Annotated in this window: 52 protein-coding genes and 1 pseudogene (1 of these 53 running past the window's edge); 25 read left to right on the forward strand and 28 right to left on the reverse strand. The window is 58.1% G+C overall.

What is annotated here, in order from left to right; translation table 11 throughout:
- Positions 1-1,468, reverse strand: a 1,468-nt coding sequence (locus DBY73_RS16745; protein WP_146745783.1) for a recombinase family protein, incomplete at its 3' end; no start/stop codon positions are given.
- A gap of 34 nt (positions 1,469-1,502) precedes the next feature.
- On the opposite strand from DBY73_RS16745, the gene DBY73_RS16750 reads away from it, so the two are divergent.
- Positions 1,503-3,098: an ABC-F family ATPase gene (locus DBY73_RS16750; protein ID WP_112012200.1), complete on the forward strand. Its 1,596-nt coding sequence runs from the start codon at positions 1,503-1,505 to the stop codon at positions 3,096-3,098.
- 90 nt (positions 3,099-3,188) lie between these two features.
- Here DBY73_RS16750 and DBY73_RS16755 read toward each other — a convergent pair whose 3' ends face one another.
- Both DBY73_RS16755 and DBY73_RS16760 read right to left on the reverse strand, forming a co-directional pair.
- Entirely contained in the window at positions 3,189-5,552 is a 2,364-nt protein-coding gene (locus tag DBY73_RS16755; RefSeq protein WP_146745784.1) for a glycoside hydrolase family 31 protein, read from the reverse strand.
- Positions 5,553-5,569: 17 nt separating this feature from the next.
- Entirely contained in the window at positions 5,570-6,871 is a 1,302-nt protein-coding gene (locus DBY73_RS16760; protein ID WP_112012202.1) for an MFS transporter, read from the reverse strand.
- Between the two features lie 289 nt (positions 6,872-7,160).
- Between DBY73_RS16760 and DBY73_RS16765 the strand changes: the two genes are divergently transcribed.
- Positions 7,161-8,234, forward strand: a complete 1,074-nt coding sequence (locus DBY73_RS16765) for a LacI family DNA-binding transcriptional regulator (RefSeq protein WP_112012203.1) — start codon at positions 7,161-7,163, stop codon at positions 8,232-8,234.
- Here the strand turns inward: DBY73_RS16765 and DBY73_RS16770 are convergent.
- The 4 genes from DBY73_RS16770 to DBY73_RS16785 form a co-directional block, all read right to left on the reverse strand.
- Positions 8,231-9,493 (reverse strand): DUF1479 domain-containing protein, encoded by a 1,263-nt coding sequence (locus DBY73_RS16770; protein ID WP_112012204.1) that lies wholly within the window; start codon positions 9,491-9,493, stop codon positions 8,231-8,233. The genes DBY73_RS16765 and DBY73_RS16770 overlap by 4 nt on opposite strands.
- Positions 9,494-9,642: 149 nt before the next feature.
- Positions 9,643-10,458 (reverse strand): Cof-type HAD-IIB family hydrolase, encoded by an 816-nt coding sequence (locus DBY73_RS16775; protein WP_112012205.1) that lies wholly within the window; start codon positions 10,456-10,458, stop codon positions 9,643-9,645.
- A gap of 204 nt (positions 10,459-10,662) precedes the next feature.
- Positions 10,663-13,095: a formate C-acetyltransferase/glycerol dehydratase family glycyl radical enzyme gene (locus tag DBY73_RS16780; protein WP_112012206.1), complete on the reverse strand. Its 2,433-nt coding sequence runs from the start codon at positions 13,093-13,095 to the stop codon at positions 10,663-10,665.
- A 4-nt stretch (positions 13,096-13,099) separates the two neighbouring features.
- Entirely contained in the window at positions 13,100-13,999 is a 900-nt protein-coding gene (locus tag DBY73_RS16785) for a glycyl-radical enzyme activating protein (protein WP_112012207.1), read from the reverse strand.
- Between the two features lie 128 nt (positions 14,000-14,127).
- Here DBY73_RS16785 and fsa point away from each other — a divergent pair, with 128 nt between their 5' ends.
- Positions 14,128-14,790, forward strand: coding sequence for a fructose-6-phosphate aldolase (gene fsa / locus DBY73_RS16790; RefSeq protein ID WP_112012208.1), 663 nt, complete (start codon positions 14,128-14,130; stop codon positions 14,788-14,790).
- A gap of 98 nt (positions 14,791-14,888) precedes the next feature.
- Here the strand turns inward: fsa and moeB are convergent, their stop codons facing one another.
- Both moeB and moeA read right to left on the reverse strand, forming a co-directional pair.
- Positions 14,889-15,641, reverse strand: coding sequence for a molybdopterin-synthase adenylyltransferase MoeB (moeB, locus tag DBY73_RS16795; protein ID WP_112012209.1), 753 nt, complete (start codon positions 15,639-15,641; stop codon positions 14,889-14,891).
- A gap of 1 nt (position 15,642) precedes the next feature.
- On the reverse strand, positions 15,643-16,875 hold the full coding sequence (moeA, locus tag DBY73_RS16800; protein ID WP_112012210.1) for a molybdopterin molybdotransferase MoeA: 1,233 nt from the start codon (positions 16,873-16,875) through the stop codon (positions 15,643-15,645).
- A gap of 188 nt (positions 16,876-17,063) precedes the next feature.
- Between moeA and iaaA the strand changes: the two genes are divergently transcribed.
- From iaaA to gsiD, 5 genes are read left to right on the forward strand one after another with little or no spacing between them, the layout of a single operon-like run.
- The gene (gene iaaA / locus DBY73_RS16805) at positions 17,064-18,002 is read left to right on the forward strand and encodes a beta-aspartyl-peptidase (protein WP_112012211.1); all 939 of its coding nucleotides are present in this window, start codon (positions 17,064-17,066) and stop codon (positions 18,000-18,002) included.
- Positions 18,003-18,013: 11 nt separating this feature from the next.
- Positions 18,014-19,885: a glutathione ABC transporter ATP-binding protein GsiA gene (gsiA, locus tag DBY73_RS16810; RefSeq protein WP_112012212.1), complete on the forward strand. Its 1,872-nt coding sequence runs from the start codon at positions 18,014-18,016 to the stop codon at positions 19,883-19,885.
- A gap of 23 nt (positions 19,886-19,908) precedes the next feature.
- Positions 19,909-21,447 (forward strand): glutathione ABC transporter substrate-binding protein GsiB, encoded by a 1,539-nt coding sequence (gene gsiB / locus DBY73_RS16815; RefSeq protein ID WP_112012213.1) that lies wholly within the window; start codon positions 19,909-19,911, stop codon positions 21,445-21,447.
- Between the two features lie 48 nt (positions 21,448-21,495).
- Positions 21,496-22,416 carry a glutathione ABC transporter permease GsiC gene (gsiC, locus tag DBY73_RS16820; RefSeq protein ID WP_112012214.1) on the forward strand — a complete coding sequence of 307 codons (921 nt, stop codon included), beginning with the start codon at positions 21,496-21,498 and terminating at the stop codon, positions 22,414-22,416.
- A 1-nt stretch (position 22,417) separates the two neighbouring features.
- Positions 22,418-23,329 carry a glutathione ABC transporter permease GsiD gene (gsiD, locus tag DBY73_RS16825; protein WP_112012215.1) on the forward strand — a complete coding sequence of 304 codons (912 nt, stop codon included), beginning with the start codon at positions 22,418-22,420 and terminating at the stop codon, positions 23,327-23,329.
- 102 nt (positions 23,330-23,431) lie between these two features.
- On the opposite strand, the gene rimO is transcribed toward gsiD, so the two are convergent.
- Positions 23,432-24,757, reverse strand: a complete 1,326-nt coding sequence (gene rimO / locus DBY73_RS16830) for a 30S ribosomal protein S12 methylthiotransferase RimO (RefSeq protein WP_112012216.1) — start codon at positions 24,755-24,757, stop codon at positions 23,432-23,434.
- Positions 24,758-24,973: 216 nt separating this feature from the next.
- Here rimO and bssR point away from each other — a divergent pair, with 216 nt between their 5' ends.
- Together bssR and DBY73_RS16840 are read left to right on the forward strand one after the other, a co-directional pair.
- Positions 24,974-25,357: a biofilm formation regulator BssR gene (gene bssR / locus DBY73_RS16835; RefSeq protein ID WP_112012217.1), complete on the forward strand. Its 384-nt coding sequence runs from the start codon at positions 24,974-24,976 to the stop codon at positions 25,355-25,357.
- A 106-nt stretch (positions 25,358-25,463) separates the two neighbouring features.
- Positions 25,464-26,582: a PQQ-dependent sugar dehydrogenase gene (locus tag DBY73_RS16840; protein WP_112012218.1), complete on the forward strand. Its 1,119-nt coding sequence runs from the start codon at positions 25,464-25,466 to the stop codon at positions 26,580-26,582.
- Here DBY73_RS16840 and DBY73_RS16845 read toward each other — a convergent pair whose 3' ends face one another.
- Complete coding sequence (locus DBY73_RS16845) at positions 26,583-27,209, reverse strand: glutathione S-transferase family protein (RefSeq protein WP_112012219.1); 627 nt, start codon at positions 27,207-27,209, stop codon at positions 26,583-26,585.
- A 235-nt stretch (positions 27,210-27,444) separates the two neighbouring features.
- Here DBY73_RS16845 and dacC point away from each other — a divergent pair, with 235 nt between their 5' ends.
- The gene (gene dacC, locus DBY73_RS16850) at positions 27,445-28,650 is read left to right on the forward strand and encodes a serine-type D-Ala-D-Ala carboxypeptidase (protein ID WP_112012305.1); all 1,206 of its coding nucleotides are present in this window, start codon (positions 27,445-27,447) and stop codon (positions 28,648-28,650) included.
- A 69-nt stretch (positions 28,651-28,719) separates the two neighbouring features.
- Here dacC and deoR read toward each other — a convergent pair whose 3' ends face one another.
- The 3 genes from deoR to DBY73_RS16865 form a co-directional block, all read right to left on the reverse strand.
- A complete protein-coding gene (gene deoR, locus DBY73_RS16855) occupies positions 28,720-29,478 on the reverse strand; it encodes a DNA-binding transcriptional repressor DeoR (protein ID WP_112012220.1) in 759 nt (252 codons plus the stop codon).
- A gap of 68 nt (positions 29,479-29,546) precedes the next feature.
- Positions 29,547-30,155: an undecaprenyl-diphosphate phosphatase gene (gene ybjG / locus DBY73_RS16860; protein ID WP_112012221.1), complete on the reverse strand. Its 609-nt coding sequence runs from the start codon at positions 30,153-30,155 to the stop codon at positions 29,547-29,549.
- Positions 30,156-30,162: 7 nt separating this feature from the next.
- On the reverse strand, positions 30,163-30,891 hold the full coding sequence (locus DBY73_RS16865) for a phosphatase PAP2 family protein (protein WP_112012222.1): 729 nt from the start codon (positions 30,889-30,891) through the stop codon (positions 30,163-30,165).
- Between the two features lie 168 nt (positions 30,892-31,059).
- Here DBY73_RS16865 and DBY73_RS16870 point away from each other — a divergent pair, with 168 nt between their 5' ends.
- Positions 31,060-32,292: an MFS transporter gene (locus DBY73_RS16870; RefSeq protein ID WP_112012223.1), complete on the forward strand. Its 1,233-nt coding sequence runs from the start codon at positions 31,060-31,062 to the stop codon at positions 32,290-32,292.
- A gap of 69 nt (positions 32,293-32,361) precedes the next feature.
- On the opposite strand, the gene DBY73_RS16875 is transcribed toward DBY73_RS16870, so the two are convergent.
- Both DBY73_RS16875 and DBY73_RS16880 read right to left on the reverse strand, forming a co-directional pair.
- Positions 32,362-33,174, reverse strand: coding sequence for a Cof-type HAD-IIB family hydrolase (locus tag DBY73_RS16875; protein ID WP_112012224.1), 813 nt, complete (start codon positions 33,172-33,174; stop codon positions 32,362-32,364).
- Complete coding sequence (locus DBY73_RS16880; RefSeq protein ID WP_112012225.1) at positions 33,164-34,378, reverse strand: MFS transporter; 1,215 nt, start codon at positions 34,376-34,378, stop codon at positions 33,164-33,166. Before DBY73_RS16880 ends, DBY73_RS16875 begins: the two co-directional genes overlap by 11 nt.
- A gap of 82 nt (positions 34,379-34,460) precedes the next feature.
- On the opposite strand from DBY73_RS16880, the gene DBY73_RS16885 reads away from it, so the two are divergent.
- Complete coding sequence (locus tag DBY73_RS16885) at positions 34,461-35,012, forward strand: TetR family transcriptional regulator (RefSeq protein WP_112012226.1); 552 nt, start codon at positions 34,461-34,463, stop codon at positions 35,010-35,012.
- 17 nt (positions 35,013-35,029) lie between these two features.
- Here DBY73_RS16885 and arsC read toward each other — a convergent pair whose 3' ends face one another.
- The 7 genes and pseudogenes from arsC to DBY73_RS16930 all read right to left on the reverse strand — a co-directional run bounded on the left by arsC (position 35,030) and on the right by DBY73_RS16930 (position 42,196).
- On the reverse strand, positions 35,030-35,461 hold the full coding sequence (gene arsC / locus DBY73_RS16890) for a glutaredoxin-dependent arsenate reductase (RefSeq protein WP_112012227.1): 432 nt from the start codon (positions 35,459-35,461) through the stop codon (positions 35,030-35,032).
- Positions 35,462-35,473: 12 nt separating this feature from the next.
- A complete protein-coding gene (locus DBY73_RS16895; RefSeq protein WP_112012228.1) occupies positions 35,474-36,763 on the reverse strand; it encodes an arsenic transporter in 1,290 nt (429 codons plus the stop codon).
- A gap of 41 nt (positions 36,764-36,804) precedes the next feature.
- Positions 36,805-37,125: a metalloregulator ArsR/SmtB family transcription factor gene (locus DBY73_RS16900; RefSeq protein ID WP_112012229.1), complete on the reverse strand. Its 321-nt coding sequence runs from the start codon at positions 37,123-37,125 to the stop codon at positions 36,805-36,807.
- 231 nt (positions 37,126-37,356) lie between these two features.
- Positions 37,357-37,626, reverse strand: a complete 270-nt coding sequence (locus DBY73_RS16905) for a hypothetical protein (protein WP_112012230.1) — start codon at positions 37,624-37,626, stop codon at positions 37,357-37,359.
- Between the two features lie 49 nt (positions 37,627-37,675).
- A pseudogene (locus tag DBY73_RS16910) lies at positions 37,676-37,900 on the reverse strand (site-specific integrase); the annotation flags it as partial.
- 146 nt (positions 37,901-38,046) lie between these two features.
- Positions 38,047-39,723 (reverse strand): DUF4041 domain-containing protein, encoded by a 1,677-nt coding sequence (locus tag DBY73_RS16915; RefSeq protein ID WP_112012231.1) that lies wholly within the window; start codon positions 39,721-39,723, stop codon positions 38,047-38,049.
- A gap of 787 nt (positions 39,724-40,510) precedes the next feature.
- Complete coding sequence (locus DBY73_RS16930) at positions 40,511-42,196, reverse strand: aspartate:alanine antiporter (RefSeq protein WP_112012234.1); 1,686 nt, start codon at positions 42,194-42,196, stop codon at positions 40,511-40,513.
- A 273-nt stretch (positions 42,197-42,469) separates the two neighbouring features.
- Between DBY73_RS16930 and DBY73_RS16935 the strand changes: the two genes are divergently transcribed.
- Complete coding sequence (locus DBY73_RS16935) at positions 42,470-42,841, forward strand: inner membrane protein YbjM (protein WP_112012235.1); 372 nt, start codon at positions 42,470-42,472, stop codon at positions 42,839-42,841.
- A 39-nt stretch (positions 42,842-42,880) separates the two neighbouring features.
- Here the strand turns inward: DBY73_RS16935 and DBY73_RS16940 are convergent, their stop codons facing one another.
- The gene (locus tag DBY73_RS16940) at positions 42,881-43,150 is read right to left on the reverse strand and encodes a GrxA family glutaredoxin (RefSeq protein ID WP_112012236.1); all 270 of its coding nucleotides are present in this window, start codon (positions 43,148-43,150) and stop codon (positions 42,881-42,883) included.
- Between the two features lie 185 nt (positions 43,151-43,335).
- Here DBY73_RS16940 and nfsA point away from each other — a divergent pair, with 185 nt between their 5' ends.
- The 11 genes from nfsA to DBY73_RS16995 all read left to right on the forward strand — a co-directional run bounded on the left by nfsA (position 43,336) and on the right by DBY73_RS16995 (position 54,052).
- Positions 43,336-44,058: a nitroreductase NfsA gene (gene nfsA, locus DBY73_RS16945; RefSeq protein ID WP_112012237.1), complete on the forward strand. Its 723-nt coding sequence runs from the start codon at positions 43,336-43,338 to the stop codon at positions 44,056-44,058.
- A 63-nt stretch (positions 44,059-44,121) separates the two neighbouring features.
- Positions 44,122-45,024 carry a 30S ribosomal protein S6--L-glutamate ligase gene (rimK, locus tag DBY73_RS16950; RefSeq protein WP_112012238.1) on the forward strand — a complete coding sequence of 301 codons (903 nt, stop codon included), beginning with the start codon at positions 44,122-44,124 and terminating at the stop codon, positions 45,022-45,024.
- 63 nt (positions 45,025-45,087) lie between these two features.
- Positions 45,088-45,564, forward strand: a complete 477-nt coding sequence (locus DBY73_RS16955) for a YbjN domain-containing protein (protein WP_112012239.1) — start codon at positions 45,088-45,090, stop codon at positions 45,562-45,564.
- A 348-nt stretch (positions 45,565-45,912) separates the two neighbouring features.
- Positions 45,913-47,025, forward strand: a complete 1,113-nt coding sequence (gene potF / locus DBY73_RS16960; protein ID WP_112012240.1) for a spermidine/putrescine ABC transporter substrate-binding protein PotF — start codon at positions 45,913-45,915, stop codon at positions 47,023-47,025.
- 98 nt (positions 47,026-47,123) lie between these two features.
- On the forward strand, positions 47,124-48,257 hold the full coding sequence (gene potG / locus DBY73_RS16965) for a putrescine ABC transporter ATP-binding subunit PotG (protein ID WP_112012241.1): 1,134 nt from the start codon (positions 47,124-47,126) through the stop codon (positions 48,255-48,257).
- A 9-nt stretch (positions 48,258-48,266) separates the two neighbouring features.
- Positions 48,267-49,220 (forward strand): putrescine ABC transporter permease PotH, encoded by a 954-nt coding sequence (gene potH, locus DBY73_RS16970; protein WP_112012242.1) that lies wholly within the window; start codon positions 48,267-48,269, stop codon positions 49,218-49,220.
- The gene (potI, locus tag DBY73_RS16975; RefSeq protein WP_112012243.1) at positions 49,217-50,062 is read left to right on the forward strand and encodes a putrescine ABC transporter permease PotI; all 846 of its coding nucleotides are present in this window, start codon (positions 49,217-49,219) and stop codon (positions 50,060-50,062) included. Before potH ends, potI begins: the two co-directional genes overlap by 4 nt.
- A gap of 65 nt (positions 50,063-50,127) precedes the next feature.
- A complete protein-coding gene (locus DBY73_RS16980) occupies positions 50,128-50,601 on the forward strand; it encodes a YbjO family protein (protein WP_112012244.1) in 474 nt (157 codons plus the stop codon).
- Between the two features lie 45 nt (positions 50,602-50,646).
- The gene (gene rlmC, locus DBY73_RS16985) at positions 50,647-51,786 is read left to right on the forward strand and encodes a 23S rRNA (uracil(747)-C(5))-methyltransferase RlmC (protein WP_112012245.1); all 1,140 of its coding nucleotides are present in this window, start codon (positions 50,647-50,649) and stop codon (positions 51,784-51,786) included.
- 105 nt (positions 51,787-51,891) lie between these two features.
- Positions 51,892-52,599 carry a response regulator transcription factor gene (locus DBY73_RS16990; protein WP_112012246.1) on the forward strand — a complete coding sequence of 236 codons (708 nt, stop codon included), beginning with the start codon at positions 51,892-51,894 and terminating at the stop codon, positions 52,597-52,599.
- Entirely contained in the window at positions 52,583-54,052 is a 1,470-nt protein-coding gene (locus DBY73_RS16995) for an ATP-binding protein (protein WP_112012306.1), read from the forward strand. Before DBY73_RS16990 ends, DBY73_RS16995 begins: the two co-directional genes overlap by 17 nt.
- A gap of 42 nt (positions 54,053-54,094) precedes the next feature.
- Here the strand turns inward: DBY73_RS16995 and artJ are convergent, their stop codons facing one another.
- The 4 genes from artJ to artI all read right to left on the reverse strand — a co-directional run.
- A complete protein-coding gene (gene artJ / locus DBY73_RS17000; protein ID WP_112012247.1) occupies positions 54,095-54,826 on the reverse strand; it encodes an arginine ABC transporter substrate-binding protein ArtJ in 732 nt (243 codons plus the stop codon).
- 177 nt (positions 54,827-55,003) lie between these two features.
- Complete coding sequence (artM, locus tag DBY73_RS17005; RefSeq protein ID WP_112012248.1) at positions 55,004-55,672, reverse strand: arginine ABC transporter permease ArtM; 669 nt, start codon at positions 55,670-55,672, stop codon at positions 55,004-55,006.
- Entirely contained in the window at positions 55,672-56,388 is a 717-nt protein-coding gene (gene artQ, locus DBY73_RS17010) for an arginine ABC transporter permease ArtQ (RefSeq protein WP_112012249.1), read from the reverse strand. The genes artM and artQ overlap by 1 nt, the downstream gene beginning before the upstream one ends.
- Positions 56,389-56,394: 6 nt before the next feature.
- A protein-coding gene (gene artI, locus DBY73_RS17015; RefSeq protein ID WP_112012250.1) for an arginine ABC transporter substrate-binding protein ArtI crosses the window boundary here: on the reverse strand, positions 56,395-57,014 show its 3' portion. 112 nt of this gene lie beyond the right edge of the window; the window shows 620 of its 732 coding nt (coding positions 113-732); its start codon lies beyond the right edge, outside the window — the gene reads right to left on this strand; the stop codon is at positions 56,395-56,397.

Here is a 57,014-nt window from a genome sequence, read left to right on the forward strand (position 1 = left end):
ATTCTAATAATTTTTTAGTGTCAGATATGAAAGTGATTTTTTCTCCATCCCAAATAAAATTCTGAGTATGTCTGTTCCTGAACGAAATTTTCACTCTCCATTTTTTACCGGCATTAAAAACGATTATTTTGTCAACAACTCGTTTAAGCATCAAGTTAAGTTCCTGAGGATCTTTTATTTCTTGCAAAAGATTCAAATTGAATGCTTTCTCAGAAATTATCATACTGTTTTGTTGTTTGATTCGTTCTTCTATTTCATGAAGTTTTGCTTCAAGGTTACTTATCGTGTGCATCACGCTAACCGGTATTTTAGTTAGAGTAAGAAGCATGTCATTTAGGTCTTGAATTTTTGTTTTAATATTATTCTGCTCAATTAATAATGATTCATCAAGATAAGATTTCTTTTCAAATTTGAGTTCTTTCATTATCCTATAAAGCGCGACTTCTAAATTTTTAAAATTCTTCGTTACAATACACTTACCATCTCTTGCGTTGGCGCAAACATGATACTGATATTTTTTCCCAGAGGTGACATGAAATTTTCTAACGAGTGCTCCTCCGCATTCGTGTTTTAATAATCCAGCGAAGGCATTGAATTCAGATTTATATCCAGGTTTATTCTGCTTATGATCTGACTGTAAAAGCATGAATTCTTCTTTACTGATAAGAGCTGGATAATAACCTTCTATAATATCAAGTAATATAACTTTACGGTCTTTTGTTGTCTCTGATGTTTGATAAGCTCCATACAGTGCAACTGAATTTATAGTTTTGCCGACTGTTGTATGGTTCCAGCCGGAAGATCGTAATGGTTTATGACCTTCATCGTTTAATGCTTTTGCAATCTTATTTGTTCCAAAACCTTTTCTACGTAATTCGATGATTCTTTTGGCTGCTTCAAGCCTATCACTAAAGATAAAATTATCGCCTTTTCGTTCTAACCAGAAAGGCAGGACTTTATTGATAATCTCACCATTTAACGCACGTTGTCGCTGCTGTCCTTTCGTCTCGCGTAAACGCTGAGATTTTTTCTCGGATTCCTTATGAGCAAGATCAGCAGCTAGAGCTATCCTGATGACACTTACTAGATCGTTGATAGACTCTCGGTTTAGTAATAGACCATCAACAAGCGAAGCAATGAAGATGTTGTTTTGCAGAATCGACTTGATGATTTGTTGAGTGACGTCGATGCCTCGACGACTTAGACGGTCCAGCGATTCAATGATGATTGTAGAGCCTTGCTCAATTTGACCTTTTTCGATTGCTTCGAGCATATCTCCAAGCGAAGGTCTGTTTCCCTCTTTGAATGCTGAGATTCCGAGGTCTTGGAAGTTCTTATCTGATAGAATTAAGTTATTAGCATGTGCATACTGTTCAGCAAGTTCTGTTTGGCGTCTTACTGAGTCGCCCTGTTCTTGCTTCTTCGATGAGAATCTTATGTAAGAGTATGCTTTTCCGTTTTGTTTCATATACACCTCAGTAACTTACAAGAGAGTATCAATTTTGCTTCTTTGCAACAATATCACTATGCAGTTTGGCAGTAAGCCGCTGTTCGAAAACATTTCCGTCAAATTTGGCGGCGGCAACCGTTACGGCCTGATTGGCGCCAACGGTAGCGGAAAATCCACCTTTATGAAAATCCTCGGCGGCGACCTGGAGCCGACGCTCGGCAACGTGTCGCTCGATCCTAACGAGCGCATCGGTAAGCTGCGTCAGGATCAGTTTGCCTTCGAAGAGTTCACCGTGCTCGACACCGTGATCATGGGGCACGCGAAGCTGTGGGAAGTGAAGCAGGAGCGCGATCGCATCTACGCCCTGGCCGAAATGAGCGAAGAGGACGGCTACAAGGTTGCCGACCTGGAAACGCAGTACGGCGAAATGGACGGTTACTCTGCGGAAGCGCGTGCGGGCGAGCTGCTGCTGGGCGTGGGCATTCCGGTTGAACAGCACTACGGGCCGATGAGCGAAGTGGCGCCGGGCTGGAAGCTGCGCGTCCTGCTGGCGCAGGCGCTGTTCTCGAACCCGGACATCCTGCTGCTCGATGAACCGACGAACAACCTGGACATCGACACCATCCGCTGGCTGGAGCAGACGCTGAACGATCGCGACAGCACCATGATCATCATCTCGCACGACCGTCACTTCCTGAACATGGTCTGTACGCACATGGCGGATCTGGACTACGGCGAGCTGCGCGTGTACCCGGGCAACTACGACGAATACATGACGGCGGCGACCCAGGCGCGCGAGCGTCTGCTGGCCGATAACGCCAAGAAAAAAGCGCAGATCGCGGACCTGCAGTCCTTCGTTAGCCGCTTTAGCGCCAACGCCTCTAAATCGCGTCAGGCGACCTCTCGCGCCCGCCAGATTGACAAAATCAAGCTGGATGAAGTTAAGGCTTCCAGCCGTCAGAACCCGTTCATCCGCTTCGAGCAGGACAAGAAGCTGTTCCGTAACGCGCTGGAAGTGGAAGCGCTGTCGAAAGGTTTTGAAAGCGGCCCGCTGTTTAAAAACTTCAACCTGCTGCTGGAAGTGGGCGAGAAGATTGCCATCCTCGGCGCGAACGGCGTGGGTAAATCCACCATGCTGAAAACGCTGGTCGGCGAACTGCAGCCGGACACCGGTACCGTTAAGTGGTCCGAGAACGCGCAGATTGGCTACTACGCGCAGGACCACGAGTACGCGTTTGAAAACGATCTGACCGTCTTTGACTGGATGAGCCAGTGGAAGCAGGAAGGTGACGACGAGCAGGCGGTGCGCAGCATTCTGGGTCGTCTGCTGTTCAGCCAGGACGACATCAAAAAGCCTGCAAAAGTGCTTTCCGGTGGTGAGAAAGGCCGCATGCTGTTCGGCAAGCTGATGATGGAAAAACCGAATATCCTGGTAATGGATGAACCCACAAACCACCTGGATATGGAATCTATCGAATCGCTGAACATGGCGCTGGAGATGTACCAGGGCACGCTGATCTTCGTTTCTCACGACCGTGAGTTCGTCAGCTCGCTGGCGACCCGCGTGATTGAAATTACGCCAGAGCGCGTGGTGGACTTCACCGGCAATTACGAAGATTACCTGCGCAGCAAAGGTATCGAGAATTAAAAAAAGCCGGGTGGCGGCTTCGCCTTACCCGGCCTACGTTCCATTCCCTCTCCCCGTGGGAGAGGGTTAGGGTGAGGGCATCAGGCCGCACTACACCACCCACTCATCCCCTTCAACTCCGTTCACCAGCAGCGTACGTTTTTCCCCCGCCGGTAACGACACCTTCAGCGCGTTCCACGCCGGGCGATAGTCGCCGCGCGCGTTCACCTTCAGGTTGATGGTTGCGCCATCGCACGCCATTTCCCACTCGATCCACAGCGCATTGCCGTGCTGGTAGCCCCAGCTTTCGCCGTCATCTTCAAACAGCAGGCCGGACGTGGTGCCCACCCCTTTCACCGGGAACAGCTTCAGCTCGCGGGTATCGTCCTTTTCAGCGCTCACGTGCGTAATGCGTTCGCTCAGCGGCAGGCCCGCACCGGCGCGCACCAGCAGCGGAAGCTTTTCCAGCGGCGCGTCGCGCGTAATCCACTGGCCGCCGGAGAACCACTCGTGGGTGTAAAAATCGTACCAGCCGGTTTCGTTATCCGGCAGCCAGACGCGGCGCTCGCGCTGCCCGGCCTCAACGACGCTCGCCACCAGCAGGTCGCGGCCCAGCAGGAAATCGTCGCACTCTTCAAACGTCTGCGCGTCGTGCTCGTGATCGAGGAAGGTCGGGCGCAGCATCGGCTCGTCGTCGGCGTGGGCCTGCCAGAGCAGGGTATAAAGATACGGCAGCAGGCGATAGCGCAGCTCAATCGCGCCGCGAATGGCCGGCGTGACGCCCGGGTACATCCACGGCTCGTTCACGGTGCAATCATCGTTCCACGAGTGAATGGTAAAGCGCGGGTGCATCACGCCGTTTTGCACCCAGCGGACAAACAGCTCGGCGTCCGGCTTATCGCCCGAGAAGCCGCCGACGTCGTGCCCGACGTTGAACAGGCCGGACAGGCTCATCCCCAGCCCCATGCGGGTGTTGTAGCGCAGCGTCTCCCAGCAGGTGCGGTTATCGCCGCTCCAGGTCTGAACGTAGCGCTGCATGCCAGCGCAGCCGGAGCGGGAAATTAAGTATGGACGCTTCTCCGGCGCAAAGCGCTGCTGCGCTTCCAGCGAGGCGCGCATCATCAGCAGCGGCATCACCGGGCGGATGTGCTTGATGGCGATCTCCCTGCCGAAGCCAAAGCACCGCGCTTCGCCGTCCCACACCTCAAACTCGTTGTTGTCGTTCCAGGTGGAATCGATGCCCATTTTCAGCAGCTGCGTGGTGACGCCGTTCTGCCACCACTTCACCGTCTGCGGGTTGGTAAAGTCGAGGTGCGAGCCTTCGTCATCCCAGAAGCTGGAGCGCTCCGGCGCATCGGTTTCTGAATCGCGAATGAACAGGCCGCTCTCCGCCACTTCGCCATAGCGCGGGTGATCCTGCAGCAGGCACGGCTTGATGTTGGCGGCAAGCTTCAGCCCGGCGTCGTGGAAGGCCTGGCTCATCACCTTCGGCTGCGGCACCTTGTCGTAGTTCCAGTTGAAGACGTAGCGCTTGCCGTTAATGGAGGTATAGCCGGAAGAGAGCTGGAACGAGTCGCACGGAATAGCGTGCTCTTCGCACAGGCGAATGAAGTTCATCAGCTGGTTCTGCGCGTCCGGCGCGTCGGTGTAGTGCATGGTCGAGCCGCTGTAGCCCAGGCTCCACTTCGGCCCGAACAGCGTTTTCCCGGTCAGGCGCACGAACGCCTTGGTGACGTCCAGCGCGCGCCTGCCGGTAAAGATGTAGTAGTCGATGTCGCCCGCTTCCGCCTGCCAGCGGCGGTAGGCGGTGTGGTAGTTGTCAATTTCGTTGCCCAGGTCCAGCCAGCAGCTGCTGAGGTTGTCGTAGAACAGGCCGTAGCTCACGTCGTCGCGGCGGGTAAGGGTGAACGGAATATGCTTGTAGAGCGGATCGGTGCTGGCGGCGTTGTAGCCCATCGCGTCGAGGTTACGCATCTCGTAGCGTTTGCCGTTGCGCTGCAGGTCGCCCGCTTTTTCGCCGAGACCGTAAAATCGCTCGTCCCTGCGGCGGCTCAGGTAGTGCGCCACGCCGTCGCCGTGGGCGTTCAGCAGGTACGCGCTGGTGGGGCGATCGTTGACCAGCGGCTGCCATTCGCCCGCGTCGTTGCGGTAGTGCCACTCCAGCCACAGCGGCTGGTGGACGGTAACGCGCAGGTTTTGGGTTTCCACCATCAGCACGTCGTCGCCCTGCGTCAATGTCCAGGCGGGGCAGGTGAAGCCGCTCAGGTCGTCGCGGCGGCGGCCTTCCCACGGCACGTCCTTGTCCGGCGCGATGCTCCAGGTGCGGTCCAGCGCCAGTTCGCCCCTGCGCTTGATCAGCACGCGGAACAGGTTCTCCTCCAGCACGTACAGGCACAGGCGGTGTTGATTGTCGACCAGCAGCTCAAGATGGTTTGCCGACTGCTTATCTACGGTCCAGTTTTTCAGGGTTTTCATATGCAATACATCCACTATCAGGCGCGCTTGGCGCGACGTTCAGCAATAAATGCCACCAGGAAAACAGCGCCAATCAGGTCAAAGAAGCCCATGGCGATAAAGAGCGGGTTAAAGCCGATTTTGTCGGCGGTGACCCCAATCAAAAGCGAGAACAGGAAGCTTGCGATCCACGCCGCCGAGCCGCGCATGCCGTTGACGGTCGCCATCTGTCCCTTGTCGAATGACTCCACGACCAGCGCGCTGAGCATGCAGGAGATGATCTGGTGCCCGAATCCGCCGATGGAGATCAGCACGATGGTGATATACGGGTCGCGGGTAATTGCCACGATGCCCAGCGAAATCATCAGGAACGCGCCGGTAACGGAGCTGGCAACCACCGAGTTCACGCGGGAGCAGCCGAACCAGCGGGTGTAGAGGCGGGTCAGGTAGCCGCTCGCGACGCTGCCGAGGTCGGCGGCGAGGAACGGCAGCCAGGCGAACATCGCGATCTGCTTCAGGTCCATGCCGTGCTCTTTCGCCAGATAGAGCGGCACCCAGAAGCTCAGCACCGCCCAGGCCGGTTCCGCCATAAAGGCCGGAATGGCGATACCGTAGAACCGTTTGTTTTTCGATACGGTTTTCAGCGCGGTGAAGAAGGGCAGCTTGACCGCGGGCGGCTCGTTATCCTGCTTGATAAAGGCCAGCTCGTCCTTGCCGAGGTTCGGGTGCTGCTCCGGGTTGTGGTAGAAGATCCACCACAGGGCAACCCACAGCAGCGCCAGCACGCCGGTAAACATAAACGCGCCCTGCCAGCCGAAGGAGGCGTGGGCAAAATAGATAATCGGCGGAGCCAGCATTGCCCCGACGGAGAAGCCGACGCCTGCCCAGCCTGCGGCGACGGGACGTTCCGATTTCGGGAACCATTCACCGATGGTTTTGGCGTTAGCGGGCGTTGCGGCGGCTTCCGACGCGCCCATAAAGAAGCGCAGGATAGCCAGGTGCAGCCAGGTTCCGGCGCCCGCGTGGAAGATACACATCAGCGCCCAGATCCCGGCGCAGACCATAAAGCCAATCTTCAGGCCAATCACGTCAATCAGCCAGCCGCACAGGGGCTGGAAAATGGTGTAGGCGATCTGGAACGCGCCAACGATCCAGGAGTATTGCTCGGTGGTGATCCCGAGGCTCTCTTTCAGCTCCGGCGCGAGGATGCCCAGCGAGTTTCGGGTAATGTAGTTCACGGTTACGCCGAGTAAAAACAGCACCAGAACGTACCAGCGCAGGTTCTTAATTACGCGGCGGGTTTTGCTTGCCGCAAGAGGTGTATTGATGTCCTGACTCATTTTGATCTCCACAAGACGGACGGCAGGATAGAGAAAGTAAGTTGTCACACACATTTTTATATTTCGCTGAATGGTAACGGTTTTACACATTAAACCTGTTATACCAATTCGATGCGTTTTGTGTGATAACTGCACAGTAGGGGAGAAATTGGCTGGACAACAGGGGATTTTATGCAAAACTTTTCATGATCCTTTGTGATTGATCGTTCGTGGCCTCAGGAGCTAAGTTATTGAGCATTGGCGGCGATATGAAAAAATTTTCAAGACATAACCGGAGCCAGATCACAAAATGGATAAAAGGCTAAAAATCACCCAAATCGCTGAGCGCACGCAGCTTTCGATCAGCACCGTTTCGCGCGTGCTGGCGGGCAAAGCCAACACCAGCGAACGCGCGCGGGCGAAAGTGCTGGCCTGCGCGCGGGAGCTGGGCGTGATGGACGGTCTGGCGGCGGGGCGGCTGCTGCTCAACAGCCTGGTGGTCTTCGCGCCGCAGCGGGCGTTTGACGAGCGGTCCGACATCTTTTACTACCGCGTGATCCAGAGCGTGGGTAAGGCGCTGGCCTCCCACGAGGTGCGCCTGCGCTACTGCGCGCTGGAGGAAAACGACGGCGACGCGCAGCTGTTTCTGGCGCGCATGAACGAGCCGGATACCCAGGCCGCCATTCTGCTGGGCATTGACGATCCGCACATTCACGATCTGGCGGTGGACGTGGGGAAAACCTGCATGCTGATCAACTGCCGTGACCGGCATATGCGCCTGCCTGCCGTCGCGCCGGATCACCGTTCCATCGGCGAGAGAGCGGCGGAGTATCTGTTCGAGATGGGGCATCGTGAGGTGATGACCGTGCTCTGTCTGCGGCGCTATACCATGGAGCTGCGCCTGTCGGGGATCCGCGATGCGTGGCGCACGCATAATTTGCGCTTCGACGACAAACGCGATCTGCTGGAGGTGCAAAGCTTCAGCGCCAAAGAGACGGAGCATCTGGTGAGCGAGTGGCTTGACCAACGGCAGGGAAAAGATCTGCCGACGGCGTTCCTGGTCGGCGGCGACTTTATGGCGGCGGGCACCATCACCGCGCTGCAGAAACAGGGATTGCGCGTGCCGCAGGATGTCTCGGTGATGAGCATCGACGGGTTTAACCTGGCGGCGATTCAGGACGTGCCGCTGACCGCGGTACTCGTCCCGCGCGACGAGCTGGGCACCGAAGCGGTGCACATGCTCCAGCAGCGGCTGATGCGTCCGGATGCGCCGGTCGGCACGCTGCTGCTGAACGGCACGCTGGCGGTGCGGGAGTCGGTACGGCGGATACGTCAGGGGAAACGACGCACCGCCGTTGAGCGGGAAGGGCTGTACGGCGATTAGGCCATGCCCAGCGCGCGCCTGCCGTGGATGTTGAGATCGTTCACGGTGAAGCGGTCCTGCCAGGCGGTTTCATAATCCTCGCGCGGGAAATCGCCCGGCGACGCTCCGGCCTCCAGCGCTTCCTTAACCTTCTTCGCGTAGGCGAGGTTCTTCTCGCACATCGGCGCGGCCGGAATATACATCACGTTCCCCCAGCCCTGCTGGTTTTCCACCGGCGCCACGGAGTGGATGACGTCGCAGTGCCACCAGACGGAATCGCCCGCGTCCAGCGCCGGAATGCTGGTCAGCGCCTCAATGAGCAGCGGGTGCCACTTCTCGGAAATCGGCAGCACGCGCCCCGGCGCGACGCCGCACAGTTCGTCCTCGGGAACATCGTCCAGCAGCGGGCGCAGCAGAATATAGGCCATCGCTTCCGGGATCGGCACCACGTGCAGCAGACCCTGACCGGGGATCATGTCCGACAGCGCCGTCCAGCCCTGGAAGGTGCGGAACACCGAGCATTTGGTGGTGTTATCCACGGTGTACTCTTCCACTTCGGTACGGTGCGCCGCGTTCCACGGATCGTATTGCTCAACGTTGCCGTCAAAGACGCGGGCGAAAACCTGCTGATACGCCGGAAGCAGCCAGCGCTCCAGCGCGCCGGAGTCGGTATGCGCCCCCAGCCCTTTAGACGTCGTTCCCGGCGGACGGCGGCGGATGCGATCCGGATAAATCACGCTCACGTCCGGGTTGAACCACTGCTTGCCGTTGCTTTCGAACGTCCACAAGCGGTTCAGGAAGGATTGTACCTGCGCCATCTCTTCACTCTGGCGCGCCTGCATCTGCGCCTGTGACCAGTAGATCGGGTAAATCTCCGGGCGTGAGGCCGTCAGCGTGCCGAAGAAGTTATCGCCCGGGCCTTTGTACACGTCGTCAAAGCGGTTGAGATCGAGGTAGTCGAGCATCGATTTATCCCACGCCAGCGCCTGCTCGCGCGGGAAATGACCCTTGATCACCGCGCAGCCCCGGCGCTTAACCGCCTCGCGCTGCTCTGCGGTGATGCGCCCGTTTTTCACGTCAGCAAACGGAATTACCGGCCAGACGTCCTGGCCTTTGTTTTTCAGCCCGTTGATTTCCGCCACGCGGGTGGCAATTTTGTCGCTGAGCCTGTCGAACACCGCCTGCACGTCGCCGATTTGCGCCCGCAGCTCGCGCTTCATCTGACGGATTGCCGCCTTGTGGTCCGCAGGCAATGTTTCACTGGTAAACGTCATCGTCATAACCGCCTCGCATCTTTCATTCGAAAGTAAAAGTATCTACAAACGATACTTTAAGTTAAAAATAAGTTAATGCAAGTTTAAAAACTTGATGGGCAGCACAGGATGGAAAAAGAGTGAAGGGCCGGAGCGGGGCTCCGGCTGGAAAGGGGTCAGGCGTCGAACGGAGAATGGTTGTCGAGCACGGCCTGAATGACGTTCAGCGCGCCCTGATGGTTGTTGTCGTCGGTGCCGTAGCGGCTGATTTCTTTAATGCTCTCTGCCGCGTTGCCCATGGCAAAGGAGTACTTCACCAGCTTCAGCATTTCCGCATCGTTGCCGCTGTCGCCGATCGCCACGCATTCCTGCGGGGAGACGTTCCAGCGCTTGAGCAGGCGGCTGATGCCGTTGGCTTTGTGCAGGCCGGGAATGATTAAATCGACAAAGCCAAAGCCGCTGGTCACCGGCTTCATAATGCCGTCGAGCGAGACGTGCAGCTTATCAACGAGGTTCGGGATATCGCTGTCCGGCAGGTTCAGGGAGAACTTGAACAGCACGTCGTCGATTTCACGGTAATCGCTGATGCGCTTTAAGCGGTGATAGTGTTTCGACATCAGCGCCACGAACGCGTCTGGCGCCTTGTCGCTGACGTAGGCGCTTTCCAGCCCGCAGGCCACGAAGTTCAGCCCTTTATCTTTCAGCAGCTCGCCAATCACGATCTGCGACTCGTGCTTCGTCAGCTCGCCGTGGAAAATCTGTTCGCCGCGGTCGAAGACCAGCGCGCCGTTTTCCGCCACGAAGGAGATCTGCGCTTTGAGTTCCGGGAAGAAGGAGATGAGCTGGTAATACTGGTTGCCGCTGGCGACAACAAATTCAATATTGCGCGCCTTAAGCTGCGCGAACTGTGCCTGGAAGCTGTCGCGATCGTACTGCTTGGCGTCATCCAGGAAAGTACCGTCCATATCGGTGACGATAACTTTTACGGTCATACTGTGCTCCAGAGTCACTTCGTTTTGAAACATTCTAATAACAAGGTGACGGGGAGCACAAATTTATTTCATTCGAAAGTAAAAGCAAAACGGCAACCGAGGTTACCGTTTTTAGTTTTTCTCCCTCTCCCCGTGGGAGAGGGCCGGGGTGAGGGCATCAGCGTGCGCATTTCCCCTCACCCTCAGGAGAGAGGGGATAACGCGTTACAATGTATGCTCAGTACGGGCGATGATATCGTCCTGCGCGTCCGGCGACAGGGCGGTGAAGAACGCCGAGTAGCCCGCTACGCGCACCACCAGGTCGCGATACTGGTCAGGGTGCTTCTTCGCTTCCAGCAGCGTTTCGCGCGAGACGATGTTGTACTGAATGTGCCAGCCTTTATGCACCTCGAAGAAGGTGCGCAGCAGCACCATCAGCTTCTGACGGTCGCCGTCGTTTTCCAGCGTCGACGGGTTCAGCTTCTGGTTCAGCAGCACGCCGCCGAGAATCGCCTCGGTCGGCAGCTTGCCCACGGAGCCGATAACCGCCGTCGGGCCGAGGTGGTCGGTACCGGACGACGGGCTTGCGCCTTCCGCCAGCGGGGTATATGCCTTACGACCGTCCGGCGTTGCCATCGTCGCCGCGCCAAACGGCACGTTCGCGGAGATAGACGACGTGCCCGCATAGTAATTACCGCCAATCGGGCCGCGGCCGTAGCGCGGGTTGTGGTACTGCTTCAGCTCTTCGATGTAGGTTTGATAGGCGCGCGCCAGCAGAAGATCCACGCTGTCGTCGTCGTTACCGTACTTCGGCGCGCCGTTGATCAGGCGCTGGCGCAGCTGCTCGTGGGTCAGGCCTTCATAGTCATCGGCCAGCGCTGCCGCCAGCTGCTGCTGGCCAATCGCGCCCTGTTCGAAGACCAGCTTCTTCACCGCCGCCAGGCTGTTGCCGAGGTTAGCAATACCGACCTGCAGGCCGGAAACCCAGTCATACTTCGCGCCGCCCTGCTTGATGCTTTTCGCGCGCTCGATGCAGTCGTCCACCAGCGCGGAGCAGAGAATGTCGTGCACGTTCTCCTCCAGCATGGTGTCCACCACGTACTCGATTTCGATGGATTTGCGGGTGTAGTAGCGGATCTGGGTATCCCAGGCGGCCATCACCTCGTCGAAGTTATCGAAATTACCCGCGGAAAGCGCTTTCTCCTGCGGCAGGAACACCTTGCCGCTGGTGGCGTCGCGTCCGCCTTCCATCGCCGCGAGCATTACGCGGGCGAAGTTAATAAAGCTCATGCCGGTGCAGCGGTAGCCCCACTTGCCGCCCACGGCGGTTTCGATGCAGCCGATCGCCGCATAGTCGTAGGCGTCGTCTTTCTCTACGCCGAGCTTGATAAATTCCGGGATCACGATTTCATCATTGTTAAACGCCGGCATGCCGAAGCCGCAGCGGATCACCTGCACGCAGGCGTCGAGGAAGTCGTTGCTCATGCCCGCGTGGTAGCGCACGCTCAGGTTCGGCTGGGTGGAGCGCAGGCGACCGCAGGATTCCAGAATCGCGTAGGAGAGCGGGTTCACCGCGTCCATCGGCTCGCCGTTCACCAGCTTCTGGCCGCCAATCGTGACGTTCTGATACAGCGGGCTGCCCGCCGAGGCCTTGGAGTGCGAGCCGGAGCGGATCTTGTTCACTTCCAGCAGCTTCAGCCAGCAGCTGTGCAGCAGCTCGATGGCGTGCTCTCGGTCGAGGCTCTGGTTCAGCTCCACGTCGCGGCGGTAGAACGGATAGAGATACTGGTCCATGCGGGCGAACGACACGGAGTGGCCGTTGGACTCAATCTGCAGGATCAGCTGGATGAAGTAGCACAGCTGCAGCGCCTGCCAGAAGGTTTTCGGCGGCTCGTGGGCAATTACGTCGCAGTTTTCCGCCATCGCCAGCAGCTCGTCGCGGCGGCTTTCGCGGGTCTCTGTTGACGCCATTTCGCGCGCCAGGTCGGCAAAGCGCGTGATGTGCAGGCTCACCGCGTCCAGCACGATGTCAATTGCCTTCAGGAACTGGTCGCCGTGCAGGTCTTCCAGCACCGTCAGGTTGATGCGCGAGCGGCGTTCGGCCACCTTCGCGCGCAGGCCGTCGAGGCCCATTTCCAGCACCAGCGGGAAGTTGACCGCCAGATGCGCATCGCCGGAGGTCATGTTGCCTTCGGCTTTAATAATGCCCGTCTCCAGCAGGCCTTTCTGCTCGTCGGTAAACATGCCGTAGCAGCGGTCCTGCACCGTCTGGCCGCGCCACCACGGGCAGATCTCATGCAGCACGCGCTTGTTCTCTTCGCTCACCGCAAAGCCCGCGCCCGGACGATCCGCCAGGTCGTCGATCTCTTTTTCAATCCACGACACGGTGTATTCCGGGAAGATCGGCGCGGCGCGCACTTCGCTCGCCTGGTTACCGATGATCAGCTCGTCGTGCTTGATCCAGATGGTGCGATTCGCCAGGTGATGGGCCAGCGCCAGCGCGCGGCGCACCGGGATCGGCTTGTCCAGGTGCTGCTGGTACATTTCGGTGTAGTGCTGCGCGCGCTCGGTACAGACCGGCGGCTTAACGATATGCACCAGGGCCATTTTGTGCGCTTTAATGCGCTCGCTGAGCGTGTTGAGATTCAAAGTCGTCATCAGTTTATCCTCGTAAGGTCGCGGTTAGCCCTTTCTGGCAGGCGTACGTCTGGGCAAAGTCCAGTATTTCCGGGCTATCCAGCGGTTTATCAGGGGCAGAGTAAGGTTGGCCGAGCAGGGTGTATTTGTTCATGCCCAGCGTGTGGTACGGCAGAAAATGAATATCGTGTACGTTGAGTTCGTCCGCCGCGAAGTTGGTAATGGCGGTCACGGAGGCTTCATCGGCGTTAAAGCCCTGAATGAGCGGCACGCGGATGGTGATCTTCTTCCCGGCGGCGGCCAGACGCTTGAGGTTCTCCAGGATGCGCTTTGCCGAGCCGTCGGTCCACTGTTTGAACACTTCAGGATCAACGTGTTTCAGGTCGGCGAGGAACAGATCGACATACGGTAATGACGGCTCGATGTAGTGCCACGGCACGTGCAGGCAGGTTTCAACGGCGGTATGAATGCCCTGTTCATGGCTCGCCTTGAACAGGTCGTGCGCCAGCTCGGGATTCATAAACGGCTCGCCGCCGGAGAGCGTCAGGCCGCCGCCGCTGCGGTCGTAAAAAGGCTTGTCGCGCAGCACGGTCGCCATAATCTCGGCGACGGGTTTTTCTTCACCGCAGACGGTGAGCGCCTGCGTCGGGCAGCAGGGGGTGAGGGCGTTCAGCGCGTCGTCGTTCAGCTTTTCGCGGTGGATCACCAGCCCGTTCAGCGCACGCTCAACCACGCCCGGCGCGGCCTGCTGGCACAGGTCGCAGCCGTCAAGGCACAGGCGCGCGTCAAACAGCACGTCCCGGGTGCGGGAGCGGCTTTCCGGGTTCTGACACCAGCGGCAGCCCAGCGAGCAGCCTTTCAGGAATACTACGGTGCGGATGCCGGGGCCGTCATGGGTAGAGTAACGCTGAATATTGAAGATCATGATTTCGCCTCTTGTGTTGCGTATGAATATTAAATGACTTTCGAATGAAAGTTATCTTGATATGGGTCAACTCTTGAGCGGGTTTTGCCGTGATAGGGTTAGCGCAGGCTAATTTTGAGGATCACATCATGGAACTTTATCTGGATACATCTGACGTTGCGGCGGTGAAAAAGCTGGCGCGCATCTTCCCGCTGGCTGGCGTAACCACCAACCCAAGCATCGTGGCGGCGGGTAAAAAGCCGCTGGACGTGCTGCTGCCGGAATTGCATGACGCGCTCGGCGGTAAAGGCCGCCTGTTTGCGCAGGTTATGGCGAGCAGCGCCGAAGGCATGGTCGAAGACGCGCGCAAGCTGCGCGCGATTATCAGCGATCTGGTGGTGAAAGTGCCGGTCACCGCGGAAGGCCTGGCGGCGATCAAAATGCTGAAAGCGGAAGGGATCCCAACGCTGGGCACCGCCGTTTACGGCGCGGCGCAGGGGATGCTCTCCGCGCTGGCGGGGGCCGAGTACGTTGCCCCTTACGTTAACCGCGTGGACGCGCAGGGCGGAGACGGGATCCAGACGGTGGTGGAATTGCAGCAGCTGCTGACGCTGCACGCGCCACAGTCAAAAGTGCTGGCCGCCAGCTTCAAAACCCCGCGCCAGGCGCTGGACTGCCTGCTGGCAGGCTGTGAATCCATTACGCTGCCGCTGGACGTGGCGCAGCAGTTTATTACCTCTCCGGCAGTGGATGCGGCGATCGTGAAGTTTGAGCAGGACTGGCAGGGGGCGTTTGGACGGACGTCGATTTGACGCTGTTGCCGGATGGCGCTGACGCTTAGCCGGCCTACGATTTTCTCCCTCTCCCTGTGGGAGAGGGCCGGGGTGAGGGCATCACGCCGCGATGCGGTTTAACCTCCGCACACCTCGCACCCCGGATTGCGCATCAGCTTCATCTCGCGGAACTGGCAGGTCATCGCGTCGTACATCACGATTTTCCCCGCGGCGGGCGCACCGTAATGCGCTAATACCTTGATCGCTTCCATCGCCTGCAGCGACCCAATCACGCCGACCAAAGGCGCCATCACGCCCGCCTCCACGCAGGTCAATGCATTTTCGCCGAACAGGCGGCTCAGGCAGCGGTAGCAGGGTTCACCTTCCGCGTACGTGAAAACGCTGACCTGTCCCTCCATGCGGATCGCCGCGCCGGAAACCAGCGGCGTTTTGTGGGCGAAACAGCCGGCGTTAAGCTGCTGTCGAATGGCGACGTTGTCGGTGCAGTCCAGCACCAGATCGTGCCGCGCAATCTGCTCGCCGAGCGCCGCGTCGTCCAGCATGGCGTCAATGAGCGTGAGCTGAACGTTGGGATTGATGCGCGCCAGCGCCGCGCGGGCGGATTCAACCTTCGGCTGGCCGACGGTCGCATCGCTGTGCAGCGTCTGGCGCTGCAGGTTGGACACCGATACCGTATCAAAATCCAGCAGCGTCATGCGACCCACGCCCGCCGCGGCAAGATACTGCGCCGCCGCGCAGCCCAGCCCGCCGAGCCCGACCACCAGCACGTTCGCCGCCTTCAGCGCTTCCTGGCCCTCGAAGTCAAAACCGCGCAGCACGATCTGGCGGTTATAGCGCATCATCTCCTGGTCGCTCAGCTCAACCGTCATCTTAGCCTCCGAACAGGTGGTTAAAGGCTTCCACCTCAACCCATTCGCCGGCTTCCACATTGCCGCGCTCGCGCTCCAGCACGATGAAGCAGTTGCCCTGGCTGAAGGAGCTGAAAATGTGCGAGCCCTGGTGGCCGGTGGTGCTCACCTCCAGCTCGCCGTCGGCGCTGCGCGTTAAAATGCCGCGCTGGAAATCAAGGCGTCCCGGGGATTTCTTCAGCCGCGTGGCCGCGCGCGCGCGCTGGCGGGCGGGAAGCGGGCTGGCGCGGTTGCCGGAAAGCGTCGCCAGCAGCGGCTGCACCAGCTGGTAGAAGGTCAGGGCGGCGGAGACCGGATTGCCCGGCAGGCCGCAGAACCAGCTGTTGGCCAGCTTGCCGAAGGCGAACGGTTTGCCCGGCTTAATCGCCAGCTTCCAGAAGGCGATTTCACCCAGCTCGTCGAGAATGATCTTGGTGTAGTCCGCTTCGCCGACGGAGACGCCGCCGGAGCTGATCACCACGTCAGCGGATTTGTCCGCCTCGATAAAGGCGGCGCGCAGCTTGTCCGGATCGTCAGGAATAATGCCGAGGTTAATCACCTCGCAGCCCAGTTGCTCCAGCATCAGGTGCACCGCCAGGCGGTTGGTGTCGTAAATCTGGCCGTCCCTCAGCGGCTGGCCCGGAAGCTGGAGTTCATCGCCCGTCGAGAAGACCGCCACGCGCACCCTGCGGATAACGTCAACCTCCGCGATGCCGAGCGAGGCCAGCACCGGCAGCTCGGCGACGGTCAGCTTCTGCCCGGCGGCAAAGACGGTCGCGCCGAGGGTAATATCTTCCCCCACGCGGCGAATGTTCTGGCCCCGTTTAACCTCAGCGGTAAAACGCACGCCGCCGTCGGTTTGTTCCGTCTCTTCCTGCATCACCACCGCGTCGCAGCCCGCCGGAACCGGCGCGCCGGTCATAATGCGCACGCACGTCCCCGCTGGCCACTCACCGCTGAACGGCTGGCCCGCAAAGGCTTTTCCCGCCACCGGCAGCGGCTGCCCCGCCTGAATATCCGCCAGGCGTACCGCGTAACCGTCCATGGCCGAGTTATCAAACCCCGGCACGTTCAGCGGCGAAACGATATCGCGGGCGACGATGCGGCCAAAGCAGCGCGCCAGCGGCAGCGTCTCGCGGTCGTGCAGGGGGGAAACGCGGTCAAGCATCTGCGTCAATGCCGTCTCAAGCGGCATCAGTCCGGCGGTAAAATCCATGGTGGGCTCCTGAGGAGTAAAAACGAAAGCGCTCATTATGGCAGAAAAGTGCCGCTAACTGTATGACCCGCAGGCGTAAGCTTTACATCACACCTTGGTCTTTCTATATTCAAAAATCATCTGAATAATCATCGACGATAATGATATTTATAGAAAAAGCGGCAGACAGGGCCGACGGGTGAGGCGAAATGGGTAAGGCAGTGATTGCAATTCATGGCGGTGCCGGGGCCATTACACGGTCGCAGCTCACGCCGGAGCAGGAAAAGCGCTATATCGATGCGCTGTACGAGATTGTGGAAACCGGCCAGCGGATGCTGGAGGCGGGCGAGAGCGCGCTTGACGTGGTGACCGAAGCGGTGCGCCTGCTGGAGGAGTGCCCGCTGTTCAATGCGGGGATCGGTTCGGTCTTTACCCGCGATGAAACGCACGAGCTGGATGCCTGCGTGATGGACGGCGTCACCCTCAAGGCCGGGGCGGTGGCGGGCGTGACGCGCCTGCGCAATCCGGTGCTGGCGGCGCGCCTGGTGATGGAGCAAAGCCCGCACGTCCTGATGGCGGGAGCCGGGGCGGAGCGCTTTGCCGCCGGGCACGGTATGGCGCTCGTTCCGCCCGACACGTTTTCAACGCCTGAACGCTACCAGCAGCTGCTGGAGGCGCGTTCGGCCGGCGTGACGCAGCTCGACCACGTTGCGCCACTGGACGAAAGCACCAAGATGGGCACGGTGGGCGCGGTCGCGCTGGATAAGGCGGGCAATCTCGCCGCCGCGACCTCAACCGGCGGGATGACCAACAAGCTGCCGGGCAGGGTCGGCGACAGCCCGCTACCGGGCGCGGGATGCTATGCCAATAACGCCACGGCGGCGGTGTCGTGCACCGGCACCGGCGAGGTGTTTATCCGCACCCTGGCGGCGTACGACATTACCGCGCTGATGGATTACGGCGGCCTGAGCCTGAGCGAGGCCTGCGAGCGCGTGGTGATGGAAAAACTGCCCGCGCTGGGCGGCGAGGGCGGATTAATCGCCGTCGATCGCGAGGGAAACGTCGCGCTGCCGTTCAACAGCGAAGGGATGTACCGCGCCTGGGGCTACGCCGGCGACGAGCCCAGCACCGGAATTTATCGTGAATAAGGGGGCATCGCGTGCCGCACAGTGAAGAGCTGGACAGCCGGGAAGTGCTGGCGGTCCGCCGGCTGAATATTGCGTTTCAGGACGAGCGGCAGTTCATCCCCGCAGTACAGGATTTATCGTTCTCGCTGAAGCGCGGCGAGACGCTGGCGATCGTCGGCGAGTCCGGTTCCGGCAAGTCGGTTACGGCGCTGGCGCTGATGCGTCTGCTGGAAACGTCCGGCGTGCAGGTGACCAGCGAGCAGATCCTGCTTCGCCGCCGCAACCGCCAGGTAATTGATTTAGACGAGCTGAGCGCGGCGCAGATGCAGGGCGTGCGCGGCGCAGACGTCGCCATGATCTTTCAGGAGCCGATGACCTCGCTGAACCCGGTCTTTCCGATCGGCGAGCAGATTGCCGAATCCATCCGGCTGCATCAGGGGCTGAGCGGCGAAGAGGCGATGAACGAGGCGCGGCGGATGCTGGAACGGGTGCGCATCCCGGAGGCGCAGACCATTCTGGGCCGCTACCCGCACCAGCTCTCCGGAGGAATGCGCCAGCGCGTGATGATCGCCATGGCGCTGTCGTGCCGCCCGGCGGTGCTGATTGCAGATGAACCGACCACCGCGCTGGACGTGACCATTCAGGCGCAGATCCTGCAGCTGATCAACGTCCTGCAGCAGGAGATGGATATGGGGGTGATTTTTATCACCCACGATATGGGCGTGGTGGCCGACATTGCCGACCGCGTGCTGGTAATGCACCAGGGCCATGCGGTGGAAACGGGCAGCGTTGAGCAGATTTTTCACGCGCCGGTCCATCCGTACACGAAAGCGCTGCTGGCCGCGGTGCCGAAGCTCGGCGCGATGAACGGCTGCGATCTGCCGCGGCGCTTTCCGCTGATGTCCTCTGACGGAGCCGGAAGCCCGGAGCCGGAAGACGAGCAGGATACCGTGGTCGCTGGCAGGCCGATCCTTGAGGTGCGCAATCTGGTGACCCGCTTTCCCCTGCGCGGCGGCATCCTCAACCGCGTTAAGCGGGAAGTGCACGCCGTTGAAAACGTCAGCTTTGACCTGTGGCCCGGCGAAACGCTGGCGCTGGTGGGCGAGTCGGGAAGCGGTAAATCGACCATTGGACGGGCGCTGCTGCGGCTGGTGGAGTCGCAGGAGGGCAGCATCACCTTTAACGGCGAGCGCATTGACGCGCTGCCCCAGCGCAGGCTGCAGGCGGTGCGCCGGGATATTCAGTTTATCTTTCAGGACCCTTACGCCTCGCTCGATCCGCGCCATACGGTGGGCTATTCAATTATGGAGCCGCTGCGCGTGCATAACCTCCTCGACGGCGAGGCGGCGCAGCGACGCGTTGCCTGGCTGCTCGAGCGCGTGGGGCTGAAGCCGGAACACGCCTGGCGCTATCCGCACGAGTTTTCCGGCGGCCAGCGGCAGCGGATCTGCATCGCCCGCGCGCTGGCGCTCAACCCGAAGGTGGTAATTGCCGACGAGTCGGTTTCGGCCCTCGACGTTTCTATTCGCGCGCAAATCATCAATCTGCTGCTCGATCTCCAGCGGGATATGGGGATCGCGTTTCTGTTTATTTCCCACGACATGGCGGTGGTAGAGCGCATCAGCCACCGCGTGGCGGTGATGTACATGGGGCAGATCGTTGAGATGGGCCCGCGGCGGGCGGTATTTGAAAACCCGCAGCACCCGTACACCCGCAAGCTGATGGCCGCCGTTCCGGTCGCCGATCCTGCGCATCGCCACGCCCAGCGCGTGCTGCTGCAGGATGAAATGCCGAGCAATATCCGCAAGCGGGGCGAAACCATGGAGCGCGTGACGCTGCGTGAAGTCGGCCCCGGACATTTTGTGGCACCGCCGCGCCAGGACAATGCATTCTCGCGGCTTTAACTTTCACCAGGCAGGAGAACACAATGGTTAACTTTGTTGCTCGTAAATGGCTTTTAGCCGCGAGCGTGACGGCTGCTCTGGCCGCATCCCCCGCGTTCGCTGCCAAGGACGTGGTGGTTGCGGTCGGGTCAAACTTCACGACGCTGGACCCGTATGACGCCAACGATACGCTTTCCCAGGCGGTGGCGAAGTCCTTCTATCAGGGGCTGTTTGGCCTCGATAAAGAGATGAAGCTCAAGAACGTGCTGGCAGAGAGCTATACCGTTTCCGACGACGGGCTGGTCTACACCATCAAGCTCAAAACCGGGGTTAAGTTCCAGGACGGGACCGACTTCAACGCGCAGGCGGTTAAGGTGAACCTCGATCGCGCCAGCGATCCGGCGAGCGGCCTCAAGCGCTATAACCTGTATAAAAATATCGCCAGCACCGAGGCGGTCGATCCTACGACGGTGAAGATCACCCTCAAAGAGCCGTTCTCGGCGTTTATCAATATTCTGGCGCATCCGGCGACGGCGATGATTTCGCCCGCCGCGCTGAAGAAATACGGCAACGAGATCGGCTTCCACCCGGTCGGAACCGGCCCGTACGAGCTGGTCACCTGGAACCAGACCGATTTTGTGAAGGTGAAGAAATTTGCCGGATACTGGCAGAAGGGGCTGCCGAAGCTGGACACCATTACCTGGCGTCCGGTAGTTGACAACAACACCCGCGCGGCGATGCTGCAAACCGGCGAGGCGCAGTTCGCCTTCCCGATCCCCTACGAGCAGGCCGCGCTGCTGAAGAAGAACAGCAAGCTGGAGCTGGTGGCCAGCCCGTCGATCATGCAGCGCTACATCAGCATGAACGTCACGCAAAAGGCGTTTGATAATCCGAAGGTGCGCGAGGCGATCAACTACGCCATTAACCGTCAGGCGCTGGTGAAGGTGGCCTTTGCGGGATACGCCACGCCGGCCACCGGCGTGCTGCCGCCGTCGATTGAGTATTCCCAGGCCTATAAGCCGTGGCCTTACGACCCGGCCAAAGCGCGCGAGCTGTTGAAAGAGGCCGGGTTCCCGAACGGCTTTAGCACCACGCTGTGGTCATCGCACAATCACAGCACCGCGCAGAAGGTGCTGCAGTTTACCCAGCAGCAGCTGGCGCAGGTGGGCATTAAGGCGCAGGTGACGGCGATGGACGCCGGGCAGCGCGCGGCCGAGGTGGAGGGCAAAGGGCAGAAAGAGAGCGGGGTGAGAATGTTCTACACCGGCTGGACCGCCTCGACCGGCGAAGCGGACTGGGCGCTCTCCCCGCTGTTCGCCTCGCAGAACTGGCCGCCGACGCTGTTTAATACCGCGTTCTACAGCAACCCGCAGGTTGATAAGGACCTGACCGACGCGCTGAAAACCACGAAGCCGGAAGAGAAGGCGCGCCTGTATAAAGAGGCGCAGGATATCATCTGGAAAGAGTCGCCGTGGGTGCCGCTGGTAGTCGAAAAGCTGGTCTCGGCCCATAACAAAGCGCTGACCGGGTTCTATATCATGCCGGACACGGGCTTTAGCTTCGACGACGCGGATCTGAAATAAGAGAACTCATTCCCGCGGGCGCAGGCCTGCGGGATGAGAGGGAAAGGCATGCTGAATTACGTTTGTAAACGCCTGCTGGGGCTGCTCCCGACGCTGCTGATCGTGGCGGTGCTGGTGTTTTTGTTTGTCCATATGCTGCCGGGCGATCCGGCGCGCCTGATAGCAGGTCCCGAGGCGGACGCCACGGTCATTGAGCTGGTGCGTAAGCAGCTGGGGCTGGATCAGCCGCTGTACAGGCAGTTCCTGCACTATATCGGCAACGTTCTGCAGGGCGATTTCGGCACCTCGATGGTTTCGCGGCGCCCGGTATCAGAAGAGATTGCCAGCCGATTTATGCCCACCTTCTGGCTAACGATTGCCAGCATGGCCTGGGCGGTGCTGTTCGGCCTTGCGGCGGGCATCGTGGCCGCCGTCTGGCGCAACCGCTGGCCGGATAAGCTCGGGATGGCGCTGGCCGTTACCGGCATCTCCTTCCCGGCCTTTGCCCTCGGGATGCTGCTGATGCAGGTCTTCTCCGTTGAGCTGGGCTGGCTACCGACGGTGGGGGCCGATACCTGGAAGCACTATATTTTGCCTTCCCTGACGCTTGGCGCGGCCGTGGCGGCGGTAATGGCGCGCTTTACCCGCGCGTCGTTTGTCGACGTGCTGAGCGAGGACTACATCCGCACCGCGCGGGCGAAAGGGGTGAGCGAGAAGTGGGTGATCCTCAAGCACGGCTTTCGCAACGCGATGATCCCGGTGGTGACGATGATGGGGCTGCAGTTTGGCTTCCTTCTGGGCGGCTCTATCGTGGTGGAAAAAGTCTTCAACTGGCCGGGGCTGGGGCGACTGCTGGTGGACTCGGTGGAGATGCGCGACTATCCGGTGATTCAGGCGGAAGTGCTGCTGTTTTCACTGGAGTTTATTCTTATCAACCTAGTGGTGGACGTGCTGTACGCCGCCATTAACCCGGCTATCAGGTACAAATAAAATGCGATTATTGAACTGGCGGCGTGAAGCCATGATAAACGCGATGCCGGGGGTCAGGCCGGAACGCGTCAGAACGCCGTGGTCTGAATTTTGGCGGCGCTTTCGCCGTCAGCCCGTGGCGCTGGCAGCGGGGATTTTCGTCCTGCTGCTGATTGTAGTTGCGGTGCTGGCTCCGTGGATAGCGCCGTTTGATGCGGAAAATTATTTCGACTATGACCGCCTGAACGACGGCCCGTCGATGGTGCACTGGTTCGGCGTGGATTCACTGGGGCGCGACATCTTTAGCCGCGTGCTGGTGGGCGCGCAGATCTCGCTTGCCGCTGGCGTCTTTGCCGTGCTGATTGGCGCGGCGATCGGTACGGTGCTCGGCCTGGTCGCCGGGTATTACGAAGGCTGGTGGGACCGCGCGATCATGCGCATCTGCGACGTGCTGTTTGCCTTCCCCGGAATCCTGCTGGCTATTGCCGTGGTGGCGATCATGGGCAGCGGCATGGCGAACGTCATTATCGCCGTGGCGGTCTTCTCCATTCCCGCCTTTGCGCGCCTGGTGCGCGGCAATACGCTGGTGCTCAAGCAGCAGACGTTTATCGAGTCGGCGCGCAGCGTGGGGGCGAGCGATGCCACCATTCTGTTCAGCCATATTTTGCCGGGCACGGTGTCGTCTATCGTGGTCTATTTCACGATGCGGATCGGCGTGTCGATAATCTCGGCGGCCAGCCTGTCGTTTCTGGGATTGGGCGCTCAGCCGCCGACGCCGGAATGGGGCGCGATGCTGAACGAGGCAAGGGCAGATATGGTGATTGCGCCGCATGTCGCAATTTTCCCGAGCCTGGCGATTTTCCTGACGGTGCTGGCGTTTAACCTGCTGGGCGACGGGCTGCGCGATGCGCTGGATCCGAGGATAAAGGGGTAAGTTTTTGCCCCTCACCCTAACCCTCTCCCCGTAGGGGAGAGGGGACGGTTCGGAGCGTTTTTTCACCCTCACCCCTCCGGGAAGAGGGGAATAAACGCTAAATTAAACCCGGCTACCCCACAGGTCGTACTCGTCGGCGTTTTCAACCTTCACGCGAATAATATCCCCCGGCTTAACCCTGGTTTCACCGTTCAGATACACCGCGCCGTCGATTTCCGGTGCATCGGCCATGCTGCGGCCAATCGCGCCTTCTTCATCGACTTCATCAATAATCACCAGAATCTCGCGGCCCACTTTTTCCTGCAGGCGCTCGGCGGAGATCTGCTGCTGCAGCTGCATAAAGCGGTTCCAGCGTTCTTCTTTCACCTCTTCCGGCACCTGGTCGGCCAGCTCGTTGGCAGTTGCGCCTTCAACCGGGCTGTACTTGAAGCAGCCGACGCGGTCCAGACGCGCTTCTTTCAGGAAGTCGAGCAGCATCTGGAAATCTTCTTCGGTTTCACCCGGGAAGCCGACGATAAAGGTCGAGCGCAGGGTCAGCTCCGGGCAGATTTCGCGCCACTGCTTGATGCGCGCCAGCTGGCGGTCAACGGAGCCGGGACGCTTCATCAGCTTCAGGATGCGCGGGCTGGCGTGCTGCAGCGGAATGTCCAGGTACGGCAGGATTTTGCCTTCCGCCATCAGCGGGATGACGTCGTCAACGTGCGGGTAAGGGTAAACGTAGTGCAGACGTGTCCAGATCCCGAGTTTCGAAAGCTGTTCGCACAGGCCCACCATGCTGGTTTTCACCGGCTCGCCGTTGTGGAAGCCGGAGCGGTGCTTCACGTCCACGCCGTAGGCCGAGGTATCCTGGGAGATCACCAGCAGCTCTTTGACGCCCGCGTCGGCCAGGCGTTTGGCTTCGGCCAGCACCTCGCCAATCGGACGGCTTACCAGATCGCCGCGCATCGACGGGATGATGCAGAAGGTGCAGCGGTGGTTGCAGCCTTCGGAAATTTTCAGGTACGCATAGTGGCGCGGCGTCAGCTTCACGCCCTGTTCCGGCACCAGGCTCAGGAACGGGTTGTGCTTCGGTTTTGGCACGTAGTGATGAACGTGTTCCAGCACCTGCTCGTAGCTGTGCGGGCCGGTGATCTCCAGCACCTTCGGATGCACTTCGCGGATCTGATCCACCTTCGCGCCCAGGCAGCCGGTCACGATGACCTTGCCGTTTTCCGTCAGGGCTTCACCGATGGCTTCCAGAGACTCCTGGACCGCGCTGTCGATAAAGCCGCAGGTGTTGACAATCACCATGTCGGCGTTGTCGTAGCTTGGCACCACGTCATAGCCCTCGGTGCGCAGTTCGGTCAGGATACGTTCAGAATCCACCAGGTTTTTCGGGCAGCCCAGGGAGACAAAGCCGATTTTCGGCTGGTGCGTAACATTGCTCATAGGTTAAAAATTCATCAATTATGGAGTTATCAGGGCGGGATTTTACAGCGTTCCGCGGGGGATTTATACACTCTTTGCGGGGATAGGGGTGAGGTTGAACGTTGTAACAATGTAAAGAATGTTAAGCAGTTTAGTTTTATTGATCCCAGGCATTAAATTGTACAAAAAATAACCTTATTCTTATTGTGCACTAAGGCTGACAGAGGAGGAACTAGCATGTCCGTTGACAGACTGAAACGCGATCTGCTGAACAAGCTGATCGACGTCAGAATCGACCTTGCCGCCTATCTGCAGTTGAGAAAGGCGAAGGGGTACATGTCAGTCAGCGAAAGCGAACATCTGCGTGATAATCTCTTTGAACTCTGTAATTTCATGCGCGAGAAAGCGCCGACCCTGAAAGCGGAATTCGACGAAAGCGAACGGATTGCGCTGCGCCGTGCCGCCGAAACGCTTTCTGTCGCAGGGGTATGTTTGATGAACGGACACCACGACTGCCCCACGTTTATCGCCGTCAACGCGGATAAGCTCGAAAACTGCCTGACTACGATCTCGCTTTGCATCATGTGTCTGAACAAGCAGGAAAAGCTTGAACAGCATTAAGCCCGGGGGAGGCAACTCCCCCTTCTGATTAAGCTTTTGTAAAAGTGATAACGCGCCTGGGCGTTGTGGCTAATCTTTATGCCATATGCCGACAAAGGAGCGCGCCATGCATCGATCCTCGCTGATATTTATTCCCGCCCTGCTGTTTCCCGTTTCGCTTCTCGCCGCGCCCGACGCGGTCAAGGTTGAGGTGCTGCAAACCAAACTCGATCATCCCTGGTCTGTGGCGTTTTTGCCGGACGATAAGGGGCTGCTGGTCACCTTACGGGACGGGCAGCTTAAGCGCTGGCAGGCGGGAAAAGGGCTTTCTGACCCTATCGTCGGCGTGCCGAAGGTCTGGGCGAACGGGCAGGGCGGGCTGCTTGACGTGGTGCTGGCGCCCGATTTTGAAGCATCTCGTCGGATCTGGCTCAGCTATGCCGAAGCGGGCGATGACGGTAAGGCCGGAACGGCGGTCGGCTACGGCCGGCTGAGCGACGATCTCTCGCGCATTGAGGGGTTCCAGGTGGTGTTCCGCCAGATGCCGAAACTCTCTACCGGCAACCACTTTGGCGGGCGTCTGGCGTTTGACGGCAAAGGCCATTTATTCATTGGGCTTGGCGAGAACAATCAGCGCTCGACGGCGCAGGATCTCGACAAGCTGCAGGGTAAAGTGGTGCGCCTGACGGAAGACGGCAAGGTGCCGCCGGACAACCCGTTTGTGAAGACCGCCGGCGCGCGGCCGGAAATCTGGTCTTACGGCATTCGCAATCCGCAGGGCATGGCGATGAACCCGTGGAGCGACGCGCTATGGCTTAACGAGCATGGCCCGCGCGGCGGCGACGAGATTAACATTCCTGAGAAAGGGAAAAACTACGGCTGGCCGCTGGCGACCCACGGCATCAACTACAGCGGCCTGAAGATCCCCGAAGCCAAAGGCGAGCACGTTGAGGGGACGGAAAAGCCGCTGTTCGTCTGGAAAGTCTCGCCTGCCGTGAGCGGGATGGCGTTCTACAACAGCGACGTCTTTCCGCAGTGGAAGAACAAGCTGTTCGTCGGGGCGCTGAAGGAGAAGGACGTTATCGTGCTGAGCGTGGACGGCAATAAAGTGACCGAGGACGGGCGCATTCTGGGGGATAAAGACCAGCGCATCCGCGACGTGCGGGTCGGGCCGGACGGCTATCTGTACGTGTTGACCGATGAAACGGACGGGCAGCTCCTGAAGGTCAGCCCGTCCGGCACGTAATCAGCTGACCGGGATCATCACCACGTTCTGGTACGCCGGGCGCTCGCTGAGCTGCTTCAGCCAGCGCTCAAGGTGCGGGCGCGGCGTCCACTTCAGGCCCATGTTGGTCAGGTTCCAGACGAACGGCGCCACGGCAATATCCCCGACGCCAAAGGCATCACCGGAGAACCACGCGTGCTTCGCCAGCTCGTCATCCATCATCGCAAACAGCCCTTCACAGGCGTCCTGCGCGGCGTGGATGGCGGGGTAGTCTCGTTCGGGTTCCGGCGTGCGGATAAGCCCCATCAGGATCACGCGGTGGGTGGGAGAGAGCGTCTGGTTGGCCCAGTCCATCCACTTTTCACCCTGCGCGCGCTGCGCCGGGCTATCGACCCACAGGCGGCTTTGGCCATACTGGGCGGCAAGGTAACGCACAATGGTGTTCGATTCCCACAGCGTTACGTTGGTTTCTTCATCGCGCAGCAGCGGCACCAGGCCGTTTGGGTTCATGGCCAGATACTCAGCCTCTTTATTTACGCCAAACTCTAAACCGGCCATCACCTGCTCAAACGGTAAATCCAGCTCTTCCAGCGTCCACAGCACCTTCTTGACGTTGGTCGAGTTGTTCCTTCCCCACAGCGTAATCATCGTTATTCCTCAAAGAGTCAAACCCGAGAGCCGACATGGTGAGATAAACCCAACAATTACGCAACAAAGACGAAAAAAAACGCGTTAACCGAAGCGTAACCGGATGTTATTGCATAAACTTTAAAAACTTTACCTGGATTAGGTTTCTTTGAACGCTGTAGTGCGCTATTACTCATCGCTTCTTGCGACACGGTGATTGTGACGTGATTTAAGAAAGGACACTCGGGTGGCATTTATGACGCAAAAAACTTCTTCTCTGCGCAGCCTGGCGGCGGGCTCTGCGCTCCTTTTCCTGTTTGCTCCAACGGTTTATGCAGCTGAAACAACGGCTCCGGAAGCGCCACCGGTGGATGCGCGCGCCTGGATTTTGATGGACTACGCCAGCGGTAAGGTGCTGGCGGAAGGTAACGCCGATGAGAAGCTCGACCCGGCCAGCCTGACCAAGATCATGACCAGCTACGTGGTGGGGCAGGCGCTGAAGGCGGGCAAAATTAAGCTCGATGATAAGGTAACCATCGGAAAAGATGCGTGGGCGACGGGTAACCCCGCGCTGCGCGGCTCGTCGGTAATGTTCCTCAAGCCGGGCGACCAGGTGTCGGTTTCCGACCTCAACAAAGGGGTGATTATCCAGTCGGGTAACGACGCCTGTATTGCGCTGGCGGATTACGTGGCGGGTAGCCAGGACTCTTTCATCGGGCTGATGAACGGTTACGCGCAGAAATTGGGCTTAACCAACACTACGTTTAAAACCGTCCACGGCCTGGACGCACCGGGCCAGTTCAGCACCGCCCGCGATATGGCGCTGCTGGGCAAGGCGTTGATCCACGACGTGCCTGAAGAGTATGCCATCCACAAAGAGAAAGAGTTCACCTTCAACAATATCCGCCAGCCGAACCGCAACCGCCTGCTGTGGAGCAGCAACGTTAACGTGGACGGGATGAAAACCGGCACCACCGCGGGCGCGGGCTACAACCTGGTGGCCTCCGCGACGCAGGGCGATATGCGCTTAATCTCGGTGGTGCTTGGCACGAAAACCGACCGCATTCGCTTTAACGAATCTGAAAAGCTGCTGACCTGGGGCTTCCGCTTCTTTGAGACCGTTACGCCGATTAAGCCGGACGCAACCTTTATCAGCCAGCGCGTCTGGTTTGGCGACAAGAGCGAGGTTAACCTGGGGGCTGGGGAAGCCGGTTCGGTGACCATTCCCCGCGGACAGCTGAAAAACCTGAAGGCCAGCTTCACCCTGACGGAGCCACAGCTCACCGCGCCGCTGAAGAAAGGTCAGGTTGTCGGGACCATTGACTTCCAGCTTAACGGTAAATCCATCGAGCAGCGCCCGCTGATCGTGATGGAAGCGGTTGAAGAGGGGGGCTTCTTCAGCCGGATGTGGGACTTCGTGTTGATGAAATTCCACGGATGGTTCGGCAGCTGGTTCAGCTAAGCATTTTTGCTTCTCACCCTCTCCCCGTGGAAGAGGGCCGGGGGGGGCGGGCATCAGGCCACCCCCCACTCAATACATCAACTTCACCTGCTGCGCTTTCGCATACGCCACCAGCTCGTCGTCCGGGCGGCAGTCGCTAACGATCGCGTCAAACTGCGCCAGCTCGCCCATCCTTGCCGGACGCACCTTGCCAAACTTACTGTGATCCACCACCAGCACGTGCTGCTGCGCCGCGTTGAGCGCCCAGTGCTTCACCGGCAGCTCTTCCAGGTTGAAGCAGGTTGCGCCCTGACGAACGCTGACGCCCGCAGCCGAATAAAACGCGATGTCCGGGCACAGATGGCCGAGCGTATCCTGCAGGTTAAGCGGCTTGAAGATGGCGTTGCTGGCGTGGAACTCGCCGCCGCAGAGGATCACCCGGCACTCGGGCTTCTCCTGCAGGGCCAGAAAGGTGTTTAGCGAGTAGCAGACCGCGGTGAAGGGCATGCCGCTGTCGATCGCTTCGATAATCCAGGGCGTGGTGGTGCCGCAGTCAAAAAACAGCGTCTGGTGGGGCTGAACGAGGGAGGCGGCAAGACGCGCCGCTTTGCGTTTTTCTTCAACGAGGCGCGTTTTCTGATCGCTCAGCAGGTAGTGGCTGGCGGCGCGCGGCTCTAGCACGATATACCCGCCCAGCAGCACGACGGGCGCGCTGTCGCTGTTCAGATCGCGACGAATGGTCATCTCAGAAACGCCGAGCAGGGCGGCGGCCTCCTTGAGATGAAGCTTATCGCTGCGCTTCAGCGCCTGAATGAGCTGAGCAATGCGGTCATCGCGTCGTGTTTCCATAGTTCCTCGGGAATAAAAAAGTAAGCCCCCGCAGGGCGGGGGCTCAAGTGTAACCCGTAGGACCTGGGTTAGTCACGTATCCAGCCTTTGCGGATGGGCAGGGCAAACAGCACGCGATACAGCTGAGACAGCCCGCGATAAAGCGCCTGGCCAAACAGGTTCCACAGGATTGCCGCGCTGACGCAGCCGATCAATCCCACCAGGAATCCGCCGACCATGTCCAGCGGCCAGTGGACCCCCAGATAAACGCGTGACCACGCGATAGCGACCGCCGTTGCCATTAGCACCGCACCGGACCACAGGCGATGCCAGAAGAGGAAGGCCAGCGCAAAGGTGAAGATTACCGTGCCGTGGTCGCTCGGGAAGGAGTCGTCCGGCGCGTGGTGCAGGAAGGTATAGCCGACGTGGTCGACAAACGGACGGTCGTGCGGGAACGCGTGTCCCAGAATGAAGCTGGTCAGCACGCTGACGCCGATCGCCATGGAAACCTTAATCACCAGCTGGCGCTGCGCGCTGACCTGCTTGCGCGGCCCCCACAGCCAGAGAATGACCGCCAGAGCGGGAACGATGCTGATCAGGTCCCTTGCAACAAACGTGGCAAAATCAATCATCCACTCGGGTGAAGCCGGCGTAGCGTTAATCAGATAAAACAAACTGTAGTTGAGACTCTCTAACATACCCTCGTCACTCTTTTGCAAACCAGGTGGAAACAAGCCCGTAGACCGCCACCTGAGAAAACCAAACCCACCACCCGGCCCACAGGTTGTGAGAGAAAAAATGCGCCCCGCGCATCACCTGCCCATAGCCCATCGCCAGGCCCAGAACACTACCCAGCGCAACAAAGCCCCAGGCCAGACGCGGACGTTCGCGCCAGAAGGCAAAAAACAGCCCCATCACCATAAAACCGCTGGAGGCGTGGCCGCCCGGGAAGCAGCGTCCGGGGCCGCTGTTGTCCGGCGCAGCGCTAAACAGCGGATAAGAGACCGCCTTGCCGCCGTACTCCACCAGGTCCCACGGGCAGCTGTGGTGGCTGATGCTTTTCAGCACGCCGACCACCAGGGCGCCGACGCCCATCAGCAGCGCGGCGGTGACCAGCCGCGCGTTGCGGCGGAAGGCGCCATAGATCAGCGCTACCGCGCCCAGCGCGATGGCGAGATATTTCGCCAGACGATGGTTCAGCAGATCCAGCAGCGCGTTTTGCTGCAGCGGGAAGCGGTGCGCTGCCGCGTCATACCAATAGCCTGTTATCCACCTGTCGAGCCCTTCATCGCGAGAAAGCCAGGTAAACAGAATGGCTAAGGCTAACAGCGTTAAAAGCTGATAACCATAAAAGCGCGTCGGCAAACGGTAAAGTTTTTTTGCCTTGGTTGTCTGCAACTTAGACAATTCTGAAGGGCTGGAAGTGTATGCCATAATCGGGGCCAATGACGTGAAATTAGCGCTATCATATTTGTGTCAAATTAAGGAAACCTTAAACGGCGACGATAAGTGCTTTATTTCTGTTATCCCTCGATAATTTGCTGTCTCAGGCTGGGCCAATTCATTACACTCAACGCGATTTTTTCACCATAAAGAGATTGCATGACAAATCGTTCTTCTTCCGGTAACCGTCTGGGCCGTCAGGCGTTACTATTCCCCCTGTGTCTGGTGCTCTACGAATTTTCCACCTATATCGGCAACGATATGATCCAGCCCGGCATGCTGGCCGTGGTCGAGCAGTTCAACGCAGGGATTGAGTGGGTTCCCACCTCCATGACCGCCTATCTGGCAGGCGGCATGTTTTTGCAGTGGCTGCTGGGGCCGCTGTCGGATCGCATTGGCCGTCGTCCGGTGATGCTGACGGGCGTGGTGTGGTTTATCGTCACCTGTCTCGCCACGCTGCTGGCGCAGAATATTGAACAGTTCACCCTGCTGCGTTTTCTTCAGGGCGTCAGCCTGTGCTTTATCGGCGCGGTGGGTTATGCCGCCATTCAGGAGTCGTTTGAGGAGGCGGTGTGTATCAAAATCACCGCGCTGATGGCCAACGTGGCGCTGATTGCCCCGCTGCTGGGGCCGCTGGTGGGCGCAGCGTGGGTGCACGTCGCGCCGTGGGAGGGGATGTTTGTCCTCTTCGCCGCGCTTGCTGCCGTTTCCTTCTTTGGTCTGCACAGGGCGATGCCGGAAACCGCGACGCGGCTGGGCGAAAAGCTGTCGCTGAAAGAGCTGGGCCGGGACTATAAAGAAGTGCTGAAAAACGGCCGCTTTGTGGCGGGCGCGCTGGCGACGGGCTTTGTCAGCCTGCCGCTGCTGGCGTGGATTGCCCAGTCGCCGGTCATTATCATCAGCGGCGAAAAGCTGAGCAGCTACGAGTATGGCCTTTTACAGGTGCCGATTTTTGGCGCGCTGATCGTCGGTAACCTGGTGCTGGCGCGCCTGACCGCACGCCGCTCCGTGCGGTCGCTGATTATCATGGGCGGCTGGCCGATTGCCGCTGGCCTGATTGTGGCCGCGGTGGCGACCGTGGCGTCCTCCCACGCCTACCTGTGGATGACGGCGGGGCTGAGCATTTATGCCTTCGGCATCGGCGTGGCGAATGCCGGGCTGGTGCGCCTGACGCTGTTCGCCAGCGAAATGAGTAAAGGCACCGTGTCGGCAGCGATGGGGATGCTGCAGATGCTGATTTTCACCGTCGGCATTGAGGTGAGCAAACATGCTTACGCCTTCGGCGGTAACGGGCTGTTCAGCCTGTTCAACCTCGCCAACGGCGCGCTGTGGGTGGCGTTGATGGTGGTGTTCCTGAAGGACAAGCGCGTAGGGAATGCCCTGCAACCTTAACCTGTTTATTCCCTCTCCCCTTTGGGGAGAGGGTCAGAGTGAGGGGAGAGGGCACCAAACCACACGGAATCAATTAAACGGCGCTTCCCCGTTCAGCGCTTTCTCAATCACGTCCAGGACGCCCTCATCGTTATTATGCGGTGCTTCGAAGCGGGCAACCGCCTTGATGTGCGGCCTGGCGTTCGCCATCGCGAAGCTAAATCCCGACTGGCGCAGCATTTCCACATCGTTGCCGCTGTCGCCAAATGCCACCACCTCATGGTCTTCAATGCCCCAGCGCTTCTGTAATATCTTCAGGCCGTTGGCCTTATGCACGCCGGGTATAATCAGGTCAATACTGCCGTGACCGGTGGTGACGGGCACCATGATGTCGCCCAGCTTTTCATGCAGCATTGCCTGAATGCGCGGGATTTCATCGTCAGACACGTTAAGGCCAAACTTAAAGAAAATGTCGTTCAGATTGTCGAAATTATCGACCTTTTCCAGGCGATGATAATATTTCGCCGCCATAGCGTGGAAGCCGTCATGATACTGTTTCAGCGTATAGGCGCTGCCTTTGCCGCAGGCGATAATTTCAATTTCGGCAACGTCGCCAAGCAGGGTGGTCACGGTGTCAAAATCTTCTTTCGACAGCTCGCCGTTAAACACGTCTTCGCCAGCGCTGACCACCCAGCCGCCGTTTTCCGCCACGAAGGAAATCTCATGGGCGATTTCCGGGAAAAACGAAATCAGCTGGTAGTACTGGTTACCGCTGGCCACCACGAAGCGAATGCCTTGCGCCTTCATGCGCGCGTACTGCGCCAGAAAACGCGCGCGGTTGTAGGTTTTCGCGTCGCTCAGGAAGGTGCCATCCATGTCGACTGCAATCAGTTTAACGCTCATATCCCTTCTCCAGTGTCGTCTTTTCTGTTTCCGGCTTTGCTACCGCGCGGGCGACCAGCGCGGCGATCATTACCAATCCTAATACTACCAGCATGGCGCTGCGCAGCCCGTAGTGCTCGCCGAGGAAGCCAAGCAGCGGCGGGCCTACCAGGAAGGCAAGATAGCCGGTCGTGGCGACCACGCTGACGCGGGTTGGCGCGTCCGGCCCGGTATCGCTGGCGGCGGAAATCGTCAGCGGGAAGCCGAGCGAGGCGCCAAGCCCCCACAGGATCACCGAAACGCCGGCAATCCAGTCCACGTCCACAAAGATGATCATCGCGATGCCCAGCCCGCCCAGCAGGGCGCTGGCGCGTACCACCGCCACGCGGCTGTAGCGGTCAATAAACCAGCCGCCGGTAAAGCGCCCCACCGTCATGCCGAGCGTAAATCCGGCGTAAATCAGCGAGCCGGATGTCGGGCTAAACCCGTGGCCATCCACCATCAGCAGCGGCAGCCAGTCGTTGGCCGAGCCTTCGGCGAAGGCCATCGCCAGCACCACCACGCCAATCAGCATCAGCTGGAAATCGCGATAAAAGGGCAGCCCTTTTTCAGCCGATTTCTGTTCTTCAGCGGAGTTTTTTCCCGTGCCGTCGGGGATCGCCCGAATGCCGGTCACAATCGGAATAATGCAGACCAGGGCCGCCAGCAGAATGTGCAGATTGGCGGCGATGCCAAACGCCGTCAGCGCCATGCCGACGCCCGCGCCCGCCAGCGTGCCGAGGCTGTAAAAGCCGTGCATCATCGGCAGGACGGTTTTGTCCATTTCGCGCTCAACGGCAGCGCCTTCAACGTTAATCCCCACCTCTGCCGCGCCGAAGCTGCCGCCGAAGACCGTGAGCCCGAGGGCGAATATCAGAGGAGAAGCAAACCACAGCGCGACGCTGAGCACCATCATGCCCAGCACCGCGCAGCACATGGTGGTGCGGATCACCGCTCGGGTGCCGAAGCGCTTCACCAGCCAGGCCGAACACAGAATGCCGCTCATCGAGCCTATCGACAGGCCAAACAGCACGATGCCCATCTCCGCAGTCGAGACGGAGAGAATGTCGCGAATGGCAGGCGTCCGCGTGGCCCAGGAGGCCATCAGCAGCCCTGGAATAAAGAAGAACATAAACAGCGCCCACATGCGCAGCTGCAGGGCCTTACGAGGAGAGGTCAAGGTCATTGGGGTCAATACCGGAAGTACAACAGTAGCGACAACACTAGCAAGTATGTGTACATTTGTACATAAACTACGTGAGGATTTTATGAGCAGACCCCCGAACGACCCTCAACGCCGCGAGAAGATCCTTCAGGCGACGCTGGACACCATTGCCGGGCATGGCGTCCACGCGGTCACGCATCGCAAAATTGCCAGCCGTGCGGGCGTGCCGCTGGGCTCGATGACCTACTATTTTGACGGCATGGAGCAGCTTATCGAGGAGGCGTTCGTCTGGTTCACCCTGCAAATGTCGAAGCAGTATCGTGATTTTTTTGCAGGCGTCACCGGGCCAGAGATGGCCTGCGAATCCATCACCACCCTGATCCACAGCTCAGAGGTGACTACGCCGCAGAATATGGCGCTGATGTACCAGCTTTATGCCTTAATGCACCGCAGCGCGGCGCTTAAAACGGTGATGCAAGACTGGATGAAAATGAGCCAGGAAACGCTCGGGCAGTGGTTCGACCCGGTGACCACCCGCGCGCTGGACGCGTTCATTGAGGGAATGACGCTACATTTCGTGACGGACAGGCAGCCGCTGTCTCGGGAGGAGATCCGCGCGATGGTAGGACGGATTGCGGGGGAAAGCGGCCGCTAGCGTGCCGCTTGTCCGCATCACGGCCTGAGGATTTTTTTCCCGGCGGCGTCGATCACCGCTTCACCGTCTTCCTTGCTGAATGCCCCTTTTTGCGCATCCGGCAGGATCTCCAGCACCATCTCCGAAGGCCGGCAAAGGCGGGTGCCGAGCGGCGTAACCACAATCGGTCGGTTAATCAAAATCGGATGTTGCAGCATGAAGTCAACGATCGCATCGTCTGGGATGCTTTCATCGGCCAGCCCGAGCTGCGTGTACGGCTCGACGTTTTTGCGCAGCAGATCGCGCACGGAAATACCGATATCGGCAATCAGCTTTACCAGCTCGACCCGCGACGGCGGGTTCTCGAGGTAAAGGACAACGTCCGGCTCAACGCCGCTGTTGCGGATCATCTCCAGCGTGTTGCGGGACGTGCCGCACGCCGGGTTGTGATAGATAGTGATGTGGCTCATAGGAGGTGCTCGCTATAGGGTAAAAGAGAGACGTAACGCCAGCGCGGCGAGCGTCACAAACAGAACGGGCAGGGTCATGATAATCCCCGTTCGGAAATAGTATCCCCACGTAATGGTGATATTTTTCTGCGCCAGCACGTGCAGCCAGAGCAGGGTAGCAAGGCTGCCGATTGGCGTGATTTTCGGCCCCAAATCGCAGCCAATCACGTTGGCATAAATCATCGCCTCTTTAATCACGCCCGTCGCCGTGCTGCCGTCGATGGACAGCGCGCCAATTAGCACCGTAGGCATGTTGTTCATGATTGATGACAGAAACGCGGTGATGAACCCCGTCCCCAGCGTGGTTGCCCACAGCCCGTGCGCCGCCAGCAGGTTCAGCACGCCTGAAAGCGCGTCCGTTAACCCGGCATTTCGCAAGCCATACACCACCAGATACATCCCCAGCGAGAAGATCACGATCTGCCAGGGCGCGCCGCGCAGCACCTTTCCGGTATTAATGGCGTGGCCGCGCTTTGCGACGGCATACAACACCAGCGCGCCGACGGTAGCGATGGCGCTGACCGGCACGCCGAGAGGTTCAAGAACGAAGAAGCCGACCAGCAAAAGAACCAGAACAACCCAGCCCGTTCTGAAGGTGGGGTGATCGTTAATCGCCAGGGCGGGCCGTTTGAGCTTGCCCAGGTCGTAGACCGGCGGAATGTCTTTACGGAAGAACAGGTGCAGCATCACCAGCGTGGCGGCGATGGCCGCGATATCTACCGGGATCATCACCGACGCGTACTCCGTGAACCCGAGCGTAAAGAAGTCTGCGGAGACGATATTCACCAGGTTAGAGACAATCAAAGGCAGGCTGGCGGTGTCCGCGATAAATCCGGCCGCCATCACGAAGGCCAGCGTGGACCGCGTGCTGAATCCAAGCGCCAGCAGCATCGCGATGACGATAGGCGTCAGGATCAGCGCCGCGCCATCGTTGGCAAAGAGCGCGGCCACGGCGGCGCCCAGCAGTACGATATAGCTGAACAGCAGTCGACCCCGCCCTTTACCCCAGCGCGAAACGTGCAGGGCTGCCCATTCGAAAAAGCCGGACTCGTCCAGCAGCAGGCTGATGATGATGACCGCAATAAAGGTTGCCGTGGCGTTCCAGACGATATCCCAGACTACCGGAATGTCGTCAAGCCCGATGACTCCGCAGGCCAGCGCCAGCGCGGCCCCGAGGGTGGCACTCCAGCCGATGCTGAGCCCCCTGGGCTGCCAGATAACCAGAATCAGCGTGAAGAGAAAAATCGCACCTGCCAGAAACATGATTGGCTCCGTTATATCTGTTTCGATGAATGTGTTGTGGTTTAGCATGCACCGCGCTGGAGGGTTTTGAGCTTTGATCGAATCTCGTCCCGCAGGCAGTTCCAGGCGCTGTCGATATTCGCCGCCGCCCACGCGGGCATGGTGGGGGACAGGCGGTAATAGATCCATTTCCCTTCTCGGCGATCGCTGACAAGGCCTGATTCACGCAGTATGGCCATATGCCTTGAAACTTTGGGCTGCGCTTCCTCTGTGGCAGCGCAAATATCGCAAACGCAGAGCTCTCCGGCCTCGCGAAGCAGCATGACGATGGCTAAACGGGTTTCATCTGAAAGCGTTTTGAAAAGCTGAAGCGGATGGTGCATCGGATGCCTCGCGGTTAGAGGGATGACACATATGGTAAATCATATGTGTTTGGTTGCATAGAGGGAAAGCTGAGGGGAATTTCAGGCAACAAAAAAAATATTTATGTAAACGAGTTAGTTAAAACAACGACTTGAAAGATAATCAATAAGTTAGATTAGTGGTAAGGAGTGGCGATTACGGGGCAATGCCAACCGCTGCTGCCACTTTGTCGCCACTTGGATCATCATGACTTACTTTAAACGCCAGGGGCCTTTCTCCTCGACTTGCTCCACCATTCCCTCTGACTCAAGTTCGCGGAGAAGGGCTACTGCCCAGTATTGTTGCTGTGTACTTGGGGCTTTAGGGTAATCTCCCCAGTCCAGACCGCAGAGACGAAATACTTCTGCTTGCTTAACGCCTTTACCATTTATGCGTCCATCAGGATGCTTTGCCAAAGCAGAAAGAGCTAATTCTTTAGCTTTAGTTCGAAGTTCTAAGCCCTGTTTCTGTAAATCATTCATAATCAATCTCCCTGATAATCAAGACCATCCTAATGATACTCCGCGAATGTCAGGCGCGCACGTGAACTGCATCTAAGGGTGTTTGACCCATGGTTTCCAGGGGATTAAAGCATAGGGCCGTTTCCAGTTGATCGGGCGCGAGGTGGGCATAGCGCAGAACGTGGGCGAGTTGACCGCGTGGGAGCACGATAGAGGTCTTATCCATTACGGATAAAAACTGGAAATAGCAGGCGGTAAAAATCCTAAAGCCATCTAGAGCTATGAACTGTTAATGCTCACTACGCCGGAGGGACAGCATTCGCAGGTCCATTTTCATAAGTCGAGTTTCGTACTTCCATAAAAAAGCCCTCATGTCTGAGGGCTAAATTTGACTGTGTGTATAAACAGTGGTCGGCGTATAATTATGTGAAATCACCTATGTCAGGCAACAACGAGTTCTTCGTTAGCAACCTGCGCGGCCGATCGTTCATTCTCAATTGCTAGAGACTCTCTATATTCTTTGGCATTTGCAAACATCGTCCAGTGTGCATCGATATTCAAATTGGTTACAGTTGATTTAATTTCTTTAATGCCAACATTAAAGAACTCCTTCCGTGAATTAACCTTGTTAACCTGTTTTTCATTAAATACTTTATGCAGATGATTCTCTAATGCAGGCGCATCATCACTGTAAATCATTGCATGTACATCAAAGGCGAATGGAACACTGGCATCACTAAGTTCACGAACACGGTCTAGAGGTTCAAGGCGACGCGTCATACCAATTTTGTAAACATCTTCACCGAACGAGCCTATATTACTTATAACATATACATGTCCTGAGCGAGTTTGCTGAGCCATCGAAATAGCACGCTGATTTTTGGCTTCAGCCTCTTCGTATTTAATTTGTAATTCAGCCAATTTCTGCTCAAGAGCGAGTCTTTGCTCTTCACCTGCAAGCATCAACTCTTTAGTAGCCTTGTCTATAGCCTGCTGAATTGTTTTCTCTTCTTTCTCGGCTTCTTTTATCGCTCTTTCGTACTCTCGACGTGCTTTTTCTTCTTCGCGCAACTGCTCTTTAATACGCCTTTGTTCTTCTTTTTCTTCGAGCATAATTTCATTAACGGCAACGCCCCATTTTAGTTCGTTGAGTCGGGCTTGTAAGTATATATCAGTGATCTTGGCCGACCTAAAAGCTGAACCGTTGTAATTCACAAGCTGAAATGCGTCTTTAATTTCTTGGGAAAGTTTACCGTAATTGTTATGTTTGATCTTAGAAAGCGTACTATCAACTTTTCCGTTGAACGCATCTAACACAAATTTTATTGCAGTGTTACGTCTGCTAGGTTCGACGTAATCACAACTTGCAGCTTTGCTCGTTTTGATTAGAGACTTTGTTAGCTCTCTGGCTTTTTGTAGCTCTCTGCCTGCATCAGTAAATTCATAATTCTCAGCAAGTTCATCCAGAACGCTTCGGTTTGGAATAATCCATTCATCACCGTACCCTTCTATCTTATTTTTCATTGACTTGGCTACAGCTTGGTAGGTTTCTGCAAATTCTTTTGCTTCATATGCTGAGCCGGCGATTTCTTTTGCTCTGCTCTCTGCATCTGCAACTATTTTCATTGCATTATCATTAGCATTAGAGATTAGCTCATCGGCCCTGCTATAGGCGTTATCCAAGCGCTCCTTGGCTTTTAAACGAGCATCGCGAGCGTCTTTAGTTATTACAACTGCTTCATTATTAGCATTACTTAACGTTAGTTGGGCTTTGTTTTTTGCTTCTAAAACGATGTTTGAAGCTTTAAGGTGTGCTTCATTTACTGTTTTTTGGGCAATAGAGTCAGCTGTTTTTATCGTCTTTTTTGCATCCAGGACCGCGCTATGCAGCTCTTCATACTGCCATAATGGAGCCGCTCTTCCTTCCAGCTCTGAATACTGTCTTATAACGTTGGCTAAATTTTCTTTACTTTGATTCAATTCACTCGAAAGAGCCGCCTTTCGATCATTAAGCGCTTCGATCTCGACCTTATGTTGTTTACTCTTGTTGAACAAAATCGCTGTGAGGATGGGGGCGAGTAAGGCGAACAACAAAACTAAAATTAGAAAAAAATCCATTTCTAAACCCTATTACTGAATCAGTGTGAAAATGTTGTGCTTCTTATGTGAGGTGTATCTTGTGGATCTAATAAAGCACACTCAAATTGTCTTCTGCAGCAGAAATTTTAATCATTCCTATCGGCAGCCTTGTAATCATTCTAACGGAGTGGTTTCCATCACTATTGATCAAGTAGTGCCTATCTAGCACTTTTATGAATTTTTGATCGAAAATGTACGGGGCAGGCCATCATAAACATTATCTGAAGATAAAAGATTGGTAGGAAGATATGATGAGTTAACACGCAAGAAGCATCTTCAACTATTTTGGATATCAGTGAGAACAAATGAGCCAGTTTTTCAATTGTTGCTCTTTTTGTACATTGTTTTATACCGTACCTTGTGGTTAACCAAATGAGAGATTAGCCGGTTTAAGCGCGCAATGACATGTGTTGATCACCAAGTTATGTGCCGAGTTTTTTGCGCTGGGATGATGCAGGCGCTGTTGCTTTGGTTGAATTGTTGCACGCGATTGAAACGGCTTAAGGCGAAGATTTTGCAGCCAGGATAAAGCGCTGCCGCCACTTTGTGGTCATGTATGGAAAAGTGGGTCTGTAAGGGATTGATTTACCGGGTAGAAAATTCAGGCAACAAAAAACCCATCAACCTTGAACCAAAACGGCGGGGTTGATGGGCTCCACAAATTGGGGACATCAAAGAAAAGCAGTGGCACTAGTTATGACTGCCCCCTGCGTAAAAAGTTCTGCGCATCGCGAAAATTATTTTCGTCAATGCGCAAACTTAAGACTTATCCGAGACCTGGCCAGATGATGATGATAAGCGTACCTGCCAGGGTCAGCAGCACGTTGGCGATTGCGTAGGTGCCCGCATAGCCCAGAGCAGGGATGTTGCTGCGCGCGGTGTCGCTGATGATCTCCATCGCCGGCGCGCAGGTGCGGGCCCCCATCATCGCGCCGAAGAGCAGGGCGCGGTTCATGCGCAGCACGTAGGCGCCAAACAGGAAGCAGATCACCACCGGCACCAGGCTAACGATAAGGCCGGAAACCAGCATCTGCCAGCCCACGGCGCCCAGGCCGCTGCCGATACCGCTGCCCGCGCTCAGGCCAACCCCGGCCATGAAGACCATCAGCCCGAACTCTTTCACCATGTTTAGCGCGCCCTGCGGGATGTAGCCGAAGGTTGGGTGGTTTGCGCGCAGGAAGCCGAGCATGATACCGGCGAACAGCAGCCCGGCGGCGTTGCCGATGCCGAAGCTGAAGTTGCTGAACTGGAAGGTAATCATCCCGATCATCAGGCCCACGATAAAGAAGGCGCAGAAGGCCAGCAGGTCAGTCACCTGGCTGTGGATGGAGATAAAGCCGATACGGTCGGCAACCGTTTTCACGCGCCGCGTGTCGCCGCTCACCTGCAGGACATCGCCCTTGTTGAGAACGATATTGTCGTCGATCGGCATTTCGATCTGGCTGCGGATGACGCGGTTCAGGAAGCAGCCGTGGTCCGTGAGCTTCAGCTGCGCCAGGCGGCGGCCCACCGCGTTGTGGTTCTTCACCACAATCTCTTCGGTCACGATGCGCATATCGAGCAGGTCGCGGTCGAAGACCTCTTTACCGTTGCGAAAGCTTGGGTCGAGGCGGGCGTGAGCGTCCGGGTATCCCACCAGGGCAATATCGTCGCCCATCTGCAGTACCGCATCGCCGTCCGGGTTTGCCAGAATGCCGTTGCGTCGGATGCGTTCGATGTAGCAGCCCGTCTGGCGGTAAATCCCCAGCTCGCGCAGGTTTTTACCGTCGGCCCAGGCCACCAGCTCGGGGCCGACGCGATAGGCGCGGATAACCGGAAGGTAGACTTTTCGCTTGGTGTCGGTGTCCAGTCCGCGCTCGCGCGCAATTTGCTGGGCGCTGGTCTGCAAGTCCTGGTGCTGCAGTTTCGGCAGATAGCGCGCCCCCACGATCAGGCTGACCAGCCCGATCAGGTAGGTCAGGGCATAGCCCAGGCTCAGGTTATCGAGCGCGCTGGAAAGCTGCGCACCGGCCATGCCGGAATGGCGCAGGGTGTCGCCCGCGCCCACCAGCACCGGCGTTGAGGTCATGGAGCCCGCAAGCATACCGGCGGTCAGGCCGATATCCCATCCGAACAGCTTGCCCAGCCCGAGCGCCATCAGCAGCGCGCTGCCCACCATCACCAGCGCCAGCATCAGGTAGTTTTTGCCGTCGCGGAAGAAAATAGAGAAAAAGTTCGGCCCGGCCTCCACGCCCACGCAAAAAATAAACAGCATGAAGCCTAAGTTGAGCGCGTCCGTGTTAATGCTGAAGTGCTGCTGGCCTAATAATAAGGAGACGACTAAAACGCCAATGGAATTACCAAGTTGAACTGAGCCCAGGCGCAATTTACCCAGACAAAGGCCCAGTGCGAGTACCACAAATAATAACAGGATGTAATTCCCATTTAACAAGTCTGCGACGTTTATATTCACGGAGGCTAACTTCTTGTTTACCAGTAAGTTGTTGAATGAAGAGGCTATTTGGGCTACTGTTTTGAACGTCAGGGGCCTGTTCGATCTTTCCCTGATGCATGACTCAATTCCCTAAAACAATAGCAAGCGGTTAGTTTAATCGTATTAGCTATCTACAGCTACCTATTATCGCACTACCCTGTGCGAGTTCTGGCACGGATTGCCACATGCTTTATCTGACTGGGCGTCCATTGGACGAAGGTGTATTTGATAGAGAAAAGTCAGGAGGATCGTTTGAACATTACGCGTAATTGGGCGGGCGTGGTCAGCTGCTTTTTGCTGTTCATCGTCGTGTGCGTGTCGTTAGCCTTTAACGTAAAAGGGGCGTTTCGCGCATCCGGTCATCCCGAACTGGGCCTGCTCTTTTTTACCCTGCCGGGGGCGGCGGCCAGCTTTCTTTCACGGGGCGGTGAAGTCGTTAAACCTCTACTTGGCGCGATTCTGGCGGCTCCGCTCTGTTTGCTGTTGCTGCGTCTGGTGTTTGTCACATCGCGTTCGTTCTGGCAGGAGCTGGCGTGGCTGTTAAGCGGCGTATTCTGGTGTGCGCTGGGCGCGCTGTGCTTTTTGTTTATTCGCAGCCTGCTGCACCGACGTCGTCACAAATAAAAACGCCCTCGGTCGAGGGCGTTTCTGAACTCACTGAATTTACTGAGCGGCAAACAGGCCCAGATTTTCTTTGGCGTAGGCTTCAAAGTCCGTGCAGCCGCCAATGTGTTTCTGATCGAGGAAAATCTGCGGTACGGTTTCAACCGGTTTACCCACGGTTTTTTCCAGATCGGCTTTAGTGATGCCTTCGGCGTGGATATCCACATAGCGGAAGTTGAAGTCATCACGCTCTGCGGTCAGCTTCTCAGCCAGCTCTTTTGCGCGCACACAGTAAGGGCATCCTGGACGACCAAAAATTACTGCAAACATTTCTCTCTCCTCAAAATACAAGCCAAACGGCGAATGACACCTAGTGTGCACGATAACCGGCCGCAATGGAAAGAAGGTTTCACCTGTCACTTTGATACAGTGAGGCTATGTTTCGCCAATTACACGGCGTGCCGCATTGCCTATACTGGCTGGCATATGTGTAACGAAAGACCAAGAGAGATAAGATGACGCCAACGATTGACCTGCTGCTTTCCCACCGCTCCATTCGCCATTTCACCGGAGAGCCGATTACCGAAGCGCAGCGCGAAGCCATTATCAACAGCGCGCGCGCCACGTCCAGCTCCAGCTTCCTGCAGTGCAGCTCCATTATCCGCATTACCGATCCGGCGATGCGCGAGCAGCTGGTGACCCTGACGGGCGGGCAAAAGCACGTCGCGCAGGCGGCGGAGTTCTGGGTTTTCTGCGCCGATTTCAACCGTCATCTGCAGATTTGCCCTGAAGCCCAGCTGGGGCTAGCGGAACAGCTGCTGCTGGGCGTGGTCGATACCGCGCTGATGGCGCAAAACGCTTTTACGGCGGCGGAGTCGCTTGGCCTGGGCGGGGTTTATATCGGCGGGCTGCGTAACAATATCGAAAGCGTAACCGAGCTTCTGAAGCTGCCGAAACACGTTCTTCCGCTGTTTGGCCTGTGCCTCGGCTGGCCGGCAGATAACCCGGACCTGAAGCCGCGTATTCCCGCGGCGATGCTGGTGCATGAAAACACCTATCAGCCCGTGGATCGGGATGTGCTGGCGCAGTACGACGACGAACTGGCGAACTACTATTTAACGCGCGACAGCAACAACCGCCGCGACACCTGGAGCGACCACATCCGCCGCACCATCATCAAAGAAAATCGTCCGTTTATTCTTGAGTATTTGCATAAGCAGGGCTGGGCGACGCGATAGTCATTTCTCCTGCGCCTCGTGTATGATAGGCGGGCTTTTACCATGTCTTTAGAGAGGTGCAGGGTGAAAATTGCCATTTTGTCCCGGGATGGAACGCTCTATTCATGCAAACGCCTGCGGGAAGCGGCGGCGAAGCGCGGCCACCAGGTTGAGATCCTCGATCCGATGTCCTGCTATATGAACATCGATCCGGCCGCGTCCTCCATTCACTACAAGGGCCGCCAGCTCCCCCGTTTTGATGCAGTGATCCCGCGCATTGGCTCCCAGAATACCTATTACGGCATGGCGGCGCTGCGCCAGTTTGAGATGCTCGGCAGCTATCCGCTCAACGAATCGGTCGCCATTTCCCGCGCCCGCGACAAGCTGCGCTCGCTGCAGCTCCTCGCCCGGCAGGGCATCGACCTGCCCGTGACCGGCATTGCCCACTCGCCGGACGACACCAGCGATCTGGTGGACATGGTGGGCGGCGCGCCGCTGGTCATCAAGCTGGTCGAAGGGACGCAGGGGATTGGCGTGGTGCTGGCCGAAACGCGGCAGGCGGCGGAGAGCGTAATCGACGCGTTCCGCGGCCTCAACGCGCACATTCTGGTGCAGGAATATATTGAAGAGGCCAAAGGCTGCGATATCCGCTGCTTCGTGGTCGGCAATGACGTGGTGGCCGCCATCGAGCGCCAGGCGAAAGAGGGCGATTTCCGCTCGAATTTACACCGCGGCGGCGTGGCCCGCATTGCGACTATCACCGAGCGCGAGCGCGACATGGCGGTAAAAGCGGCGCAAACGCTCGGGCTTGACGTGGCGGGGGTCGATCTCCTGCGCGCGGACCGCGGGCCGCTGGTGATGGAAGTCAATGCGTCTCCCGGGCTGGAAGGCGTAGAAAAAACGACGGGCGTCGATATTGCAGGTAAAATGATCTCATGGATCGAACGCCATGCGACGCCGGGTTTTTGCCTGAAAACGGGCGGGTAAATAGATTACCAGGCGCTTTTTGCGTAAGGTATGTAACGTTTTTATTAAAGAGGCTGCACAGCGATGGATTTACAGGTAGTTCCAACCCTGGATACGTTACGTCAATGGCTTGATGATGCGGGAATCACCTTTTTTGAATGTGACTCCTGTCAGGCGCTGCATCTGCCTCATATGCAAAACTTCGACGGCATTTTTGATGCCAAAATCGATCTGATTAACGACGTGATCCTTTTTTCTGCGCTGGCCGAGGTGAAACCGTCCGCGCTGCTGGCGCTGGCATCTGACCTTTCTGCGATCAACGCCAGCTCGTTGACGGTGAAGGCCTTTCTCGACATCCAGGATGATAATCTTCCCAAGCTGGTGGTTTGCCAGTCGTTACTCTCGGGTGCGGGGCTGTCGTTTAAGCAGTTTTCCGCGTTCATGCACATGAGCGAGGAGCAGATTTCGATGGTGATGATGGAAGCGAATGCGCACCATCTGCTGTATAGCGCCGAGGACGATGCGGAAAATACCGACGCGTCGCCCAACTTTCTTCACTAAGCCGGTTTGATTTCCGCGCAGCCGCTGCCACGGCGGCTGCATAACCCCCTTTTTTCTGCTGCCGTTAACCTTCCTTTAAAGAATTTTTCACCTTACTCCGGGCCATTTTGGCTTATCACATAGACTTAACCTGCATAAAAAATTGATAAAAGGCGTTTTTTCGTCTGGGCTATAGGCGCAGACACGGGCTACAGTTATTCTTGCGGTGCTTAAAAAAGCGAGCGATTCCTGCCGAAATAGACACGTTTTCTTTTCGGCCTAAGCGAAAAAGTATGCATGATTCTTGCATACCTTCAGCGTGCACAGTTTTAGCTCGAATGTTAACGAGCTTTCAGAAGGAATAACGATATGATCGCCTTGAATAAAAAATGGGTATCGGGTCTGGTTGCGGGTGCGCTGATGGCCGTCTCTGCCGGCACGCTCGCTGCGGAACAAAAAACGCTCCACGTCTACAACTGGTCTGACTATATTGCGCCGGATACTGTCGCAAACTTCGAAAAAGAGACCGGCATTAAGGTCGTTTACGACGTCTTTGATTCCAACGAGGTGCTGGAAGGCAAGCTGATGGCGGGCAGCACCGGCTTTGACCTGGTTGTCCCCTCCGCAAGCTTCCTTGAGCGTCAGCTGACGGCGGGCGTGTTCCAGCCGCTGGATAAAAGCAAGTTACCGAACTGGAAAAACCTCGATCCGGAGGTGCTGAAGCTGGTGGCGAAGCACGATCCGGACAATAAATACGCAATGCCTTATCTCTGGGCGACCACCGGCATCGGCTTTAACGTCGACAAAGTGAAGGCGGCGCTGGGGCCGGACGTGAAGCTGGACAGCTGGGACGTGGTGCTCAAGCCGGAAAACCTGGCGAAGCTGAAAAGCTGCGGCGTCTCCTTCCTGGATGCCCCGGAAGAGATTTTCGCCACCGTGCTCAACTACTTAGGCAAAGATCCGAACAGCAGCAAGGCCGATGATTACACCGGCCCGGCCACCGACCTGCTGCTCAAGCTGCGTCCGAACATTCGCTACTTCCACTCTTCCCAGTACATCAACGATCTGGCTAACGGCGATATCTGCGTCGCCATCGGCTGGGCGGGCGACGTCTGGCAGGCGGCGAACCGCGCGAAAGAGGCGAAAAACGGCGTTAACGTCTCGTACTTCATTCCGAAAGAGGGCGCGCTGGCCTTCTTCGACGTCTTCGCGATGCCGGCCGATGCGAAAAACAAAGATGAGGCCTATCAGTTCCTCAACTACCTGATGCGCCCGGAGGTGATCGCCCACATCAGCGATCACGTCTATTACGCGAACGGTAATAAGGCCTCCGTGCCGCTGGTCAGCGAAGAGATTCGTAACAACCCGGCGATTTATCCGCCTGCGGACGTGTTTGCCAAGCTCTTCACCCTCAAAGTGCAGGACCCAAAAATTGACCGCGTGCGCACCCGCGCGTGGACCAAGGTGAAAAGCGGTAAATAATCCCTTGTCGTAGGCCGGGCAAGCGAAGCGCCCCCGGCAACAGGCGCACCGTTCTGGTGCGCCTGCACCATGATTTGATCTCTGCCGGAGAACACCCCGTGAACGATGCAACTCCCCGCCCGCAGGCGAAAGTCCGTAAAGCGCTGACCCCGCTGCTTGAAATTCGTAACCTCACCAAATCCTTCGACGGCCAGCACGCCGTGGACGACGTTAGCCTGACCATCTATAAGGGCGAAATTTTTGCCCTGCTCGGCGCGTCCGGCTGCGGGAAATCGACCCTGCTGCGCATGCTGGCCGGTTTTGAACAGCCGACCGCCGGGCAGATCGTGCTCGACGGGGTCGATCTCTCCAGCGTGCCGCCGTACCAGCGCCCGATCAACATGATGTTCCAGTCCTACGCGCTCTTCCCGCACATGACCGTGGAGCAGAATATTGCGTTCGGCCTGAAGCAGGACAAGCTGCCGAAAGCCGAGATTACCGCCCGCGTGGCGGAAATGCTGAGCCTGGTGCACATGCAGGAGTTCGCCAAACGCAAGCCGCACCAGCTCTCCGGCGGCCAGCGTCAGCGCGTGGCGCTGGCCCGCAGCCTCGCCAAGCGCCCTAAGCTGCTCTTGCTCGACGAGCCGATGGGGGCGCTGGATAAAAAGCTGCGCGACCGCATGCAGCTGGAAGTGGTGGATATCCTCGAGCGCGTGGGCGTGACCTGCGTGATGGTCACTCACGATCAGGAAGAGGCGATGACCATGGCCGGGCGCATCGCGATCATGAACCGCGGCAAGTTCGTACAGATTGGCGAGCCGGAAGAGATTTACGAGCACCCGACCACCCGCTACAGCGCGGAGTTTATCGGCTCGGTCAACGTCTTCGAAGGGCTGCTGAAAGCGCGTCAGGACGACGGCCTGGTGATTGAATCGCCGGGGCTGGTGCATCCGCTGAAGGTTGATCCTGATAACTCCGTCGTTGACAACGTGCCGGTTTACGTCGCGCTGCGGCCGGAAAAAATCATGCTCTGCGAAGAGCCGCCTGCCGACGGCTACAACTTTGCCGTCGGGGAGGTGGTGCATATCGCCTATCTGGGCGACCTTTCCATCTACCACGTTCGCCTGAACAGCGGGCAAATGCTCAGCGCGCAGCTGCAAAACGAACATCGCTTTCGCAAGGGCCAGCCGACCTGGGGCGACGAAGTGCGCCTGTGCTGGGACGCGGACAGCTGCGTTGTGCTGACGGTATAAGGAGCGGCCATGAGTACATTTGAACCACCGTCCCGCGTTCACAGGCCGGGCGGGTTTGCGCCCTGGCTGGCGCGGATGAAGATGGCGCACGGGCGCAAGCTGGTGATTGCCATGCCGTACGTTTGGCTGATCCTGCTGTTCCTGCTGCCGTTCCTGATCGTCTTCAAGATCAGCCTGGCGGAAATGGCGCGGGCGATCCCGCCGTACACCAACCTGCTGGACTGGGCCGACGGGCAGCTCACGCTGACGCTGAACCTGGGCAATTTCCTCCAGCTGACGGACGATCCGCTCTATGTCGAAGCCTATCTGCAGTCGCTGCAGGTGGCGGCGATCTCGACGATCTGCTGCCTGCTGATGGGTTATCCGCTGGCGTGGGCGGTGGCGCACAGCAGGCCGTCTACGCGTAACATCCTGCTGCTGCTGGTGATCCTGCCGTCGTGGACCTCGTTCCTGATCCGCGTGTACGCGTGGATGGGGATCCTGAAGAACAACGGCATCCTCAACAACTTACTGCTGTGGCTGGGGGTTATCGATCAGCCGCTGACCATCCTGCATACCAATCTCGCGGTCTATATCGGGATTGTGTATGCCTACCTGCCGTTTATGGTGCTGCCGATCTACACCGCGCTGACGCGCATTGATTATTCGCTGGTGGAGGCGTCTCTGGATCTGGGCGCGCGGCCGCTGAAGACCTTCTTCAGCGTGATCGTCCCGCTGACCAAAGGCGGCATTATTGCCGGATCGATGCTGGTGTTTATCCCGGCGGTAGGGGAGTTTGTGATCCCCGAACTGCTCGGCGGCCCGGACAGCATCATGATTGGCCGCGTGCTGTGGCAGGAGTTCTTCAACAACCGCGACTGGCCGGTGGCCTCGGCGGTGGCGATCGTGATGTTGCTGCTGCTGATCGTGCCGATCATGTGGTTCCACAAGCACCAGCAGAAGCAGATGGGGGAGCGCGGATGAACAACTTACCGGTAGTACGCTCTCCGTGGCGGATCCTGATCCTGGTGATTGGCTTTACCTTCCTGTACGCGCCGATGCTGATGCTGGTGATCTACTCCTTCAACAGCTCAAAGCTGGTGACGGTATGGGCGGGCTGGTCCACGCGCTGGTACAGCGAGCTGTTTCACGACGACGCCATGATGAGCGCGGTGGGGCTGAGCCTGACGATCGCGGCGCTGGCCGCGACCATGGCCTGCGTGCTGGGCACCATCGCCGCGCTGGTGATGGTGCGCTTCGGGCGTTTTCGCGGCTCGACGGGCTTTGCGTTTATGATCACCGCGCCGCTGGTCATGCCGGACGTCATCACCGGCCTGTCGCTGCTGCTGCTGTTCGTCGCGCTCGCCCACGCCATCGGCTGGCCGGCGGATCGCGGCATGCTGACGATCTGGCTGGCGCACGTTACCTTCTGTACCGCGTACGTGGCGGTGGTGATCGCCTCGCGGCTGCGCGAGCTGGACCGCTCCATTGAGGAGGCGGCGATGGACCTGGGCGCCACGCCGCTGAAGGTCTTTTTCGTCATCACGCTGCCGATGATTATGCCCGCGGTGATCTCCGGCTGGCTGCTGGCGTTTACCCTGTCGCTGGACGATCTGGTCATCGCCAGCTTCGTCTCCGGCCCGGGGGCCACCACGCTGCCGATGCTGGTCTTCTCCAGCGTGCGCATGGGCGTTAACCCGGAAATTAACGCTCTGGCGTCGATCATCCTTGGCGTGGTCGGAATTGTCGGATTTATCGCCTGGTACCTGATGGCGCGCGCGGAAAAACAGCGCGTGCGTGATATCCAGCGTGCAAGACGCGGCTGAAGCATTTAAAATTTCCAGTGATGTGCCGCGCATGACGCGGCGCTGTTTTTCAGGGAAGTAAAACATTGGGATTCTTTCAAAAAACACGTCATTCGCACGCTCGTCCGAACGTTCCTGCGCTGGTGCAGGTGGCGGCGCTCGCCATTATTATGATCCGCTGCCTGGACGTGCTGATGATTCTGAACACGCTGGGCGCGCGCGGCATTGGCGAATTTATTCACCGCAGCGTGCAGACGTGGAACCTGACGCTGGTCTTTTTTGCCAGCCTGGTGCTGGTGTTTGTTGAGATTTACTGCGCGTTCTCGCTGGTGAAAGGGCGCAACTGGGCGCGCTGGGTCTACCTGCTGACGCAGGTGACGGCGGCCAGCTATCTCTGGGCCGCGTCGCTGGGTTACGGCTATCCGGAGCTGTTCAGCATTGCGGGCGGGTCCAGGCGCGAGATTTTCCATTCGCTGGTGATGCAAAAGCTTCCGGATATTTTGGTCCTGTGCCTGCTTTATCTTCCGGCGTCCAGCCGGAGATTCTTTCGCCTGCAATAAAATAACGTATATAATCGCAGCCCCCGTGATTCTTAAGGTCTTAATATGCAGTGCGCACTCTTTGACGCCGGTCGCTGCCGCTCCTGTCAGTGGATAGAACAGCCGGTCTCCCAACAGCTCTCCGCCAAAATGACCGATCTGCAGCAGTTGCTGGCAGAACACGCGGTGGGCGAGTGGTGCGCACCCGTCAGCGGGCCGGAGCAGGGCTTTCGCAATAAGGCCAAAATGGTGGTCAGCGGCAGCGTCGAAAGGCCGCTGCTGGGCATGCTGCACCGCGACGGCACGCCGGAAGATTTAACCGAATGCCCGCTGTATCCTGATTCCTTCGCGCCGGTCTTTGCGGCGCTCAAGCCCTTCATTGCCCGCGCCGGGTTAACGCCCTATAGCGTTGCCCGCAGGCGCGGCGAGCTGAAATACCTTCTGCTCACTGAAAGCCAGGTTGACGGCGGGATGATGCTGCGCTTCGTGCTGCGCTCGGAGGCCAAGCTGGAGCAGCTTCGCGCGGCGCTGCCGTGGCTGCAGGCGCAGCTTCCGCAGCTTAAGGTTATTACGGCGAACATTCAGCCGGTGCATATGGCGATCATGGAAGGGGAGAAAGAGATTTTCTTCACCGACCGGCACGCGCTGGCGGAAAACTTCAACGGCGTGCCGCTGTGGATCCGCCCGCAGAGCTTCTTCCAGACGAACCCGACCGTCGCCAGCGCCCTGTACGCTACCGCCCGCGATTGGGTTCGCGCCCTTAATATCGGCCACATGTGGGACCTGTTCTGCGGCGTGGGCGGCTTTGGCCTGCACTGCGCCACCCCGGAGATGCAGCTGACCGGGATTGAGATCTCCCCCGAAGCGATCGCCTGCGCGAAGCAGTCCGCCGCCGAGCTGGGGTTAACAAACCTTCATTTTCAGGCGCTGGACTCCACCCGCTTCGCCACCGGGCAGGGCAACGTGCCCGAGCTGGTGCTGGTCAATCCGCCGCGGCGCGGCATCGGCAACGCGCTGTGCGACTACCTCAGCCAGATGGCGCCTGAGTTCATCATCTACTCCAGCTGCAACGCCCGGACGATGGCAAAAGACATCGCCCACCTGCCGGGCTACCGCATTGAGCGCGTTCAGCTTTTCGATATGTTCCCGCACACCGCGCATTATGAAGTGCTGACGCTGTTAACCCGCAGGCCGGGTAAGGCGTAGCCGCCACCCGGCGTAAACCCCGCACAATGTTAAACAAAATGTGAACTCTGCCAGCCCCTAAAATCAGGTAAGCTTAAGCCAGAAGAACTGAATTAAGGCTTAACGATGAAGCAGATCCTGCTGGTGGAAGATGACCACGATATCGCGGCGCTTCTGCGTCTCAATTTAGAAGACGAAGGCTACGCCATTACCCACGAGCCGGACGGCGCCAGGGCGCTACGCTGCCTGGACGCGCAGCCGTGGGACGCGGTGATCCTCGATCTTATGCTCCCGCACGTTGACGGCCTGGAGATTTGCCGCCGCATTCGCCAGATGACCCGCTACCTGCCCATTATCATCATCAGCGCCCGCAGCAGCGAAACGGACCGCATTACCGGGCTGGAAACCGGCGCCGATGATTATCTGGCGAAACCGTTCTCGGTGCAGGAGCTGATTGCCCGCATCAAGGCGCTGTTCCGCCGCCAGCAGGCGATGGGGCAGGCGCAGCCCGCGGGGCAAATCCACGCTCACGGCCTGACGATCGACCCGCTGGCGCGCAGCGTGCGCCTGCACGGCCAGGACGTCGACCTCACCCCGCGCGAGTTTGAGCTGCTCTACTTCTTTGCCCGGCACCCGGGCGAGGTCTTTTCGCGCCTGGCGCTGCTGGAACAGGTGTGGGGCTACCAGCACGAAGGGTACGAGCATACGGTGAACACCCATATCAACCGCCTGCGGATCAAGATTGAAAAAGATGCCGCCGAGCCGGAGATCGTTCGCACCGTGTGGGGCAAAGGCTACAAATTTGCGGAGGTTAAGTCTGATGGGGCGATTTAACCTGAGCCAGCGCCTGACGCTGCTGTTCATCCTGCTGCTGCTGATTTGCGCCAGCGTCGCCTGCGCCGTTCAGCTGTACAGCACCACCCAGTACGGCAACGCCACGGTGCAGCGCCTTTCCGGCGGGCTTGCGCAGCAAATCGTGCAGCGCGAAGCCATTCTCGACGCGCAGGGCGGCGTTGACCGCACCGCGCTTAAGCCGCTGTTTGACCGCCTGATGACCTTTAACCCCAGCGTTGAGCTGTACGTTATCTCCCCGAACGGGGACGTGCTGGCCGACGCAGCGCCGCCCGGCCACGTGAAGCGGCAAAAAATCGACCTCAAGCCGCTGCAGACGTTCCTGAGCGGCGGCGCCATGCCGGTCTACGGCGACGACCCGCGCAGCGAGAACCAGAAGGTGTTTAGCGTCACCCCGCTGCGCCAGGATGGGGCGCTGCGCGGGTATCTGTATATCATCCTGCAGGGGGAAGAGTTTAACGCGCTGGCGGAGATGGCCTGGCACGACGCGCTCTGGCGCACCGCGCTGTGGTCGCTGCTGCTGGTGGCCATGTTTAGCCTGCTGGCCGGGCTGCTGGTGTGGTTCTGGGTGACGCGCCCGGTTAACCAGCTTACGCGCGACGTCGCGGGGCTGGATCAGGACAGCATCAGCACCATCAAGCAGCTGGCGGCGGAGCCGCTGGAGCCCGCAAGCCGTGATGAAGTGGTGCTGCTGCGCAACAGCTTTATCGAGCTGGCGCGCAAAATTACCTCCCAGTGGGATCGGCTGGCCGACAGCGATCGCCAGCGCCGGGAGTTTATCGCCAATATTTCGCATGACCTGCGCACGCCGCTGACCTCCCTGCTGGGGTATCTGGAAACGCTGTCGCTCAAATCCGCGACCCTGACCGCCCAGGAGCACCAGCAGTATCTCGCCACCGCGCTGCGCCAGGGGCAAAAGGTGCGCCATCTGTCGCAGCAGCTTTTCGAGCTGGCGCGCCTTGAGCACGGCGGCATCCGGCCGCAGCGCGAGCGGTTTGCCATGGCCGAGCTGATTTCGGACGTGGCGCAGAAGTTTGAGCTGGCGGCGCGCACGCGCGAGGTGAACCTGCACATCGACGTGCCGGGGCCGCTGCCGCTGGTGAACGCCGACGTCTCGATGATTGAGCGGGTGGTGACCAACCTGCTGGACAACGCCATCCGCCATACCCCCGCGGGCGGGGAGATCCGCCTGGCGGTGTGGCAGGAGAACGAGCGGATCCAGGTGGAGGTGAGGGACAGCGGAGCGGGCGTAGACGATGCCCTGCGCGACGAACTGTTTCAGCGGCCTTCGGCGCTGAATACGCAGGCGTCGCGGGAGAATCGCGGCGGGTTAGGGCTGTTAATCGTTAAAAGAATGCTGGAGCTGCACGGCGGCGGAATACGGCTGATGGAGTCGGTGAGCGGGGCGCGGTTCAGGTTCTTTGTGCCGCTGTGAGAAATTGCCGGGTAAGGCGTAGCTGCCACCCGGCACACATATTTATTGCGGGAACCACTGCGCGCTGATTTTCTGGTACGTACCGTCAGCCTTAATCGCCTTCAGCGCGCCGTTCAGTTTCTCCAGCAGGGCTTTGTTGTCCGGACGCACGGCAATGCCCAGACCGGTGCCGAAGTACTGCGGATCGGTCACTTTCTCGGTGGCGGTACCCAGCTGCGGGTTGGTTTTCAGCCACTCGTTCACCACGGCGGTATCGCCAAAGACGCCGTCGATACGGCCATTTTTCAGGTCGATAATCGCGTTCTGGTAGCTGTCGTAGGCCACGGTTTTCACTTCAGGATGCTTGTCCTGCAGGTATTTCTGGTGCGTGGTGCCGTTTTCCATGCCGATGCGTTTGCCCTTCAGCTCGTCAAAGGATTTGTAGGTGCCTTTCTTCGCGATAACCACCGCCGAGTTGGCGTAGTACGGGTCGGTGAAGGCTACCTGCTTGCTGCGCTCAGGCGTGATGTCCATGCCGGAGATCACCGCATCGTATTTCTTAAATTTCAGGGACGGGATCAGGCTGTCAAACGCGTGGTTGGTGAAGGTGCAGTCGGCCTGCATCTGCTTGCACAGCGCTTTCGCCAGATCGATATCAAACCCGACGATCTGGTTGCTGGCGTCCAGCGATTCAAACGGCGGATAGGTGGCCGAAACGCCGAAGTTGATTTTATCCGCGGCGGATGCGCCAGCGGCGAAGGTTGCCAGCAGTGCTGCCAGAACTAATTTTTTCATTGTCATACTCCCGTCTGTAAGTCTTATGGTAAAACAATGCCAGTAATTGAATTTATATGCAATAAAAATGATTAAATATTGTATTGCTGACAAAAAAAAGCGGATAACCAAAACGTTATCCGCTTCTATTAATCACATTTATGCACTTCTTGCCGACTAGCGCTGCGCTTACCCGGCCTACGATCTGCGCTCAAACGCCAGCGCTTTACGCTCGATTAAACGCATCATCAGCGTCAGCAGGCCGTTGACCACCAGGTAGACCAGCCCCGCGGCACCGAACACCATCACGTCGTAGGTGCGCCCGTACAGCAGCTGCCCGTGGCCCATCACCTCCATCAGCGTGATGGTGTAGGCCAGAGAGGTACTCTTGAACACCAGCACCACTTCGTTGGAATAGGACGAGAGCGCGCGCTTAAAGGCGTACGGCAGCAGGATCGCCAGCGTATCTTTTTTGCTCATGCCCAGCGCGCCGCAGGACTGCCACTGGCCTTCCGGGATCGCGCGGATCGCGCCGTAAAACAGCTGGGTGGTATAGGCCGCGCTGTTCAGCGAGAGCGCTATCAGGGCGCACAGCCACGGCTCGGAGAGCAGGTGCCAGACAACCGGATACTCCTGCAGCGACGGAAACTGCCCCGGGCCGTAGTAAATCAGGAAGATTTGCACCAGCAGCGGCGTGCCGGTAAACAGGGTGATGTAGGCGCGCACGATCCACACCAGCACCGGCGTTTTCAGCGTCAGGACGATGGTGAAGAGCAGCGCCAGGATCAGCGCCACAACGATAGAGGCGACGGTCAGCGTCAGGCTGGTGTGCAGCCCTTTCATCAGCTCCGGTAAGTATTCAAGCATCAGCCCGGTCTCCGTTCAAAACGCGTTGCGCGCAGGTCAATACGCTTAAGGATGTACTGACTCAGCAACGTGATCGCCAGGTAGATTGCCGCCGCCACGATGTACCAGGTAAACGGCTCCTGGGTGCGGGTCGCGATACTTTTGGTTTGCAGCATTAAATCGTTGACGCTGATTAAGCTCACCAGCGCGGTATCTTTCAGCAGCACCAGCCACTGGTTGCCCAGCCCCGGCAGCGCGTGACGCCACATCTGCGGCATCACCAGGCGGAAGAAAATAGCCGCTTTCGACATCCCCAGCGCCTGTCCGGATTCCCACTGGCCCTGCGGTACGGCTTTCAGCGCGCCGCGCAGGGTCTGCGAGGCGTAGGCAGAGTAGAGCAGGGAAAGGGCAATCACGCCGCAGAGGAATGGGCTGACGTCGAAGTTTTCAATCTGCATCTGCACCGGGATCTGCGCAAAACCCAGATTAATCGTGAAGCCGTCGGACAGCGTTAACAGCAGCTGCGAGGAGCCGAAATAGATAAACAGGACCACCAGAATCTCCGGTAGCCCACGCAGCACCGTGACCAGCGCCGAGCCGAGCCATGCGATCGGGCGCCATTTTACCGACTCCCAGACCGCAAAGAACATCGCCAGCGCGAGGCCGATAATCAGTGCGCAAACGGCAAGGCCGACGGTCATCCCGGCGGCGCTTGCTAAAGGAAAAATTTCATTCATCAGGAATTACTTCTGGAACCATTTTTTGTAGATGGTTTCGTAGGTGCCGTCTTTCTTCACTTTTTCCAGCGCAGCGTTGAATTTCTGCTGCAGCTCGGTGTTGCCCTGACGAACCGCGATGCCCAGGCCGGTGCCGAAGTAGGCCTTATCGGTCACTTTGTCGCCGACTGGCGCCAGCTTGTCGTTCGCTTTCAGCCATTCGGTCACTACGGCGGTATCGCCAAACACGCCGTCAATACGGCCGTTTTGCAGATCCAGCTTCGCGTTCTGGTAGCTGTCGTAAGGCACGGTGGTGATTTCCGGATGTTTATCCATGATGAATTTCTGGTGCGTGGTGCCGTTCTGCACGCCAACCTTCTTGCCTTTCAGCTGGTCAATCGCGGTGAATTTGCCTTTCTGACCGATGAACAGCGCGGAGTTGTCGTAGTAAGGGGTGCTGAACAGAACCTGCTTTTCACGTTCTGGCGTGATGTCCATGCCGGCCATCACCGCGTCAATGCGGCGGAACTTCAGGCTTGGGATCAGGCTGTCAAACGCCTGGTTGCTGAAGGTGCAGGTTGCATCAATCTCTTTGCACAGCGCGTTAGCCAGATCGACGTCGAAGCCAACGATCTTGTTGTTGGCAT

Source organism: Enterobacter sp. RIT418 (assembly GCF_003057745.1).
GTDB lineage: Bacteria > Pseudomonadota > Gammaproteobacteria > Enterobacterales > Enterobacteriaceae > Enterobacter.

Excerpts from the sequence above, each read along its gene's own strand:
- bssR (WP_112012217.1), top strand. The coding sequence starts at position 24,974 with ATGTCCGTTGACAGACTGAAACGCGATCTGCTGAACAAGCTGATCGAC.
- DBY73_RS16760 (WP_112012202.1), bottom strand. The coding sequence starts at position 6,871 with ATGAGTCAGGACATCAATACACCTCTTGCGGCAAGCAAAACCCGCCGC.
- nfsA (WP_112012237.1), top strand. The coding sequence starts at position 43,336 with ATGACGCCAACGATTGACCTGCTGCTTTCCCACCGCTCCATTCGCCAT.
- rimO (WP_112012216.1), bottom strand. The coding sequence starts at position 24,757 with ATGAGCAATGTTACGCACCAGCCGAAAATCGGCTTTGTCTCCCTGGGC.
- potI (WP_112012243.1), top strand. The coding sequence starts at position 49,217 with ATGAACAACTTACCGGTAGTACGCTCTCCGTGGCGGATCCTGATCCTG.
- DBY73_RS16840 (WP_112012218.1), top strand. The coding sequence starts at position 25,464 with ATGCATCGATCCTCGCTGATATTTATTCCCGCCCTGCTGTTTCCCGTT.
- DBY73_RS16780 (WP_112012206.1), bottom strand. The coding sequence starts at position 13,095 with ATGACGACTTTGAATCTCAACACGCTCAGCGAGCGCATTAAAGCGCAC.
- DBY73_RS16785 (WP_112012207.1), bottom strand. The coding sequence starts at position 13,999 with ATGATCTTCAATATTCAGCGTTACTCTACCCATGACGGCCCCGGCATC.
- gsiD (WP_112012215.1), top strand. The coding sequence starts at position 22,418 with ATGCGATTATTGAACTGGCGGCGTGAAGCCATGATAAACGCGATGCCG.
- ybjG (WP_112012221.1), bottom strand. The coding sequence starts at position 30,155 with ATGTTAGAGAGTCTCAACTACAGTTTGTTTTATCTGATTAACGCTACG.
- DBY73_RS16955 (WP_112012239.1), top strand. The coding sequence starts at position 45,088 with ATGGATTTACAGGTAGTTCCAACCCTGGATACGTTACGTCAATGGCTT.
- artQ (WP_112012249.1), bottom strand. The coding sequence starts at position 56,388 with ATGAATGAAATTTTTCCTTTAGCAAGCGCCGCCGGGATGACCGTCGGC.
- DBY73_RS16845 (WP_112012219.1), bottom strand. The coding sequence starts at position 27,209 with ATGATTACGCTGTGGGGAAGGAACAACTCGACCAACGTCAAGAAGGTG.
- moeA (WP_112012210.1), bottom strand. The coding sequence starts at position 16,875 with ATGGATTTTACCGCCGGACTGATGCCGCTTGAGACGGCATTGACGCAG.
- DBY73_RS16755 (WP_146745784.1), bottom strand. The coding sequence starts at position 5,552 with ATGAAAACCCTGAAAAACTGGACCGTAGATAAGCAGTCGGCAAACCAT.
- DBY73_RS16875 (WP_112012224.1), bottom strand. The coding sequence starts at position 33,174 with ATGAGCGTTAAACTGATTGCAGTCGACATGGATGGCACCTTCCTGAGC.
- iaaA (WP_112012211.1), top strand. The coding sequence starts at position 17,064 with ATGGGTAAGGCAGTGATTGCAATTCATGGCGGTGCCGGGGCCATTACA.
- gsiB (WP_112012213.1), top strand. The coding sequence starts at position 19,909 with ATGGTTAACTTTGTTGCTCGTAAATGGCTTTTAGCCGCGAGCGTGACG.
- fsa (WP_112012208.1), top strand. The coding sequence starts at position 14,128 with ATGGAACTTTATCTGGATACATCTGACGTTGCGGCGGTGAAAAAGCTG.
- DBY73_RS16990 (WP_112012246.1), top strand. The coding sequence starts at position 51,892 with ATGAAGCAGATCCTGCTGGTGGAAGATGACCACGATATCGCGGCGCTT.
- DBY73_RS16775 (WP_112012205.1), bottom strand. The coding sequence starts at position 10,458 with ATGACCGTAAAAGTTATCGTCACCGATATGGACGGTACTTTCCTGGAT.
- DBY73_RS16880 (WP_112012225.1), bottom strand. The coding sequence starts at position 34,378 with ATGACCTTGACCTCTCCTCGTAAGGCCCTGCAGCTGCGCATGTGGGCG.
- DBY73_RS16895 (WP_112012228.1), bottom strand. The coding sequence starts at position 36,763 with ATGTTTCTGGCAGGTGCGATTTTTCTCTTCACGCTGATTCTGGTTATC.
- gsiC (WP_112012214.1), top strand. The coding sequence starts at position 21,496 with ATGCTGAATTACGTTTGTAAACGCCTGCTGGGGCTGCTCCCGACGCTG.
- dacC (WP_112012305.1), top strand. The coding sequence starts at position 27,445 with ATGACGCAAAAAACTTCTTCTCTGCGCAGCCTGGCGGCGGGCTCTGCG.
- DBY73_RS16900 (WP_112012229.1), bottom strand. The coding sequence starts at position 37,125 with ATGCACCATCCGCTTCAGCTTTTCAAAACGCTTTCAGATGAAACCCGT.
- potF (WP_112012240.1), top strand. The coding sequence starts at position 45,913 with ATGATCGCCTTGAATAAAAAATGGGTATCGGGTCTGGTTGCGGGTGCG.
- DBY73_RS16915 (WP_112012231.1), bottom strand. The coding sequence starts at position 39,723 with ATGGATTTTTTTCTAATTTTAGTTTTGTTGTTCGCCTTACTCGCCCCC.
- DBY73_RS16770 (WP_112012204.1), bottom strand. The coding sequence starts at position 9,493 with ATGACGATGACGTTTACCAGTGAAACATTGCCTGCGGACCACAAGGCG.
- artM (WP_112012248.1), bottom strand. The coding sequence starts at position 55,672 with ATGCTTGAATACTTACCGGAGCTGATGAAAGGGCTGCACACCAGCCTG.
- rlmC (WP_112012245.1), top strand. The coding sequence starts at position 50,647 with ATGCAGTGCGCACTCTTTGACGCCGGTCGCTGCCGCTCCTGTCAGTGG.
- moeB (WP_112012209.1), bottom strand. The coding sequence starts at position 15,641 with ATGACGGTTGAGCTGAGCGACCAGGAGATGATGCGCTATAACCGCCAG.
- DBY73_RS16885 (WP_112012226.1), top strand. The coding sequence starts at position 34,461 with ATGAGCAGACCCCCGAACGACCCTCAACGCCGCGAGAAGATCCTTCAG.
- deoR (WP_112012220.1), bottom strand. The coding sequence starts at position 29,478 with ATGGAAACACGACGCGATGACCGCATTGCTCAGCTCATTCAGGCGCTG.
- arsC (WP_112012227.1), bottom strand. The coding sequence starts at position 35,461 with ATGAGCCACATCACTATCTATCACAACCCGGCGTGCGGCACGTCCCGC.
- artJ (WP_112012247.1), bottom strand. The coding sequence starts at position 54,826 with ATGAAAAAATTAGTTCTGGCAGCACTGCTGGCAACCTTCGCCGCTGGC.
- DBY73_RS16940 (WP_112012236.1), bottom strand. The coding sequence starts at position 43,150 with ATGTTTGCAGTAATTTTTGGTCGTCCAGGATGCCCTTACTGTGTGCGC.
- DBY73_RS16905 (WP_112012230.1), bottom strand. The coding sequence starts at position 37,626 with ATGAATGATTTACAGAAACAGGGCTTAGAACTTCGAACTAAAGCTAAA.
- DBY73_RS16765 (WP_112012203.1), top strand. The coding sequence starts at position 7,161 with ATGGATAAAAGGCTAAAAATCACCCAAATCGCTGAGCGCACGCAGCTT.
- DBY73_RS16870 (WP_112012223.1), top strand. The coding sequence starts at position 31,060 with ATGACAAATCGTTCTTCTTCCGGTAACCGTCTGGGCCGTCAGGCGTTA.
- potH (WP_112012242.1), top strand. The coding sequence starts at position 48,267 with ATGAGTACATTTGAACCACCGTCCCGCGTTCACAGGCCGGGCGGGTTT.
- DBY73_RS16865 (WP_112012222.1), bottom strand. The coding sequence starts at position 30,891 with ATGGCATACACTTCCAGCCCTTCAGAATTGTCTAAGTTGCAGACAACC.